This window comes from Chitinophaga sp. Hz27 (assembly GCF_042263525.1).
Classification (GTDB): domain Bacteria; phylum Bacteroidota; class Bacteroidia; order Chitinophagales; family Chitinophagaceae; genus Chitinophaga.
In genome coordinates this window covers 230686-288356 of the sequence record NZ_JBHKFJ010000001.1, presented here as the reverse complement: position 1 = coordinate 288356, position 57671 = coordinate 230686, and the positions used below count along the sequence as shown (strand labels likewise).

Annotated in this window: 54 protein-coding genes and 1 tRNA gene (2 of these 55 only partly in view); 32 read left to right on the top strand and 23 right to left on the bottom strand. The window is 41.5% G+C overall.

Annotation, left to right across the window (positions count from 1 at the left end; all coding sequences use genetic code 11):
- From ACE38W_RS01425 to ACE38W_RS01415, 3 genes are all read left to right on the top strand, one after another.
- Window positions 1–11 carry the 3' end of a DMT family transporter gene (locus tag ACE38W_RS01425; RefSeq protein ID WP_375828438.1) on the top strand. 871 nt of this gene lie to the left of the window's left edge, so 11 of the gene's 882 nt are visible here — the last part of the coding sequence; the start codon falls outside the window, past its left edge; the stop codon is at window positions 9–11.
- A gap of 123 nt (window positions 12–134) precedes the next feature.
- Window positions 135–569 carry an SRPBCC domain-containing protein gene (locus ACE38W_RS01420; protein ID WP_375828437.1) on the top strand — a complete coding sequence of 145 codons (435 nt, stop codon included), beginning with the start codon at window positions 135–137 and terminating at the stop codon, window positions 567–569.
- On the top strand, window positions 566–889 hold the full coding sequence (locus tag ACE38W_RS01415; RefSeq protein WP_375828436.1) for an ArsR/SmtB family transcription factor: 324 nt from the start codon (window positions 566–568) through the stop codon (window positions 887–889). The genes ACE38W_RS01420 and ACE38W_RS01415 overlap by 4 nt, the downstream gene beginning before the upstream one ends.
- On the opposite strand, the gene ACE38W_RS01410 is transcribed toward ACE38W_RS01415, so the two are convergent.
- Window positions 890–1504, bottom strand: coding sequence for a DUF502 domain-containing protein (locus ACE38W_RS01410; RefSeq protein ID WP_375828435.1), 615 nt, complete (start codon window positions 1502–1504; stop codon window positions 890–892). It abuts the gene before it with no gap.
- Window positions 1505–1635: 131 nt separating this feature from the next.
- The gene (locus tag ACE38W_RS01405) at window positions 1636–4077 is read right to left on the bottom strand and encodes a TonB-dependent receptor domain-containing protein (RefSeq protein ID WP_375828434.1); all 2442 of its coding nucleotides are present in this window, start codon (window positions 4075–4077) and stop codon (window positions 1636–1638) included.
- A gap of 94 nt (window positions 4078–4171) precedes the next feature.
- Here ACE38W_RS01405 and ACE38W_RS01400 point away from each other — a divergent pair, with 94 nt between their 5' ends.
- The 6 genes from ACE38W_RS01400 (at window position 4172) to ACE38W_RS01375 (ending at window position 7715) form a co-directional block, all read left to right on the top strand.
- Entirely contained in the window at window positions 4172–4897 is a 726-nt protein-coding gene (locus ACE38W_RS01400; RefSeq protein WP_375828433.1) for a hypothetical protein, read from the top strand.
- Window positions 4898–4917: 20 nt separating this feature from the next.
- Window positions 4918–5508 (top strand): TetR family transcriptional regulator, encoded by a 591-nt coding sequence (locus tag ACE38W_RS01395; protein ID WP_375828432.1) that lies wholly within the window; start codon window positions 4918–4920, stop codon window positions 5506–5508.
- Between the two features lie 78 nt (window positions 5509–5586).
- Window positions 5587–6045 (top strand): hypothetical protein, encoded by a 459-nt coding sequence (locus tag ACE38W_RS01390; protein WP_375828431.1) that lies wholly within the window; start codon window positions 5587–5589, stop codon window positions 6043–6045.
- 3 nt (window positions 6046–6048) lie between these two features.
- The gene (locus ACE38W_RS01385; protein WP_375828430.1) at window positions 6049–6357 is read left to right on the top strand and encodes a DUF3817 domain-containing protein; all 309 of its coding nucleotides are present in this window, start codon (window positions 6049–6051) and stop codon (window positions 6355–6357) included.
- A gap of 12 nt (window positions 6358–6369) precedes the next feature.
- Window positions 6370–6723 (top strand): rhodanese-like domain-containing protein, encoded by a 354-nt coding sequence (locus tag ACE38W_RS01380; RefSeq protein WP_375828429.1) that lies wholly within the window; start codon window positions 6370–6372, stop codon window positions 6721–6723.
- Between the two features lie 104 nt (window positions 6724–6827).
- The gene (locus ACE38W_RS01375; RefSeq protein WP_375828428.1) at window positions 6828–7715 is read left to right on the top strand and encodes an SH3 domain-containing protein; all 888 of its coding nucleotides are present in this window, start codon (window positions 6828–6830) and stop codon (window positions 7713–7715) included.
- Between the two features lie 36 nt (window positions 7716–7751).
- Here ACE38W_RS01375 and ACE38W_RS01370 read toward each other — a convergent pair whose 3' ends face one another.
- From ACE38W_RS01370 to ACE38W_RS01355, 4 genes are all read right to left on the bottom strand, one after another.
- A complete protein-coding gene (locus ACE38W_RS01370; protein WP_375828427.1) occupies window positions 7752–8213 on the bottom strand; it encodes a hypothetical protein in 462 nt (153 codons plus the stop codon).
- Window positions 8210–9169: a cytochrome P460 family protein gene (locus ACE38W_RS01365; protein WP_375828426.1), complete on the bottom strand. Its 960-nt coding sequence runs from the start codon at window positions 9167–9169 to the stop codon at window positions 8210–8212. Before ACE38W_RS01365 ends, ACE38W_RS01370 begins: the two co-directional genes overlap by 4 nt.
- A 142-nt stretch (window positions 9170–9311) precedes the next feature.
- On the bottom strand, window positions 9312–9860 hold the full coding sequence (locus ACE38W_RS01360) for a hypothetical protein (protein WP_375828425.1): 549 nt from the start codon (window positions 9858–9860) through the stop codon (window positions 9312–9314).
- Between the two features lie 94 nt (window positions 9861–9954).
- On the bottom strand, window positions 9955–11160 hold the full coding sequence (locus tag ACE38W_RS01355) for a glycoside hydrolase family 18 protein (RefSeq protein WP_375828424.1): 1206 nt from the start codon (window positions 11158–11160) through the stop codon (window positions 9955–9957).
- Window positions 11161–11339: 179 nt separating this feature from the next.
- On the opposite strand from ACE38W_RS01355, the gene ACE38W_RS01350 reads away from it, so the two are divergent.
- Both ACE38W_RS01350 and ACE38W_RS01345 read left to right on the top strand, forming a co-directional pair.
- A complete protein-coding gene (locus tag ACE38W_RS01350; RefSeq protein ID WP_375828423.1) occupies window positions 11340–11552 on the top strand; it encodes a hypothetical protein in 213 nt (70 codons plus the stop codon).
- Between the two features lie 39 nt (window positions 11553–11591).
- Window positions 11592–11957, top strand: coding sequence for a hypothetical protein (locus ACE38W_RS01345; RefSeq protein ID WP_375828422.1), 366 nt, complete (start codon window positions 11592–11594; stop codon window positions 11955–11957).
- Between the two features lie 29 nt (window positions 11958–11986).
- Here the strand turns inward: ACE38W_RS01345 and ACE38W_RS01340 are convergent, their stop codons facing one another.
- The gene (locus tag ACE38W_RS01340; RefSeq protein ID WP_375828421.1) at window positions 11987–13156 is read right to left on the bottom strand and encodes a DUF5009 domain-containing protein; all 1170 of its coding nucleotides are present in this window, start codon (window positions 13154–13156) and stop codon (window positions 11987–11989) included.
- A gap of 237 nt (window positions 13157–13393) precedes the next feature.
- On the opposite strand from ACE38W_RS01340, the gene ACE38W_RS01335 reads away from it, so the two are divergent.
- Both ACE38W_RS01335 and ACE38W_RS01330 read left to right on the top strand, forming a co-directional pair.
- Window positions 13394–13870: a hypothetical protein gene (locus ACE38W_RS01335; protein WP_375828420.1), complete on the top strand. Its 477-nt coding sequence runs from the start codon at window positions 13394–13396 to the stop codon at window positions 13868–13870.
- Between the two features lie 36 nt (window positions 13871–13906).
- Window positions 13907–14431 (top strand): hypothetical protein, encoded by a 525-nt coding sequence (locus tag ACE38W_RS01330; RefSeq protein WP_375828419.1) that lies wholly within the window; start codon window positions 13907–13909, stop codon window positions 14429–14431.
- Window positions 14432–14456: 25 nt separating this feature from the next.
- Here the strand turns inward: ACE38W_RS01330 and ACE38W_RS01325 are convergent, their stop codons facing one another.
- From ACE38W_RS01325 to ACE38W_RS01315, 3 genes are all read right to left on the bottom strand, one after another.
- Complete coding sequence (locus ACE38W_RS01325; RefSeq protein WP_375828418.1) at window positions 14457–14711, bottom strand: hypothetical protein; 255 nt, start codon at window positions 14709–14711, stop codon at window positions 14457–14459.
- Window positions 14712–14823: 112 nt separating this feature from the next.
- Window positions 14824–15669, bottom strand: coding sequence for an alpha/beta hydrolase (locus tag ACE38W_RS01320; RefSeq protein ID WP_375828417.1), 846 nt, complete (start codon window positions 15667–15669; stop codon window positions 14824–14826).
- Window positions 15670–15934: 265 nt separating this feature from the next.
- Window positions 15935–16957: an LLM class flavin-dependent oxidoreductase gene (locus tag ACE38W_RS01315; RefSeq protein WP_375828416.1), complete on the bottom strand. Its 1023-nt coding sequence runs from the start codon at window positions 16955–16957 to the stop codon at window positions 15935–15937.
- Between the two features lie 250 nt (window positions 16958–17207).
- On the opposite strand from ACE38W_RS01315, the gene ACE38W_RS01310 reads away from it, so the two are divergent.
- From ACE38W_RS01310 to ACE38W_RS01295, 4 genes are all read left to right on the top strand, one after another.
- A complete protein-coding gene (locus ACE38W_RS01310; RefSeq protein ID WP_375828415.1) occupies window positions 17208–17987 on the top strand; it encodes a hypothetical protein in 780 nt (259 codons plus the stop codon).
- Window positions 17988–18146: 159 nt separating this feature from the next.
- The gene (locus tag ACE38W_RS01305) at window positions 18147–18977 is read left to right on the top strand and encodes a helix-turn-helix domain-containing protein (RefSeq protein ID WP_375828414.1); all 831 of its coding nucleotides are present in this window, start codon (window positions 18147–18149) and stop codon (window positions 18975–18977) included.
- A 78-nt stretch (window positions 18978–19055) separates the two neighbouring features.
- Window positions 19056–19817 (top strand): MBL fold metallo-hydrolase, encoded by a 762-nt coding sequence (locus tag ACE38W_RS01300; protein ID WP_375828413.1) that lies wholly within the window; start codon window positions 19056–19058, stop codon window positions 19815–19817.
- Between the two features lie 476 nt (window positions 19818–20293).
- Window positions 20294–21700 (top strand): sulfotransferase, encoded by a 1407-nt coding sequence (locus ACE38W_RS01295; RefSeq protein ID WP_375828412.1) that lies wholly within the window; start codon window positions 20294–20296, stop codon window positions 21698–21700.
- A gap of 129 nt (window positions 21701–21829) precedes the next feature.
- Here ACE38W_RS01295 and ACE38W_RS01290 read toward each other — a convergent pair whose 3' ends face one another.
- The gene (locus ACE38W_RS01290) at window positions 21830–23173 is read right to left on the bottom strand and encodes an HlyD family secretion protein (RefSeq protein WP_375828411.1); all 1344 of its coding nucleotides are present in this window, start codon (window positions 23171–23173) and stop codon (window positions 21830–21832) included.
- A gap of 76 nt (window positions 23174–23249) precedes the next feature.
- Complete coding sequence (locus ACE38W_RS01285) at window positions 23250–25436, bottom strand: peptidase domain-containing ABC transporter (protein WP_375828410.1); 2187 nt, start codon at window positions 25434–25436, stop codon at window positions 23250–23252.
- A gap of 306 nt (window positions 25437–25742) precedes the next feature.
- On the opposite strand from ACE38W_RS01285, the gene ACE38W_RS01280 reads away from it, so the two are divergent.
- The 4 genes from ACE38W_RS01280 to ACE38W_RS01265 all read left to right on the top strand — a co-directional run bounded on the left by ACE38W_RS01280 (window position 25743) and on the right by ACE38W_RS01265 (window position 30735).
- The gene (locus ACE38W_RS01280; RefSeq protein WP_375828409.1) at window positions 25743–27416 is read left to right on the top strand and encodes a vitamin K epoxide reductase family protein; all 1674 of its coding nucleotides are present in this window, start codon (window positions 25743–25745) and stop codon (window positions 27414–27416) included.
- Window positions 27417–27545: 129 nt separating this feature from the next.
- Complete coding sequence (locus ACE38W_RS01275) at window positions 27546–27812, top strand: hypothetical protein (protein WP_375828408.1); 267 nt, start codon at window positions 27546–27548, stop codon at window positions 27810–27812.
- A gap of 320 nt (window positions 27813–28132) precedes the next feature.
- The gene (locus ACE38W_RS01270; RefSeq protein ID WP_375828407.1) at window positions 28133–28381 is read left to right on the top strand and encodes a hypothetical protein; all 249 of its coding nucleotides are present in this window, start codon (window positions 28133–28135) and stop codon (window positions 28379–28381) included.
- 194 nt (window positions 28382–28575) lie between these two features.
- Window positions 28576–30735 (top strand): glycosyltransferase, encoded by a 2160-nt coding sequence (locus ACE38W_RS01265; RefSeq protein ID WP_375828406.1) that lies wholly within the window; start codon window positions 28576–28578, stop codon window positions 30733–30735.
- A gap of 53 nt (window positions 30736–30788) precedes the next feature.
- Here ACE38W_RS01265 and ACE38W_RS01260 read toward each other — a convergent pair whose 3' ends face one another.
- Window positions 30789–31922: a dienelactone hydrolase family protein gene (locus ACE38W_RS01260; RefSeq protein ID WP_375828405.1), complete on the bottom strand. Its 1134-nt coding sequence runs from the start codon at window positions 31920–31922 to the stop codon at window positions 30789–30791.
- A gap of 209 nt (window positions 31923–32131) precedes the next feature.
- Here ACE38W_RS01260 and ACE38W_RS01255 point away from each other — a divergent pair, with 209 nt between their 5' ends.
- Window positions 32132–33439: a hypothetical protein gene (locus tag ACE38W_RS01255; protein ID WP_375828404.1), complete on the top strand. Its 1308-nt coding sequence runs from the start codon at window positions 32132–32134 to the stop codon at window positions 33437–33439.
- A gap of 352 nt (window positions 33440–33791) precedes the next feature.
- The gene (locus ACE38W_RS01250) at window positions 33792–34985 is read left to right on the top strand and encodes a serine hydrolase domain-containing protein (protein WP_375828403.1); all 1194 of its coding nucleotides are present in this window, start codon (window positions 33792–33794) and stop codon (window positions 34983–34985) included.
- A gap of 98 nt (window positions 34986–35083) precedes the next feature.
- Here the strand turns inward: ACE38W_RS01250 and ACE38W_RS01245 are convergent, their stop codons facing one another.
- Window positions 35084–36067 carry a GlxA family transcriptional regulator gene (locus ACE38W_RS01245; RefSeq protein WP_375828402.1) on the bottom strand — a complete coding sequence of 328 codons (984 nt, stop codon included), beginning with the start codon at window positions 36065–36067 and terminating at the stop codon, window positions 35084–35086.
- A gap of 126 nt (window positions 36068–36193) precedes the next feature.
- On the opposite strand from ACE38W_RS01245, the gene ACE38W_RS01240 reads away from it, so the two are divergent.
- Together ACE38W_RS01240 and ACE38W_RS01235 are read left to right on the top strand one after the other, a co-directional pair.
- On the top strand, window positions 36194–36625 hold the full coding sequence (locus tag ACE38W_RS01240; RefSeq protein WP_375828401.1) for a VOC family protein: 432 nt from the start codon (window positions 36194–36196) through the stop codon (window positions 36623–36625).
- Window positions 36626–36662: 37 nt separating this feature from the next.
- Window positions 36663–37193, top strand: a complete 531-nt coding sequence (locus tag ACE38W_RS01235) for an SRPBCC family protein (RefSeq protein ID WP_375828400.1) — start codon at window positions 36663–36665, stop codon at window positions 37191–37193.
- A 171-nt stretch (window positions 37194–37364) separates the two neighbouring features.
- On the opposite strand, the gene ACE38W_RS01230 is transcribed toward ACE38W_RS01235, so the two are convergent.
- Window positions 37365–37449: transfer RNA gene (locus tag ACE38W_RS01230), tRNA-Ser, on the bottom strand.
- Between the two features lie 102 nt (window positions 37450–37551).
- Window positions 37552–38814 carry a Na+/H+ antiporter gene (locus tag ACE38W_RS01225; RefSeq protein WP_375828399.1) on the bottom strand — a complete coding sequence of 421 codons (1263 nt, stop codon included), beginning with the start codon at window positions 38812–38814 and terminating at the stop codon, window positions 37552–37554.
- Window positions 38815–38852: 38 nt separating this feature from the next.
- Between ACE38W_RS01225 and ACE38W_RS01220 the strand changes: the two genes are divergently transcribed.
- On the top strand, window positions 38853–39566 hold the full coding sequence (locus ACE38W_RS01220; RefSeq protein WP_375828398.1) for a phytanoyl-CoA dioxygenase family protein: 714 nt from the start codon (window positions 38853–38855) through the stop codon (window positions 39564–39566).
- Here ACE38W_RS01220 and ACE38W_RS01215 read toward each other — a convergent pair.
- Window positions 39558–40784 (bottom strand): hypothetical protein, encoded by a 1227-nt coding sequence (locus ACE38W_RS01215; protein WP_375828397.1) that lies wholly within the window; start codon window positions 40782–40784, stop codon window positions 39558–39560. The two genes, ACE38W_RS01220 and ACE38W_RS01215, sit on opposite strands and share 9 nt — an antisense overlap.
- Window positions 40785–40952: 168 nt before the next feature.
- Between ACE38W_RS01215 and ACE38W_RS01210 the strand changes: the two genes are divergently transcribed.
- Window positions 40953–42077 carry a hypothetical protein gene (locus ACE38W_RS01210; protein ID WP_375828396.1) on the top strand — a complete coding sequence of 375 codons (1125 nt, stop codon included), beginning with the start codon at window positions 40953–40955 and terminating at the stop codon, window positions 42075–42077.
- A gap of 208 nt (window positions 42078–42285) precedes the next feature.
- Window positions 42286–42846 carry an AAA family ATPase gene (locus ACE38W_RS01205; RefSeq protein WP_375828395.1) on the top strand — a complete coding sequence of 187 codons (561 nt, stop codon included), beginning with the start codon at window positions 42286–42288 and terminating at the stop codon, window positions 42844–42846.
- Window positions 42847–42848: 2 nt separating this feature from the next.
- Here the strand turns inward: ACE38W_RS01205 and ligD are convergent, their stop codons facing one another.
- Both ligD and ACE38W_RS01195 read right to left on the bottom strand, forming a co-directional pair.
- A complete protein-coding gene (gene ligD / locus ACE38W_RS01200) occupies window positions 42849–45635 on the bottom strand; it encodes a non-homologous end-joining DNA ligase (protein WP_375828394.1) in 2787 nt (928 codons plus the stop codon).
- A gap of 52 nt (window positions 45636–45687) precedes the next feature.
- On the bottom strand, window positions 45688–46248 hold the full coding sequence (locus ACE38W_RS01195) for a Crp/Fnr family transcriptional regulator (RefSeq protein ID WP_375828393.1): 561 nt from the start codon (window positions 46246–46248) through the stop codon (window positions 45688–45690).
- An 86-nt stretch (window positions 46249–46334) separates the two neighbouring features.
- Between ACE38W_RS01195 and ACE38W_RS01190 the strand changes: the two genes are divergently transcribed.
- Window positions 46335–47027, top strand: a complete 693-nt coding sequence (locus ACE38W_RS01190; RefSeq protein WP_375828392.1) for an HAD family hydrolase — start codon at window positions 46335–46337, stop codon at window positions 47025–47027.
- Window positions 47028–47121: 94 nt separating this feature from the next.
- Here the strand turns inward: ACE38W_RS01190 and ACE38W_RS01185 are convergent, their stop codons facing one another.
- Window positions 47122–47979 (bottom strand): fumarylacetoacetate hydrolase family protein, encoded by an 858-nt coding sequence (locus ACE38W_RS01185; RefSeq protein WP_375828391.1) that lies wholly within the window; start codon window positions 47977–47979, stop codon window positions 47122–47124.
- Window positions 47980–49491 (bottom strand): malate dehydrogenase (quinone), encoded by a 1512-nt coding sequence (gene mqo, locus ACE38W_RS01180; RefSeq protein ID WP_375828390.1) that lies wholly within the window; start codon window positions 49489–49491, stop codon window positions 47980–47982.
- A 96-nt stretch (window positions 49492–49587) separates the two neighbouring features.
- Here mqo and ACE38W_RS01175 point away from each other — a divergent pair, with 96 nt between their 5' ends.
- Window positions 49588–50220, top strand: a complete 633-nt coding sequence (locus ACE38W_RS01175) for a hypothetical protein (protein ID WP_375828389.1) — start codon at window positions 49588–49590, stop codon at window positions 50218–50220.
- Window positions 50221–50359: 139 nt separating this feature from the next.
- Here the strand turns inward: ACE38W_RS01175 and ACE38W_RS01170 are convergent, their stop codons facing one another.
- Window positions 50360–55423: a DUF4132 domain-containing protein gene (locus tag ACE38W_RS01170; RefSeq protein WP_375828388.1), complete on the bottom strand. Its 5064-nt coding sequence runs from the start codon at window positions 55421–55423 to the stop codon at window positions 50360–50362.
- Window positions 55424–55449: 26 nt separating this feature from the next.
- Window positions 55450–55875, bottom strand: coding sequence for a hypothetical protein (locus ACE38W_RS01165; RefSeq protein ID WP_375828387.1), 426 nt, complete (start codon window positions 55873–55875; stop codon window positions 55450–55452).
- Between the two features lie 237 nt (window positions 55876–56112).
- On the opposite strand from ACE38W_RS01165, the gene ACE38W_RS01160 reads away from it, so the two are divergent.
- Together ACE38W_RS01160 and ACE38W_RS01155 are read left to right on the top strand one after the other, a co-directional pair.
- Window positions 56113–56664 (top strand): 2OG-Fe(II) oxygenase, encoded by a 552-nt coding sequence (locus ACE38W_RS01160; RefSeq protein WP_375828386.1) that lies wholly within the window; start codon window positions 56113–56115, stop codon window positions 56662–56664.
- Between the two features lie 75 nt (window positions 56665–56739).
- Window positions 56740–57671, top strand: partial view of a phosphotransferase enzyme family protein gene (locus tag ACE38W_RS01155; RefSeq protein WP_375828385.1) — the 5' portion only. It continues 73 nt past the right edge of the window; only the first 932 of its 1005 coding nucleotides appear in the window; the start codon lies at window positions 56740–56742; its stop codon lies off the right edge, out of view.

Below are 57671 nucleotides of genomic sequence, written 5' to 3'. Positions count from 1 at the left end.
ACCAGGGCTAGTCTACAAGTATTCAGTGAGGCCGATTATTGTTAAATAACAATAATCGGTCTTCTTCTTTATAAAAAATATTTGTGTAACTTAAAAGTTACTTATACATTTGAGTAACTTTTAAGTTACATATTATGAATCATACAATCAAACAGGAATTCTTCTATCAGCATGCACCACAGCTGGTATGGGAATACATCACTGATGCCGAAAAAATTGCCAGCTGGCTGATGCCCAATAATTTCAAAGCAGAACCTGGCTATGAGTTTACGTTTCAGACAACGCCTATGCCTAATTTCGGCTTTGATGGCACCATCTATTGTAAAGTGCTGGAGCTGATACCTTTTGAGAAACTGGTATATTCCTGGAAAGGTGGTCCATCCAAAGGTGTAGTAACACTGGACACGGTAGTAACGTGGACGCTGGAAGCAAAGGACAACGGCACTTTGCTGTCATTAGAGCATCGTGGATTTACCGAACAACAGGCATTCACCTTCCAGATCATGACCAAAGGCTGGCAGGATAACCTGGCAGAACTGAATGGTTTGATAAAACCTGCTGTACAATGACCGCTGCCGCATTAGATGTATTCCAGACCATCGCTGATCCAAGTCGCCGCGAAATGTTACATCTCTTGTCTAAGAAAAGTCTGACCATCAATGCACTGGCAGAGAACTTTGACATGAGCAGGCCGGCTGTATCCAAGCATATTAAAATCCTTTCCAATGCCGGATTCATCACCATACACGACATTGGCCGAGAAAAGTATTGCCTGCTGAACCAGGAAGGTTTTAAGTTATTACAGGAATGGATCAACTATTTCGATAAATTCTGGATGAACAAGCTCAAGAAGCTGGAAGATGTATTAAATGAAAAGGCAGGCAAATAATTATTTAGGGCTGGGTTGCGTATATCCTGCGGGTCTTATCTTTTCCAGGATTTCCGCTGCGCCCTGGCCTGAGCGACGAATAATTCCGATTGTTTCTGCAACCGTGGCAGACAGATACCGGATATCTTCTTTTTGCCGGGCACTAACGGTACCGGATGTAGGAGAAGGCGCGGAAGGAAAAAAGATAGAACAATAGTTTTCTGTTTCATCAATTACAAAGCAGATGACTTCATTGCCATCAATCAGAATACTGGCCGGCTTCCAGGCTGATTGATGTCCTGAGGTCAGCACATCGGTGGATAAGGCGCGGATATAGCTATAACCTGGGATATGCATGAGGATATTATCTTCCAGCCACTTGTGAAATCGTTGCGCCATGTTGGATTTCATAAAAAGGCCAGCCAGAAAACACAATACCAGTAATAACAAAATCGTCACCAGTGTTTCTTTTCCAATACCAGGAATCTGAAATGGAAAATGATGGGCGATGGGTGTTACAATCTTTTTGGTGAACAAAATTATTCTCATTATCACGAAGGCGAGCACAAACAAAGAGATCACCATTAACATGCCGGAGGCAATGGTATTTTTTAGATACAGCCAGAATTGCTTCATAAGATAGTCACTTATAAATCTTACAACACCACAACCAGGCTACTTGTTCAGGTGACACATCTACCTAAAAAAAAGGCAGGCCAAAAAGCCCGCCTGTATTCATTTTTGCCTATATGCTATTGGTATAGCTATTAAAAAGATGGTAGATTATTCAGGTAATTATTATCAGATTCTTTCTCTTTTTTAAACTGCAGCTTACCAAATTTGTAAGAGAAATTAATACCGAAAGAACGGTACGGAATTTCACGTAACAGGTAAGAAGAGTATGCAGCAGTATGGATAGTAGTAACCTGGCTAATGTATTGACTGAAAGGATTAGTAGCAGTAATACCCAATGCTGCTTTTTTATTCCAGAACTGTTTTCTCAACGCAATGGTATAAGAAAGATTCTGCGGCTGACGGCCCTGAATGTTATTGAAGGCAGATCTAAACTCACCAAACACTTCAGCAATCAGGTTTTTAGGCAGCTGATAAGAAGCGTTCATATTCAGTCGCCAGTTGATACCATCTGTTCTATTACCGCCGTCCAGTTCATTTACCACATGCCTGTTGAAGACTTGCAGATTTTCGCGCAGGTTGAGGTTTTTTGTCAGTGGCATGGAGCTGGTGATGATCAATCCCGAGTTATATTCTTTCCCGATATTCACTCTGCTGGTAACAGAAACGTTTGTGTATATGGAATCGCCAATGGTATAAGTTGGATAGAAGGCCGTATAAGGCTTGATATCATTGCTGTTGATGCGTTCCATCAGTGCGATATAGATATTTCCGCCTCCTTTAAATGACCGGCTGTAGCCCAGTTCAAAGTTGTCACCGATTTCGGGCTTCAGTAAAGGATTTCCGGTGGTGATATTGTAAGGATCGCTGAGGTTCAGGAATGGATTCAGCTCTCTGTCAGGACGTTCCAAACGATGTGTGTAGGCCAGTTTCAGCATATTATCATCGTCGAATTTGTGAGAAAATATCAGCGATGGTACAAAATTACCGTAGGAAGGCACGGTGCCACCGGGATAATTCATGGCAACACTTGTATACTCGTAACGTGCGCCTGCTACTACATCCAGGAATTGGAACAAATTAAAACTGGCCGACAGATATCCTGCATAGATATTCATGCGATAATTGAAATCGTATGACTGTGTAGGATCTGGATGGTAGTTGTCAGTAGTTTTATCATATGCATTTACCTGCGAACTATTTTGCAGGTCGTGGAAAATGGCTTTCACACCGGCTTCCAGGGTAAAGGATTTACTTACTGGCTGCGTATAGTCGAGGGAGAGATTATGCTGATGGTCTGATCCAGGATTGTATCCTTGTGTACCACCGAAGGGCAAGGTAGCATCGTCCAGGTATTGCAGCTGGTAGTAGCGTGCATAAGGCGATCCGAAGCTGGCACTGTATAAGAAGTCCAGCTCTTGGCCTGGCTTATTGAATTTCCTTTTGTATCCGAGGTTCCAGTCCATGGCATCAATCCAGTTGCGGGAGCTGTTAGGGCGGGAAATCGTGCTGGTATCATTGCTACCGGCTGTCCACTGACGCAGCAGAGAAGTGCCTTCCAACTGGGAGCTGAAATGATTAAAGGACACGCCTGCGCTGAAGTTGTCTTTCTTGCTGGGCGACCAGTCGAAACCTAGTCCTGTAGCATAGGAGCGGCGAGTAAGGTCGTTAGTGCCTGATTGCCAGAGGCGACTCGCCAGTTTACCATCTGTAAAGGAAGATCTGTCCTGGCTGCTGGGTGTTGAAGAACTCAATTGTGCGTTACCGTTAAAGAAGAGGTTTACACCGAAGTTATTATGGCGCAGGTTGAGGTTTACAGCAGCATTTTCCAGTCTGGTGCCGGCAGCGAGGTTAATGCTACCATTCATGCCCTGGAGGCGGTTTTCTTTCAATACAATATTAATAATCCCCCCTGTTCCCTGGGCGTCATATTTGGCGCCAGGACTGGTAATGGCTTCAATGCTTTGTATCTGGCTGGCGGGGATGGCTGCGAGCGCATCTGCCAGGTTATTACCGAACATGCTGGAAGGCTTACCGTTGATGAGGAAGCGAATATTGGAATTGCCTTGCAGTTCCACGTTGCCGTCTACATCAACCGTTACCTGTGGTACTTTACGGAGTACATCTAGCGCAACACCGCCTTGAGAGGTGAGGTCGTTGGCCGCATTGTAGACTACTCTGTCTACCTTACTTTCTACAATGGGTGCTTTTGAGGTCACCACTACTTCACCGAGCGATTTAGCAGACGACTGTATGCTAATTGTGCCCAGGTTTACAGCAGTATTTGTATTGGTAATTTTTATGCTATCAATTAGTTTTTTATTGTATCCGATGAATTCAATGGAAACGGTGAACATACCTGGTGTCAGTCCTTTTACGCTGAAGTTCCCCTTGTCATCGGCAACGGCACCATTCACGGTTTTGCCAGTGCTTTTGTCTGCCACCACCACGGTAGCATAAGGCACCGGAGCTTTATTGGCGGCGTCGGTGATGTGGCCGGACACTGTTCCGGTATGGCTCTGGGCGGAAGCGCCCAAAAAGCAGCAGCAGGCAACAATCATTAAAAAAAATCTCATCTGTTATTCTTATTTGCGGCACAAACTTAAAAGGCGAATCTGAAGACAAACTGGAGTAAAGCAGATATTTACAGATAATGTTACCTTCGTAACTATGAAAAAAATGCGCCAGACCATACTGTTATTAGCGATTATCTTTCTGCCGATCTATTCATTTGCACATGGATATTGGCTGGAAATCAATGGTAATGGCCAACCAGGCAAGCAGGTAATCATCCAGATATTTTTTGGAGAGATTGACCAGTACGGCAAGCGACTGAAAGAGACCTATGACACCTTACCAGCAGCTGATATGTTCAGGATCATAGCAGTGCATCCTGATGGCAAAATGGATACGCTGAAAGTCAGTGCCCGGAAAGATGGCTGGCAGGCAACGTTTACGCCTATACTAAAAGGTAGTTACCGTATCCTGGCAACGGGCGTAAAACTTCCGGTGGTAGACCGCTCTGGTAGCGGCGGACAGAACATTCGTCCATTTGAATATCTTTGCAGCAGCTACCAGACCGGCCTGGGGATGACTAACAACAAACCTCTACAAATGCTGGATATCATCTCCCAACAGCAAAAAGATATGATGCAGGTAACCGTATTTAAAGACGGGAAACCTTGCGCAACAGGCGCTAAACTACGTATATTCAATCCCGATAACTGGGAGAAACAATTGGAAACTGATAGCACAGGCAGTGCGGAATTTTATCCGAACAGGAAGGGTTTGTATATTATCCGTTACGACTGGTACGACAAGACGCCCGGTACTTATGAAGGCGTTTCCTACAGTGCAGTAAGGCATCGCTGCGACTATTGCCTGCTGGTACAATAAGTAAAACACAAATAGAAACGATGAAAAAGGCAGAGGCTACCCGACTCGAAATTCTGAGGAAAGCATTTGAATTGATTTATGTAAAAGGCTACCAGGCAAGTAGTATAGATGATATTCTGGCGAAAACCCAGGTAACAAAAGGTGCATTCTATTATCATTTCAAAAACAAAGAACAGATGGGAATGGCTATCATCAATGATTTGCTGAAGCCTACGTTCTCCCAGACTTTCATCCAGCCGTTTATGCAGGAACCTAATCCCTTGTTGGCGATTTACAATATTATCCATTATCTGTTGCTGGAAGATGAATTTATGAAGATGGAATATGGGTGCCCGGTGTCAAACCTCACGCAGGAGCTGAGTCCCTGGCATGCTGATTTTAATCGGGTGTTGTCTGAGCTTACCCATGATTGGGAAGCAGTGATGATCACTAGCCTCGAAAAAGGTAAGAAGGCTGGTTATGTGCGTAAGGAGGTGAATGCAAAAGAAGTGGCTTTGTTTGTGATATCAGGTTATTGGGGAGTGCGTAATGTAGGTAAGCTGGAGATGAACAAATCGGTGTACAAGTCCTTCCTCAAAGCATTACAAGGGTATCTGAACGGCCTGGAATAAGGCCGGAATTTTTTTCTTCAAAAACATACCATTTAGTATGTTTTTGATTTATCTTTGTCTCGGACAAATTCCAACGACATGTATTCCGCATTAGTATTTCTCCATTCCTACATCAGGTGGATGGTGGTGCTGAGTATTGCCTATGCTATCTTTCGGGCGGCGCGCGGTTATTATCTGCGACGGCCATTTACAGCAACAGACAATGCGGTCAGGCACTGGACATCCACCATAGCGCATATACAGCTAATAGCAGGTATGACCGTGTATACACAGAGTCCTGTAGTAAAATATTTCTGGCAAAACAAATCCACTGCCGTAGCGGATTTCAGCGTTACTTTTTATGCATTATTACATCTCATCCTGATGATCCTGGCGATAACTATTTTAACGATAGGATCAGCCATGGCCAAGCGAAAGGCAACGGGTCATGAGAAATTCAAGACTATGCTGATATGGTTCAGCATAGCGTTTATCATCATCTTTCTGGCCGTACCATGGCCATTTTCACCACTATCTTCCAGACCACTATTACGATAATTTATGAAGGCATTATTTAAGACGAGACTGGGCAGACTCAGATTACTGGGCTACCTGGAAGGGATTTCATTGCTCCTACTATTAGCAGTAGCCGTGCCGGTTAAATATATTCTGAGCGATCCGACCATGGTAAAAGCGATGGGACCTGTACACGGAGGGTTATTTCTGCTATATATTTTTAACACGCTAAGTGTAGGTGTAGAACAACGATGGAAATTTAGTCAGACAACCTGGAAAGTACTGGTAGCCTGCATTATCCCGTTTGGCACTTTTTATATAGATAGAAAAATTTTGCAACAGCAAGACATCTAAAACTCAACCACTATGAAAACATTGATCATCATTGCAAGTATACTGGTTGTCCTTTATGGTACGTACAGGGTATATAGATTTGTTAACCTGGACAAGGGTTTGCATCAATTGGTTGACCAAGGCGCCATCATCCTGGATGTACGAACGGTAACAGAATATAACATGGGACATATTGAAGGTGCGTTAAATATTCCATTGGGACAGCTACATGCAGACAGCTTACCACTCGATAAGAATAAAATTTATATCACGATGTGTTCACATGGACTTCGGAGTGTGAAAGCTTTGCATTTGCTGCAAGCGAAAGGCTATACCGTGCATAATGGCGGCGCAATGCCAGACCTGCAAGCGGAGTTAGCACGATGAATACCAGGAAATAAACAAGCAGCCAGCATCTTCAAATTAGTGTACATTTGCGTTCCGGAAAAAATACCGGTGATTTATCAACTCCATATTTTTAAGAATTTTTTATGAAGAAACTATTGCTGGCTGTTTTATTATTTGCCACCAAATCATTGTTTGCCCAGGAAGGACCGGACTTTTCAGATATGCGCAGCTGGTGTTTATATGGTGATTCCTTATCGAGGTATATTTTTGCTGACACTGCATTTGTGCGTGTTAGTCCGGATACCAAACAGGCACCAAAAGACACGCTTCTTTTAGGTGATAATATCAAAGTCCTGGAAATTACAGAAAAACCATTGACCATTCGCGGACTGAAAGGGCCATGGCTGAAAATAGAATATACAAAAAACGGAGAGGTGCGTAATGGTTATGTATGGCAGGGACTTATCAGCTGTGCACAGCTCCGTCGTGGGGATACCAAATTCATCTATGCAATTGAGCGTAGGGCCGACAGCGTTAGTTTTGAAAATAAAACGGCAGACACTATACGCCGTTTTCTGGTGAGATTGAAAGCTGTGCAGAATGGTAACCTGGTGGCCAAAATTGGGTTCATTGCCTATGACGACGAATCTGCTAATTACTGTGGCGCCAAGATCATGAGTGGTATGGGATTGACGAATGTGCAGAACATGATTGTGATTACTTTTTCCGGAGAGGCTTGTGGTATTCCAACCTCTGATTATTATTTCGCCTGGACTAAAGACAGTATGTTTGTACGTTTTCCGGACAAGACCAACATTGGGGATGCAGATGCCTTTTATCACAGCGAAGAATTCATCTTCCCTAATGAGAAAAAAGGACAACCGGATTTAGTGGTATGGGAGATGAATGAAGAGGAGGCCACTGACGAGGTAGAGAAAAATGGTTTGTATAAAATGAAGACCACTGATAAGGGCAGAAAAGTTTATCAATGGGATGGCGAAAATAAAAAGATCACCTTAAAAGGTAAATAAAGCATGGGCCGGCAGCTGTTACAGTTGCCGGTTTTTTTATGGCATTACGGCTGGTTTTACAGCCATCATCTCCTGTACTTTTTCCTGTTGTTCTTCATCACTCAGGCGTTGCACCGCACCATCCTTTCCATAGGCGACGCACTTCACCTCTTGCCCATCTGTATCTAATAAAATCCCAGATTTAAAATCGCCGGGGATATCTGCACCAAACCAGGCCTCATCCGGCTTTTGATCCCAGATGAGTAGTAATAATTTTTTATGTTCAGGAGCGGAGCTATCACCTTTTAACAGGCATACAGCAGCTTCGTTACCGAAAAGCACAGCTATACTGTGCTGGCGTTGGTCTACAATGGTATTGATTACCTTAAACTGTTGCCGATCGAAGGGAATGCCAGCAGGTACGCCAGCCTGTTTGTTTATAGGTTCAATTGCAATACGGGAACTACATGCTACCGTAATGATACATACAAGACCCAAGAGCGATACATACTTCTTCATGGTAACTGAATTGGTTGTGTAAAAACGAAGTCATTGTTTTTCATTGGGTTGTGACAATTAATACATTCCGCTGTAAATATTTTGTCTTTGCCATACGGTACTAGCGCCGGTGTTTTAAAACGTGCCCAGCCCCATCCCCTGGTGGCTATATATTTCTTGCTATCCTTGATCATAAATTCTACTTGTCGAAAGGCGCCGGTGGTGATGTTTCCGGCAGTATCTATAAGCTGGTCCCAGGCAACTTTAGCGAAGGTGGCGCCATTGGGCCATGGATGGATACGATTTTCCCGTATAGCCTTTACTGCTATATCGTTGCCAAAGATGATACGCAATGTGCCATTATCTTCTCGTAGGGTGGTGCTAATGGGTTGCCAGTCTTTGTATTCATCCATATAAGGCACACCACTGGGCGCAATAATGGTTTGTTTATTGGCGTAGTATCCTTTGGACCATTCCTGGAACTGATGATCACGTGCAGCCACCATGCCGCTATCGGGCTGTATATCTGGCTTTAGCGTTGCCACGTATTTTTTCAAAATGGCGATATCCTCTTCCGTAATTTTCGTTTCCGGATGCAGGGCAACATAAGAAGCGGTGGGCATGGCATTCAAGCGAGCCTGGTTCAGTACTTCCCACAGTGTGGCATTTCTGGCGAGCGTGTCCAGGTTGCCCATGGTGGAGAAGTTGAGTACATTTTGTGCAGCATTGATATCAGAGGCTACGAGCCAGTAACCAGGAGCGATGTAATCAAACCATTTAAGGTGTGGCGTATTAGAGTGACAATCGTAGCAAGACTTCTGCAGAATGGCTTGTACAGCAGGGGGTGCATTGAGCGGTAGCCCCTGTGTTCCTTCAGAAATCGCTGGTCTGTAGAATTGCATTAATACAAAAGCGACCAGGATGGTGATCAGTGTACCTTTCCAGATTCTTCCAGTGCCGCCGGTTTCTGTAGCCATTGCATGTGGTTTAGGAATGAATACTTTCCTACCTGTTTACAGATTTGGGATACAAAATGTTTAGATCAGCGAGGCAGGAGATTAAAAAAAGGCTGTTCTCCATGGATAGAGAACAGCCTTTTTATGTAGGAATATTAAAGACTTAGTAACCGTTATTCAGCGTAAAAGAGTAACTGGCTTTAGCGTCGGCGATGCCACCGCCTACTACAACACCTTTTTCCAGGGTAACAGCTGATTTAATGGAGACATGGAATTTGCCGTTAGCATCTTTAGTGACTTCGGCAGTTCCTCCATTATTAACACAGTTGTACATTACGGCGCCGGTATTCACAGCAGTACCTACGGTGCAGCTGATATTGAGAATAGGTGTACCAGGGTTAGCCACCATCATTTCAGTGGTGCCGATGGTATAGGTACCTGCACCAAGGTTGCTATAAAATGTGATGGAAACGGAGCTTCCGGAGAATGCGCCATAACTTCCACCAGTACCGGAAGTGGTAGTAGCAATAGCTGTGACGGTGCCACCATTTCCACTAGCGGAAGAGGTTTGAGCAGAGGTAGATCTGGCATAGGTATAGTCACCTAATTTCCAGTTACTATCACTACCAGCAGGGGCATTATCATTGCTTTTACCACAGGAGAAGAAGCCTAAAGTCAGGATGGCGATCAGGCAAGGCAGTAGTTTTTTCATGGTTAAAATTTCTTTACAAACGGGTTGAAATATATTTCTAAGGTCGCAAATATAATATCTGAACTTATAAATATTTAGCCATCCTGCCTATTTTTTATTTGCTTCCTGTTACAGTGGTGTTGGCAGCTGGCACTTTCACGCTTGTAAGGCCGATATTATCCTGTACTGTACCTGGATGGGCGAATGTATAATTGATTTGGTCGAGCAGGTATTCTTTTTTATCGGAAGAATATTCCCAGAACATAACCCCTCCCATTTTTTTATCCAGTACATAGTTGCATTTGTTTTGTACGGACCATTCGTCATCACAGGTGATGAAATCTTTGGTAGTAGGATTATAGAGGTAATCGGCTTTTGCGTCCTGATCGCGGTAAGCGTGGTAGCCCTTAAGCAAGAGACTATCGCGGATAAACGTATAGCCGCTGCCAAACTGTTGGCGCGCGATTGGAGATCCGAGGCCTGTAGCGGTGGCGGTACTATCTGTTACTTTAAAGTTGCGGCCATAAAAGGCGATTCCCATCACTAGTTTTTCGGCTGGTACACCAGCAGCTATGTAGGCTTGTACGGCTTCATCAGCGTTACGTGATTTCTCGAAAGCCTTTGTTGGAAAGAGGTTGGTATGATGGCCCGCAAACTTGGTACTATAACAATCGTAGGTCATGATGTTGATATAGTCCAGGTATTTTTGTGCTTTATCCATTTCCGTGGTTTCGAGGAAGCCTACGAATCCTGCGGTGGCGGTGGTGAGCAGTAGTTTCTTATGTGTTTTCTTTTCCAGTTGGTCCAGTTCTTTACGCAGGGCAGCAAACATAAGTGTATAATTTACCTTATCTTCTGGTCTGAAGATATTGCCTACTTCTCCTTCCCTTGCTGGGTATTCCCAATCGATGTCTACACCATCGAGGTTATATTTAGCAATAATATCAACTGCACTTTTCGCAAAAGCAGCTCTGGCAGTATCCGTCAGCACAGCATCAGAGAAGTTTGCACTCCATGCCCAACCACCAATGGAAATTAGAATTTTTAAATCTGGATTGATTTTTTTAAGTGCAGATAAATTTTTGAAATTGACAGTATCAGTGGTGATATTGGTAAGCACTGCGCGATTATGTTCTACGTTTACAAATGCGTAGTTGATATGCGTAAGCTTTTTTGCGGCGATGGTTTCCGTATTTACAGTACCTCTATAGCCGCCAACATATCCTATTACAACGGGTTTCGGCTTTTTAGCCACCTTGTTTTTTGTAGTGGCGCCTATAAGCAACGCGGGAGTTAATAATGCGATAAGTAGTCCTTTCATGCTGGCAGAATTTTATATGTTGATGATAAAAAGGGATCCGTTAAAAGTACATAAACACAAAGAGAAATGAAAGTGAATGTTATAGAATTTTATTAAAAAATGATATTTTTTTAAGCAGATGAGAGGGGAAATATTTATCTTTATCTAGTTAATGTTCCCAAAATAAAATTGTCTGTGAAATGGCTGATAATATTGTTACTGCTATAATCGCATTGATTTTTCTAGCGTCTGTTTTTATTCCTTTAGGTAAGTCATTGATATATGCATTCGGACCAATCAGGAAGTTAAAGGCTAGAAATAAACAGGGTGAAATTATAGAATTGGATTTAAGAAAAAAGAATGATGCAACAACCTTAATCAACTTTGTTGATGTATACTTAGGACATAAATAATTGTTTGTTGTTCTGACCCAAAACCAACCATCGCATATTATGCGAAAAATTAGTAGCATTGATAGTATTGTAGGAGCCGGGGGAGGCACCCTAATAATTAAGCTTGCACAGAATTTACCAGATAGTCATCCATTAAAATCGTGGTTAATTATTCTTGCTCCTGCCATAGCGCTGTTTATCAGATATCTCTGGAACTTCCTCTCTCCGGAAGTGACTTTTCGCGTAAAAAGGTGGAGGACAGCCAGGAACAGAAAGAACCTGGTGTGCCAGATTGACTCCATGTTAATGGATCCTATCCTCAGTGAGGAAAGTAAGGCTTTACTAAAAGTACAAAGTGAGCAGGTAAAGTTGTCAATTATTGATGAATTGTTTCAGCATATTGAATCAACTTTACCTACTAAATAAAGGTCATAGCTGACCACAGCACTTCCTCGCTAAATCTTTAAACGCAACTGTTTCTTTTCCATAAATCCAACCAGTATGATAACAAGAAAAGCAACAGCAAATGAACGGATAATACCGCCAGCTCCTTCACTGAGGAAATTGGGGTACCTGAATCCTGTCAGTTCAAATACAGCATACAACAGATAAGGTATCAGATAACAGGTTAAAGTGCTGGTGCCAGCAGGTTTGATTACTTTATACCAGGCGTTTTTCCCGTGAACATCCGTAACCCATATCAGCAGCTCAAATACCAATACAGCAATACCGCTGCAAATGAGTACCCATGCCGGTGTAGACCGTATTTTGGAAATACCTTCTGTATAAGGCCGCAGTAATAATCCGGCAATGATAGCAGCTATGCCAATCCCCGCAAAAAGCCACCATAGTGAATTTAGATTTCCACGCTCCCTGAGGCGGGTATATAACTGTGACGTCCACACGCCGGCCATAATCAGCGCCACACTAGCGCCATCACCAATCACAGGCAATTGTAGGTGCAACCATCCACCATGCACGCCTATATTGATCAGCAGGAAACATATCAATATAACTGACACTCCTGCAAACCGGCCCTGCAACAGCAGGAACAATGTAGCGCACACAAGATAGGCCCAGCCAATAATACCCAAGATGCCGCCCCAGGATTGTTCCATGCCATGCAAATGCGCCGGCTCTCCTCCTACGTAACAGAAGGTCATTGCCACTAACACGATAATCCCTGCGCCTATCAGACCATAACGTACCGGCGCTGGCACCGATGCGGGATAGTCCAGCCATATCAGAAAGAAAGCAATAGTAATTGCAATAGCCCATACCGCCTGTGGCAAAGGCGCGGTATTACTATAGGTTTCTAGGTTTACATGAAAGAACCCCATGACTATCAAAGCCAGGGAGCGCAAGAAAATATGTGATTCTATCTTCCACCACGACTGCTGTTGCTTCATTCTATAGCCGATAGCAAATGGAATGGAGAGGCCTACTATGAAGAGAAAGGTAGGGAATACGGTATCAGCGAAGCCCATACCGTCGTCGGCCATTTTCACGTGTTCTATCCATTGCGGGATATTATGTACCCCACTCACATCATTCACAAAAATCATCAATAACATAGTGATAGCCCGAAAGGCATCAATAGAGAATATTCTGGATTTAGTAGCCATGGACACAGGTTGATAAATGAATAATAAAACAGGATAAGTTTAAAACAGATTACATAATCACCTGAAAATAAAAATTCAGGTAGTTGTTTCTGTTATTCATCAATATAGAGCATAGATTAAGAATAATCTCATCAATTTATTTTTGGTGATTAAGCAGGCCGCGGTAAACATTAGGTTTGTATCTTTTTACTTATTTTGTTTATTACTTACCACCATCCCTTAATAACTCAACAACCTATGAGCATACATGAGCCTTCAATTCTGGACGATATTCTGGAAACCACCCAACAAAAAAGAAGATGGCACATGTTGCCATTACTTAGCAGGATACTAATTGTATTTGGAACAATTTGTGGTGGCTTGTTAAGTTCACTCTTACTATTTGGTATAGTATATAATTGTTTTGTCAATCTGTATCCTCCAGCTGTACTAAACTCTGTGCAATTTAGTCTTTGTTTAACAGCTATTTATTTCCTTGGCAATCTGCTACTCTGGATGGAGAAAAGATTGGCCATTTCCTGGGGCAAGGCCAGCTACTTTGCGGCGCTACTAATATCTGTAGGAATTGCCAAATCCTTTAGTGCCGGACCTATTACGTTTATGATAATTATTCTTCCATTCCTTATAATTATTGCCTATCAGACCTTCATCTTATTCAGGGTGAGTCATCAATGGAAAAATCAAAGTATTTCCAGACGTCAGGAATTGAAATAACAGCATCAATTTTATGAGTTTTCTAATACCCAAGCTATGAGTACAACAGAAACATCCCTACTGGGCGACATCTTTGAAAAAGCCAACAAAAAAAGGAGGCTTCACATGTTACCCATGTATAGTAGAATAATGATCATTATTGGCAGCATCCTGGGAGGACTGGCTACTCTAATAAGCATTTACTTCACTTTTTACAGTATCATTACGGGGTTAATGTTTAATCTGCCAATTCTAATACTCAATATCAGCAACATTCTATTCTGCCTGGTATTTTGTCTTGGAAATGCCCTCCTTTGGGCAGAAAAGAAAGACGCAATAGGGCTTGGAATGGCGGCCTGTATTTGTGGCATGCTCCTCTCCTTTTCAGTGGGCATGAACCTTTCGCTGCATTTCCTGCCAGCCATCGTTTATTCACTGCCGTTATTCATTTTGTATGTGATTTTCTTTATCAGACTTACAAAAGTGCGTACCATCTGGAAAACAGAAGGGCTTTCCCTCCAGGAGTTACGCAGATTAAAAAGCAACTATTCATCCTCTTCAGGAACGATTGTAAATAAGTAGTGGCTACTGTTCCTCCTTTTTACCATCATATGAAAAATGCCGCTATAAAATAAACCAGGATCACCAACCAGGATTGAAAAACCATGGGTCTGTGATTCACCGCACCAAAGTTTTTCGCCCACAGGATAATGAGGTGTAACAGGCAGGAGATCAGGATGCAGAAGCGGCCTATCCATGGATTAACAATGGAAACTCCTTTACTGGAGTAAAGTACCACCAGGTATGATCCCGTGATAAAGCAGATAAAGAGGATGATATGGAGTAGTAATAACTTTCGCATAGAATGGCATTCCAGCTGCAAGATACATTAATCACACTATCCATAAATTAATAAACGCAGCTGGTTACTATTAAATAGCGACCAGCTGCGTTTGAATGTATTGGACAAGTAGTTATTTATTTATGCTGTCATTTAACCAATCCAGTATATCTTTCATCACGATTTCCTTCTCAAGGTCATTGAGCAAATCATGGTAATGGCCTTCATAGAATTTTAATGTTTTATTTGTTGATGAGGCATTATCATAAAAGAACTGGCTGCCAGCGGGCTTGGTTGCTTTATCGGCAGTACCATGGAGGATTAATAGAGGCAGTGTAATAGTAGCTACTTCAGCTTTCAATCTTTCATCAGCAAGTGCTAACTGCTGCACGGTTTTGGTAGGCTGTACTTCGTTTGCAATAAGTGGATCATGATTCATAAACTCCACGACATCTTTATCTCTCGAAAAATCTTCATTTTTTAACTTCAGTACATGCGCATGTGGGAAAACATGGCTTAAGCCTTTTAACACGGCGATGGCGAATTCTGGTGCAGGCACCTGAAAGGCAAAACTCTCACAGATAAATCCTGCTAATTTTTGCTGGTAGTTTAACGCATAGATTGCAGACATCACACCGCCTGCACTATGTCCTAATAAGAATGCAGGCAACCCAGGATGCTGTTGATGTGCAATATCTACCAGCTTATTCAGTTCCGTAACAAATACATTATAATCCGCTATATAAAAGCGTTCTCCATCAGATTGTCCTCTTCCGGGGAAATCGATAGCATAAACTTCATACTGTTGTGCGGTTAATTGTTCTGCTGTCCATTGGTAATAGCCGCTATGAGAATTAAAGCCATGTGCAATAATGATAAGGGCTCTGGGAGTTGCGGCAGCATGCCAGTTTCTGTAAAATACTTTCGATCCATCTGCTGCGACGAAAGTATTGGTTTGGGGTTGACTAGTCGATTCCATTTAAATACGCTTTAGATTAGTGAAGTGTCTTTAATTGCATTAGAAATCATCTATCCTAAGATAATATTTTTTTATCCATGAGATTAGAAAAATTATGGCTTAAAAATCAAGCAGATAGCAGAAACATCGGTGAATTGAAATGCTGCAAATTCACCAGCTGTAATATTTATAGCTTAAATTTTAATTGAATCAGGCATGCAAAACAAAAAAGGCATCATTTATTCAATGATGCCTTTTAAAATCTTTATAAAAGATGTCTTACCATCTAACGCCAACCTAATCCAGGAGCTACGTGCTCCAAAATAGAAGACAATACATGCACATTGTAATCGACACCTAATGTGTTAGGTATTGTCAACAACAGTGTATCTGCTTCTTTGATGGCCTCATCTTCTGCTAACTCCTTTATCAGCTGATCAGGTTCCGCCGCATAGTTTCTTCCGAAGATAGCGCGCTTGTTAGGTTCTATCATTCCGATTTGATCCTTACTCTTTGTATCTCTGCCAAAGTATTGACGATCCCGATCATTTATCAATGGAAAAATAGATCGGCTTACCGACACTCTCGGTGCACGTTTATGCCCTGCTTTTTGCCAGGCATCTTTATACAACCTGATCTGCTCGGCCTGTTGCACATGAAATGGCTTGCCACTCTCGTCCATCTTCAAGGTAGAACTTTGCAGATACATGCCATTTTCGGCGGCCCAGACAGCCGTTGCGTTAGAAGCAGCGCCCCACCAGATACGTTCACGCAAGCCCTCAGCATAAGGCTCCAAACGCAGTAAACCCGGAGGATTCGGGAACATAGGATTGGGATTCGGCTCCGCAAACCCTACTCCTTTTAATTTATCCAGAAACTCCAACGCCTTTCGACGTCCCATATCTGCATCCGTTTCACCCGCTGCTGGCTCGTAGCCAAAATAACGCCATCCGTCAATTACCTGTTCCGGCGAACCTCTACTGATGCCTAATTGCAACCGTCCTTCCGAAATTAAATCCGCTGCTCCGGCATCTTCTACCATATACAAAGGATTCTCATACCGCATATCAATAACGCCCGTTCCAATCTCAATTTTGCTTGTTTTTGCACCAATAGCGGCAAGCAAAGGAAATGGAGATCCCAATTGTGCTGCAAAATGATGCACACGAAAATAGGCGCCATCAATACCAATTTCTTCGGCAGCAACGGCTAAATCAATAGACTGAAGTAAGGTGTCGCTTGCCGTACGGGTACTATAGGCCGGATGATTCGACCAATGCCCGAACGATAAAAATCCAATTTTCTTCATAAATCTATTTTTACTAAAAACCAGACTCAATATTATCCATTATTTAATTGCAAAAGCAATATCTGCTATGTTATTCCTTAATTTTGACAAATCTTAAACATCTACTCTCCCACTTAATCAAACAGCCACTACTACAAATAAAAAACACATTTCTTCCATGTATGTTTACAAATAATACTTATTAACAGCCTATTTTTACTGACCTTTAGGTTATAAAGGCGCTACATATGCCCATTTAAAAGCACTTTACATGCAACGCAGTCTACATAGAATCAACTTCATAACCGCACTGCTAATCAGCATTGCATTCAATAGCTTTGCCCAAGCCGACATAAAAAAATCAGAACTGGAAGTAGCAAAATTGTATGGTAAAATTCTTGAACAACAAGACTCAGCTTACCAATATGCTGATAAATTTGGAAAAGCTTTTAAGAAGTTATTAAAAGATAACCCTGCCACCATTAACTACAACTTCAAGCGATTACAGGATAGCAGCCATTGTTATATCAATACTTCTACTGATGGCAACTTCAGGATTTATAGCTGGGATACCTGGACAGGCGGCACCATGCACTTTTTCAATAACATCTATCAGTACAAAACCGAAGGAAATGTTTTTACCCAAACACCTGCTCATAAAAAAAGTGATCCAGGGATGTTTTGTTCAAAAATCTATGCTGTTATTATAAAAGATAAAACCTTCTACCTCGCAATATTTAATGGGATATACTCCACAAAAGATGTTTCTCAATCCATTCAAGCATTTACACTAACTGCTGGAAAACTTGATGACACCGTCAAGCTTTTTAAAACAAGAACACAAATGCTTAACAGGATTGATGTGCCATTCGATTTCTTTAGTGTGGTAGACAGACCCGAACGGCCACTGGAACTCATCACATATAACGAGACTGCACAAGAAATATACATTCCATTGGTCGATAAAAATGGCCAGGTGACACATAGTAACCTGGTATACCACCTGGTAGATAACGTCTTTGAATATATTGGCATCAGAAAAAGTAAATAACCATAGCACTTAAAATAGAGACATATTTATTAAAACAACTTATCCCAGCTTATCAAATATATTGTTAGCTTATCCCTGCTGCTTAATTAAATAAACGTACCTTTAAGAGAGGCAAGGTTTATTATATTTGATGGCGTAACCAGGTTAAAATATGTCAACATGAATATTGTTACAATTGAGCCACCACACTACCTCAAAACAGTAGTAAAAAAGTGCTGGTATGCCAATATTCAACATACCGAACACCAAAACAAGTCCTACAAAATTTTAGCAGACGGCGCACCCGGCATCGTTTTTCAACATTGTAACGGGGAATCCTCTCTTGTAAATACTGATGGCTATCAATTTCCCATTTCATTCGTGTATGGACAAAAAGATAACAGCCCTTGCGTAAATTCATTCCAGGGCAATCCATTTATTTTTGGTGTAGATCTTCAGCCAACAGCCCTTAAAAAACTGTTTGCCATTAACGCCTCCGCCATTACCAATAGCATTGTAGAAAGTGAACATCTTTTTTCAAAAGAATTCATTGATCAGTTATTACATGCACCTTCTCCACAACAAATAGCTCAGTTGTTTCATCTACAACTTTGTAAGAAGCTGCTGAAATCCAAGCAGGATAAGATAATTGACCATAGTATCAAATTGATATTTGAAGATACTAAAGGCGCAAACTCCCATGATCTTTCCACACGCTTTCATATTTCCCGGCGACAATACCAGCGGAAATTCAAGGAACATCTGGGTGTATCTCCAGAATCCTATATGCGCATTATAAAATTTCAAAAATCACTGCATTTATTAAAAACAAAACAATACAGCAAATTGAGTGACATTGGCTTTTCACTTAATTATGCAGATCAATCGCATTTTGTAAGAGAATTCAAGCTGTTTTCAAATTGTACCCCAAAAGAGTTTTTATCTAAAATTCAATCCATACAAAGTTTCCATCCACAAACATTTGAGACGATGCGCATCATAAGCAATTAAATACAAATTGTCGCCACCGTTCTATTTTATTAAGACGCCCTTTCTTTATTTAGCAATAATTATTTAATTGTTATTGCCATGACAAAAATACATCACCTGAATTGCGTCGACATTCAATCCCCAATGGGCAGCGGCGGCATAGGACATTGTTTATTACTGGAAACAGATCAAAGACTTGTGCTCATTGACACAGGCATCGGCCTCTTAGACACACAGCAGCCTGTAGCAAGAATAGGGCAAGCCTTTATTGATATGGTTGGCTACCATTTTCATGAAGAACAGACAGCAATAAGGCAAATTGAAAAACTGGGCTTAAAACCCACCGCTATAACTGATTGCATCATTTCACACTTAGACAATGATCATATTGGCGGACTGGCAGATTTTCCTGATGCGCTCGTTCATGTGGGAATAGAAGAATATGAGAATTTTAAATTGGACAAACCAAGATATTTGAAAACTCCATTACAACATCATCCTAAAATCCTTACTTATGGGCCCTCAGCAAATAACTGGTTCGGATTTGAAGCAAGAAAAATTGATATCGATGAAGAGCTGGATATTTTCCTGATTCCTTTATTCGGCCATAGTAACGGGCATTGTGGTGTTGCGATACAAACTGATGGTAATTGGATTTTTTACGTTGGAGATGCTTATTATCTAAGGATCGAACTATCAAATGACCAGCATCCTATAAATTTATTAGCTAAAAATAATGCTGACAATGATGCCCAACGGTTAATTACATTGCAGAAAATCCGTGATTTTGTAAATGATCACCCAGAAATTACGGTGTTTTGCTATCATGATATAGAAGAATTCAGGATACACAACGATTAACGCTGTTCAGAGATGGTATGATAAATATGTTGTAAGGCATAATGAAAATTTTTTCCAGTGGTTAGTTTAACCCTTAAATACCTTTAAGAAATTTCATTTAAATAAAAGCAATTTTATTATTACTATTATTTATAGTAGTAATAAAATGAGAAAAGTCCATGCTATCATTTATAATGAAGAAGTATAAACTTACAAAGAGAATTGGAAAATCAAAGATTGGAAAAAAACTAATCCAAGGCACATCAGCAATGTTCATTTACATCCAGGTTTAAATAAGTTTTTTTAGTTTTCAAAAGATGATATTCACTATCTTAATGCAAACCGAATTATAAACCAACACTAATAAGAGCGGTAATTTATTCTGGTTTATGTAGATTAAAATATTTCAACAATTGAATGTACCTTAATGTCATCTGCCAACTTGCTTGAAACAGGCATGCTTGATAATTTTAAAGAAAATAAATTAGTTGATTCAAATGAGTATTGATATAAATGAAGTTTTTATTCCAACGTATATAATTCATTCAAAGGAAAGAGAAGAAGAATTAATATGTATTAAAAATCAATTTCTTGACAAGAAGGAATTTGAGGTAAATCTAATTAAAGGGGGAGTTGAGAGAATAAGTGTCATGAATTTATGGAATAGTATAGTAAAAATAGTAAAAACAGCAGTGGATGCAGAGGATGATGTGATAATAATTTGTGACGACAGCCATAAGTTTACACAAAATTACAACAGAGAATATTTCATAAATAATGTCATCGAAGCATTCCTGCAGGGTGCCGATATTTTATCAGGTGGAGTTACTGGATTTGGATATGCTGTACCAGTTGCAACAAATAGATATTGGGTCGACTACCTTAAGGGTGCTCAATTTATTGTGATATATAGAAAAATATTCTTGAAAATATTGGAGGTTCAATTCACGGAAATTGATACAATTGATGGTATCTTATCAGCTATTTCGGATTCAAAAATGGTCATCCACCCTTTTATTTCAGCACTGAAATATTCCAGTCATCCAGATGGATCGAACGAGGCTCATATTCAAAAAGAACTTGTTGGTGAAGATTTTCTGAGCAGCGATGACAGATTGTACAACATTCATAGCATTTCAAACCGTTTCAATTATAATATAAATACTTCAGCTGAAGCAAACACGACAGATGTCCGTTCTGTAAGTTCCGATGCGCCTATTGAAAACACGCCAACACATCATGGATTGACATTTATTATCTCTACCATGCGGAGCGGATCAACATTACTGAAAGCACTATTAGCTACCCGGGATGAAATTTCAGATATTCAAGAAGTCCATCTTTCAAGGTGGATGGAAATTAAATCTGATAAGATCATTAAGGTCGTAAAGTCTCCCGCTTATTATAATGAATATTTTTATCCCATTATGCCTGATGTTGATTCTAAGAAAATCATTCTCATCCGAAATCCATATGACACGATAACTTCCTTAAAAGAAATGAACAATTTGGTGGATGGTGGAAAGCTGAATATCTTGAATGAGTATACTTTACTTGGTTATTGGATAAGGATATATGAGAATATAATGGCGAAGATTGATTTAAATGCATCTGATGTATTTGTTATCAGGTATGAAGATCTGGTTAGTGACCCAATAAATAGGACTGCCGCTATTTTCTCATTTCTGGGATGTTCTGACTGCACAGGAGTTAATACATATAGCAGGCCAGTGGATTATACCTGGGAGTGGGGAAAAGATGACGGTGGCGAGGTAATAAAGCAACTTAAAGTCCAGGATTTAGTGCGCAAAAGAGATGATATTGCACTTCGCGAATTGATAAGTAATTCAGATAAAGTGCGTAGAATCATGACACATTTTGGATATGAGAGCATGTTATGTTAGTTATAGAGCATATTAATTGGTCAATTATTTTAACCTTGGCCAACAAAATAACGGTAAAACCTTAGCGTTCAATAGGAGGTGTTTTGAGGTCTATATAAACAGTATAATTGAGTAATTCTTAAATTGATGTCACTTATTACCAACTGAAGCCAATCTATTGATGCTATGTCCTATTCTTTGCAAAAGCCTCATATTTCTGGTGATTACAATACCCTGTGCTTTTAGTCCACTACGATATGGAATAGGGTTACGGTTATTAGTCATTAATCCATTATCCAGCCTGATCGTCGCTAAAAATCCGCTATCAGCGCCAACATTCGATATATAATTAATTGTCCCTTCCACAAAGCCTAGTTCTTGATAAGGGTAAGCATCAAAGCGTAGTTGTACTTTTAAACCGGTATCCACTTTCCCAAAATTGCTCTGCGGCAGGTAAGCTTCTGCATAAAAATGGCTATCCTCTGGATTGATGTAGCCGATTATCTTACCAGGTTGCATAAACTGATTTTCCTGTATTGGCACAACAAATACGATTTTCCCATCAACCGGTGATTGTAACACATACTTTTTTTTCCACTCATCGATTGAACTTTTCAGGGATAGCATTGCCTGTTGAAAAACCACCTGCTGCTGTTGCATATCATGGTCTAGCTGACTTATCTCTTCAGCTTTATTCCTTATTTGCGTTTCATTGGCTATAAGGGATGTCTCCATTTGCGGAATAGCCATTTGTTTGTTTACAAATTTACTTTTCTCTTGTCGAAACTCTTCGCTGGATAATACTTTCTCTTCTGACAACTGCAAATTCATTTTATAGGTTTCTTCTGCGAGTTTGACATCTTGCTCAGCCAATTGTATTTGTTTATGCAAAATCAGGTTGGTTCTTTCCAGAGACTGTATATCGATTTGCAGCTTTTCTTTTCTTCTGGCGAAGAAACCATTTACAATATAGTCATTGTATAGCTGGAGTGAGGTAATAAAAGCCTGATATCCTTGCTGTATCTCTCCGAGATTGTTAAATTGTTTATTAAACAATGCTGAAACAGTAGTACCCTGTGCTGTATTTAGAAGTGCAACACTACTGTCTACCCGTTCTGATAACGCTAATAATTCCTTATGGCTTCCAGTACATTCAATCCAACCAAATACTTCTCCTTTCTTTACCTTTTCATTATTATGAAGAAATAGTTTTACAAGCCGGCCTTCCTGTCTGGCAATGATTTCTTTTGGCGCGTTGGCGGCTGTAAGTGTAGCGCGCGTTTCTACGATATCCGGATACCGAATAAACCAGGTAGCCCCAAAAAGAGCTAATAAGATACCCATAAAAATCAAAAGTGCCCATTTTTCGACAAATCCAGGCTTTCGCGATATAATTTCCTGGGTCATTTCGGAACGTTCTCCGTTGTTCTGTAATAATTTCAGAACGGGAAGTGCTTCTTCATAAGCACTATCGGCTATTTTTTGTTGGTCCATAGATGCATAAATAATGCATTAATAAAAAATATATACTGATAGGTCTCATTAAATGATAAACAGTAATACAATTAACCTAGTTACCTAGTTCCAGCTGGTTCTTTACTAGTTCATAATAACGGCCCTTGACAGAAACTAAATAATTATGCGTTCCTTCTTCTGCAATTTTTCCCTGGTGCAACACTATAATTTTATCGGCGTCTCTCACAGTACTTAAACGATGTGCCACCACCAGGACAGTTCGTCCTTTGAAGAATTGCTGCAGGTTTTGTACAATAGTTTTTTCATTGTTGGCGTCCAGTGAATTGGTAGCTTCATCAAAAAATAGGTACTGAGGATCTTTATATACAGCGCGGGCAATAAGCAAACGTTGCCGCTGTCCCTGGCTAACTCCAACACCTTCTGCTCCCAATGGGGTGTTAAAGCCATTGGGCAGTGATTCAATGAAAGTCAGGATATTTGCCACTTTACAGCTATGTATCAACCTATCCAGATCTATATATTCATCTGCAACGGCAATGTTACGTGCGATGGTATCATTAAAAATATAACCATCCTGTAATACCGCACCACATTGCCCACGCCAAAATGATGCGCTGATGTATTTAAAGTTGGTGTCAGATATTTTTATTTCTCCGTCGTACTGTTCATATATTTTCAACAACAGTTTTAACAACGTGGTTTTTCCACTGCCACTTACTCCCACAATAGCGGTTACCTTCCCTTCAGGGATACTTAGATTGATATCTTTTAATACAGGATCGTTACCTGCACCAGGATAGTTAAATGATAATTTATTAATTGAAATGCTTTTGTTTTCGGGAAGGTGTGTTATAAATACTTTATTCAGCGGTTCTTCATCTTCCATTTCATGGACCTCGTTCAATCTTTCCATACTTATTTTTGCATCTTGCATGCTCTGCACCAAACTAATAAGTTCCAATACAGGTCCATTTAATTGTCCGATAATATATTGTATTGCCAGCATAGCGCCAAATGTCAAATCTCCCTGTACAACCAATCTCGCCACCATAAAGCTGATGGTAATGTCCTTAGCCTGGCTAATGAGCAGTGCACCAGCGGACTGCCACTGCATATAGTTCATCCCTTTAAATCCCAGTTCGAACAATTTTGCTTGAACGTTCTCCCATTCCCAGCGTTTAATTTGCGCTGCGTTATTTAATCTTATTTCTTGCATACCCTGTACCAGCTGTAGGGTGGCGTTGTTTTCCTTAGCAGATACACGAAAACTTTCATAATTAAGTTTTCGCCGGATAGGTAGAAATAAACGAATCCAACCAAAATACAACAGGTTACCAATAGTAAAAACTAAAAATAACGGTAGGCTATAGAGTACTAAAATAATTGCATAGATAAAAAAATTGACCAAGGAAAAGATGGTGGACAATGCCTGCCCTGTAAGAAAGCTTTGTATTTGCCGGTTATCTCCTATCCGCTGCATGATATCACCTGTTTGATGGCGATCGAAGTAAGCGAGTGGAAGCCTGGTAAGTTTAATCCAAAAATCAGAGAGAATCGATATATTGATGGTATTAGAAATACGCAATTGCAAACGGCTTCGTATAAACGAAATAATCGTATTACTGAATGTAAGCATCAACTGTGCTATCAATACAATCGTAATATACTGTAGATTTCGTGTATTGATACCTGTATCTACCATGCTTTGTGTAAGGAATGGAATAATCAGCTGTAGGCCCATTCCCATCAGCAGAGAAACGCCCACTTGTGATAATTGCCATTTACTTTGCCGTAGGTACTGCGTAATGAGCCCCCAGGTTAGTGTATGTTCCTGTTCACCTTCTGCTTCAAAAAATGCTGGAGTAGGCTCCATTAATAACGCAGTTCCTACAGCTCCAATACCATCCTTGCTATTTGATAGCCAATACTGCAGAAACTCTTCCTTTTTATAATTTATAATACCTCTCGCCGGGTCCGCAATCGTTACTTTTTTCTTCTTGGCAGATACCAACACAACAAAATGATTATTATCCCAATGCAGTAATGCAGGAAGTGGCACTGTTAACAACTTCTGATAATTTATCTGTACCCCTCTTGTGCGGAACCCAATCTTCTCTGCTGTTTCACTTATACCTAATAACGCCACTCCCCTTTTGCTAAATCCAGCTTTTTGCCGGAGTGTATTTGCATTGTAATGTTTCCCATAAAATCTGGCTACCATTCGTAAACAGGTGGGGCCACAATCCATCGCGTTCAATTGTTTATAAAAAGGGAAAGCCATTGCTCACTGTTATTTGACACCATAAAATTATCAGGCGGGATCTCATAAATGAATATTATTCTTATCGATAACAATATACAGTATATATTCATCTTGAAGAAAGAAAATTATGAAAACTAAATCCAATTTTATATCTTCCGTGAATGTGCAATCATTATGAAATGATGGTGCATATTACTATTGAACCCGACATTGTGAACATGTGAACTTTTAAATAGCATTAGAGAAATTATCAACCTTCAAGAACACCTAGTAATTATAGTACCTATCCCTATAGTTATTTCCATCAATATTTGACAATACGCTATGCTTAGATTTTTCAAGAACTTTCCCGAACCTAAAAGCAATGGTCCGGAAACAGCCAAAATACTAGTGGATGCTCTGGGAGTAAAAATTTCAGCCTCTACACTAAGAAAAGAAATTGAGGAACATCCAGATTACCCAAGCCTTGTTAGCATTAGTGACGTGCTTAACAATTACCATCTTGATAACCTTACTGGAAAATTTAGTCCTGATAAGTTTATACATATTCCAACTCCATTTATTACACAAATAAAAGGTAAGGATCCTGCGACTGCATTTTTCACCGTAGTGACAGCAATAAAAAATAATAAAATACACTACTTTGATCCTGAAAAACAAAAATGGCGTATATCATCATTTGATGATTTCTTCCTCATATATGCCGGTATTTCATTGCTTGCTGAACCTGCAGAAGGAGCTGGAGAAAAAGAATATGCTCAAAAAGTCAGAGAAGAAAAACGGCAACAAATAACGCAATACCTATTAGCTTTCTGTCTACCAGCTATTGTTATGTTGATCGGGGCTCTTTCCTTTCTCCACCATGGCATGAATGCCTTGTTACCGTTCCTCTTCTCTCTGCTTACCCTTAGCGGATGTATAGTCGGTGTATTATTACTTTGGTATGAAGTTGATCAGTATAATCCTGTATTAAAAAAAATATGCAGTGCCGGAAAAAAGGTCAACTGTGGGGCCATTCTTAATTCTGAAGCCTCAAAAATAGCCGGCATCAGCTGGAGTGTGATTGGCTTCACTTATTTTATGGGTGGACTACTATTATTATTATTCTCAGGTATAACGAATCCGACTATATTATCGGCTCTTGCCTGGGTAAATACATTGGCCACTCCATATATTATCTATTCATTGTACTACCAGTGGCGCATTGCCAAACAATGGTGTGTACTATGTCTCTCTGTACAGGGCATACTCCTGTTACAGTTGATAACAGCACTAATAGCGGGATGGCATACTCCTGTCGAAGACCTTTTTACACTACGCTTGTTATTTCCTTTTGTTATCTCCTACCTCATCCCTTTTATGATGGTGAGTTTACTGGTGCCAGCATATCGCGCAGCAAAAGGAAATAAGCGAACCATCAACCAACTACAGCGTTTAAAACATAACCCAAGGGTATTCGAAGCATTACTCACTAAACAGAAAAAATTAACCGAGAACCCGCAAGGACTGGGTATATTACTGGGAAATCCCAACGCAACCCATAAAATAATAAAAGCATGCAACCCATACTGTGGCCCCTGTGCAGATGCACATACCCCCATGGAAGCTTTGCTACACAATAATGACGACCTACAAATTCAAATCATTTTTACTGCCTATGACAACGATATTGACATCACCGCCAATCCAGCCAAACATCTGTTAGCCATTTCTGAAAAAGGAGATGAGGTATATACCAAACAAGCACTGGATGACTGGTACCTGTCCCCCGCTAAGGACTACGAGGTATTTGCCAACAAATATCCTATGAGCAATGATCTACATTCACAACGAAGTAAAGTAAAAGCTATGCGTGGATGGTGTGATAAAGCAGAAATTACATTCACTCCTACCTTTTTCATTTCCCTACCCTCTTCTGGTGGCCATGGCGAAACTGGTTACTATCAATTACCAGATTCTTACAGCGTAAGCGACTTAAAATATTTCCTAAGTACCTAAAATAAAAGGAGGACCCTAAAAAGAAGTACAACCCATCAAAGTTATTTTACAACCGGAGACGGCTTGTAAAATAAGGCCTACCTGCCAAAGTGGTAAAAACTCTATTTACAACCAAAAAAACTAAATTAAATGAAAAAATTACGCCTAAAAATGCTCGACCTGGGAGCAACAGAAGTATTATCAAGAGAACAATTGAAACAAGTAATGGGTGGCGCTGATGGAAGTGGCGGTGATGGAAGTGGTGGTGGCAGTGGTGGCAGTGGCAAAACATGCTCTGGCGGCTGCGGCGATGGAAATCATGCCTCTGCAAGTTGCGAGACTAAAGTAATACTTGGAAGCTCTTCCTGTCAGTGCTCATTTTCAGGAGCAAGCTGGAACACCTGCGGTTGGAAATAATAATTTCATCACAGCTCTTTAAGAGTTAACAAGAAGACTTTAGGGGCTGGACATCTATGGAAAATCCCCATAAGACAACTTTTCTCTAAAGTCTTCTTTGATAGAATAAATTCGGAACATCGGAATGCAAATACATAATTTTGGTTAGAGCACCTTGGTCGAATCCAAGTTAAAAATCCAAGCGTTGAAGCACTAAACTAACAAAGTGGTACCTCGAAACGCAATAAATAAGCCACATTTCTTTTATATTAAAGACCGTAGATTCAATAATTTCCAACTATCGGTAGTACACAAATATTAAAACCAATAACCTTAAATCAATGAAAAAATTACGATTAAGAATGCTCGAGTTAGGCGCAACAGAAGTGTTATCAAGAGAAAAATTAAAACAAGTAATAGGAGGTTGGGATCCTGGAGATGGCAGTCATGATGGTGCAACCTGTGAAGGTTCATGCAATGAGGGACAAAACGGTGCAGCTTGTGTAAGCAGAATAGAGTCTGATGGTCTCCGTAAATGTTATTGTACAATCCCCAATCCAAGTGTAGATTCTTGTGCAATGCCCAAATAACTATTTCAGGATCGTATTTTAACCGCTAAATAAAAGACTTTAGACTAGATATATTTGGTATAGCTCCATTATGTATCCAGGTTCTAAAGTCTTCTTTAATAAAACATTTCAGTCCAACGGCCTTAATTTGATGTGGAAATTTAAAGCGCTAATAATAGTAACCTACTGACTATACCTAAAAACTGATTACAAGAATGTCTATCCCTACTTATATTATCAACCTACCTTCCCGCACTGATCGAAAGGAACATATTCTGAAGGAATTCGCAGACCGTAATGAATTTGAGATTAACATAATTGCTCCTTGTCCACATGAAGTAGGAGCCGTTAGTCTTTGGTATACTATCAGACATATATTGAAGGATTTAACCTCAGTAATGGACAATTTTGTAATTATCTGCGAAGATGATCATCAGTTTACCGTTGACTATACACATCAAGCGCTAAATGATGCCATTGAAGAGGCACAGCGGTTAGATGCCGACATTTTATTGGGAGGAATTAGCTGGTTTGAAAATGCTGTACAAGTGAATGATAAGCTGTTTTGGGTTCAGCTTTTTTCAGGCACCCAATTTATGGTCATTTTCAAGAAATTCTACCAAACAATAATAGATGCCGAATTTGACGAAACAGATAATGCTGATTTTAAAATTTGCGCACTCACTGCAAGTCATTTTACTACTTTTCCTTTTATTTCAACCCAGCGAGATTTTGGCTACTCTGATGTAACAACTAAAAATAATGAAAAAGGACGCATAGATACCATATTTAACAACACAATGACCAACTTCAGTATACTAAATGAAGTAGGGATATTTTATGAAAAGAAGGCCATTTACTTCGAAACACTTGACCAGGAAAACATTGACAATATTACTATCCCAACCTATGTTATCTGTGCCTCACAAAATAACGGGAAGCATGCGGCTATCGAAAAACAATTTGAGGGCAGGAGCGAATTTGATGTTAAAATCATTCCAACTATCCCGCATGAGAGAAAAAATATCAGCCACTGGAAAGATATTTGTAATATTATTGAAATAGCCATAGACAACGAGGATGATGTTATTATTCTTTGTCAGGAAGATCATCTGTTCTCCCCTCATTACTCAAAACAAGTTTTCCTCGATCAAATAATCGCAGCACACCAACAGGGTGCCGAAATACTTGCAGGAGGCGTTGATGGCTTTGGGAGATGCGTTCCCCTCACCGCCAACCGTTTTTGGATAAACTCATTCTTTGGCAGCCAATTCCTCGTTTTATACAGCAGTATTTTCGAGAAGATTCTAGCAGAACCATTCTATGGCACGCTAACAGCCGATGCAGTTTTATCTGAAATATCAAGTAACAAAATGGTGATCTACCCCTTTATTTCTTTACAAAAAAAATGGACTACGATCAACGATCAAGGATCAGTACCATTGCTATATCCCCTCACCATTCTGGAAATCAATCAGCTTGTTTACCTCACCTATTCAAAAGGTAAGCACGCAGCTAATCAGTTAATGAAACTTACACAAAAAACAGGTAGCCTCATTACCCCAATTTCTCCAGTTCCTGAAGTTAGTTTTTTCGAGAATACATTTTTTAAATCAATCATTCATCCTACTAATAAAATCACTGAAAGCAAAATCCGCGTACTCATCCCTTATCATAATGTGAAAGATTACATTACGGAATGCGTTGACTCATTATTAAAACAGAAGTATTGTAATTTCACCCTTTCCTTTTTAGATGACTGTTCCGATGACGATACTATGTCCCTAATTCCAGAGAATGTTCCTGGAATATTCAAACAATCCTTACAAGAGCGCACTTATGCCCTTGGAAATATTTATCAATGCTTGACTCAGTCTCAGTTCCAGGATGAAGATATTATCATGATACTGGATGGTGATGATTTCCTACTTCACGATCAAGTTTTTAATATAATAAACGAAATTTACGCTGTCCATAATTGTCTGATTTCATTTGGACAGTACTATTCTACTACTCAAAAAATAGGTCATTGCCAATTTTATACAAAAGAAGAATTCGCAAAACTGCGCTCATTGCGATTTAGGGCTTCTCATTTAAAAGCTTTTAGGTATAAACTATTCAAGGAATTCCAGCGACAGGATCCGGAAGCAAATTCCTATAAAAATGATTCCGGCCAATTCTATAACATGTCTTATGATGTCGCCCTGATGACACCCTTACTAGAAATAGCCGGATTTGAAAATATCTATTTTAATAGTAATCCAGTTTATGGATATCGCCTGCATGAAAAAAATGACGCTCACATAAACATGGCTATGCAATCGGCACAGGAAATAGATATACTCAACAAGCCTCCTTTTAAAAGGATCTTTTAAGCGCCATTTCATAAATTTTCATTAGCCCAGCAAAATTTAAGCTTATACTTCCACTATTTTAATAGCTCCTTAAAGAAACGATACAATATTGCAGGACCATTTTCGGGGTCATATATAAACCCATGTGAGCCTTTCTCTATTGTTTCGAACTTCCATCCAACCGCCTTCTTTTTATTTGCATTATAAATGCTTATAACCTCGTCGTATTTGAATACTTCATCGTCTTTAGAATGGATGGTATAAAGTGGGTGACTGTTGCTAATATTAGCGAAATCGATCTCCTCTATTTTCAACACCGGGTTTGCGCCAAAGGCATAAAAGGCTTTAAAAGGTGTATCTTTTTGAGAGGCAAACCAGAAGGTGGCAGTACCACCATTCGACATTCCACCAAGATATATCCTGGACGTATCTACGTTATATATTCCTTCTGTTTCTTTTAAGATGGTAAAGATATTTTCAAATGCTTTTTTCTGGTTCATCCAGCCAAAATCTTTTTTTGCGAAAGGATAAATGATAATGGCATTGAACGCTTCGCCAATAGAAAATATTGGCTCTGTTGCGACATCTGGATTTTTATAGTAATAATCTTGCACACTATTCACGCCTCCATGCAGGAAGACTATTGTGGTGGAAGGCTTGACAGGATCATAACTGTTAGGTACATATACCACAAATGGCACCTGTTGATCATCTACCTGTGTAAAATACAAGGCATATCCCTGCGGGGCATGCTGGTAAGGTTGTTGTGGTGGCAGCTGATGCGCTGTAATAGCTTTATTCCAGGCGTCAACAGCTGCTTTTTTATCTGCTTCCTTTTCTGCCAGCCGTTCCTTCATTCTCTTCAAAATGGATTTAAACGCTTCAGTATCAGCAATAGATCTAAATGACTCGTTGGTTTCCAGGTAGGTAATTTCTTCCTCGCTTTTTCCCAAACCAGCTTCAAAGCTTTTTTGCAGCCATTGCAGCGCAAGCGGTTTAGCATTGCAATTGGCGGCAGCACTAACGCCGCCTATGTAGTCGTACGGCCCAGGAGCGACCTTTATGGCGAATGCTGCTTTGAAGTCGGTGAGTGCGGCACAGTAATCTTTTCTATTTAAATTGCTGGCGGCACTTGCTCTCAGCTGTTCAAAAGATTGTGAAAATCCGAGATTACAAAACAATAGCAATGGTATTACCAGAAATTTCATTGAAAGAATTTTCTAAATAAAATACCATTCGTTTTTAATTCTTCCAAGTAATTCTTGCTAGTGATAGGTAGAGAGTTAATACCTATCTATCTTATGTGGGAGCAGGAAATGGGGTAGGAAAACTTACCATTATTATGAAAAAGCGGTAACCTGGATATTAATAAATTGTTTTGACTATCATTGTACTATAAACGTAATCCCGATTCAAAATGAAAAATGCCATATTCATTTCATTTAGCGTATTCACCATCACTATTGCGCAACTCTTTAGCACTCCTGTCTCCGCACAGGCCACAGTAGCGGCATTACCTGTAAAGAAAATAGACAACGATACCTTATTAGCGGCTTACAAGCAATCAATCAGCGACGCAACTCATGGGCAGTACCTGGATGCATCCTTTGGCCTTCTCAAAAGATTAGGGGTTGAAAGCGCAGATCAAATTGATGATCAGGATGTTGTTGATCAATGGATCCAGGTTATGTCCACCATGACGGGAATATCAGTCTTCAACAAGGCGAAGGGGGCGGACTTTCAAGTACCTAAAGACCAAATTGCCGATTTGCAATCATCAAAAGGTATTTCAGCTATCGACGAAATTATCAAGCGCGCACGTAATACGAGTATCGTTATTCTTGATGAAAACCACCTGGACCCACGTGGTCGTGCTTTCGGCCTCGAAGTGGCGCGTGCATTAAAGCCACTTGGGTATACGATCCTCGCTGTAGAAGCACTCAAGGCTTCTGCAGATGACCAGGAAGAGCATCGCAAAATGGATCAACTGATGGCTGATGGCATGGTTCGAGGCGCAGGAGACTTCTACAGTGGCTATTATTTTGATGATCCTGTATTTGCAGATTTCATGAGACAATCGTTGGCGATCGGATACCGGCCAGTGTCTTACGAAATAGCGGGTCGTGGATATACGAATGAAGACCGTGAACTGGCACAGGCTGAAAACATTATTCGTCGTGGGATAAAAGCATTTCCTGGTGGCAAAATCCTTATTTATGCCGGCGAGCATCATGTTGCTGAAAACGCCATTGCAAGCGAAGAAAAGCCATACCAGAAAATGGCGGCTATCCTAAAAGAAAAAACTGGCATTGATCCTTTGACAATTGATCAGGCGGGATTGTCGTATATCCCTATGAACCGACCGGATGTGGACTTATACAAAATTGCCGCTTCGAAGGCTTCTCATAAATCTGTTGTATTATTCAACCAGGGTAAGCCCTTTACAACTGGGCTTTTGGCTGGCGCCATAGATCTGCAAGTAGTTCATCCTCCTGTCAAAATGGTAAATGGACGACCTGATTGGATGCTGAAAATGAATCGCAAACCTACTCCTATCCCACTTAATCTCTTGCCGCAAACTGGTATCAGACTGATACAGGCTTTTATTGCAGATGCAGCTACAGATGCTCGTCCGATAGACCAGGTACTGGTTACAGCGGGCAAAACACCACCTGTTTTGATGCTCCCCGATGCTAAAATTCGTTATGCTACACAGGACTTATAGTCTAGCTGTTAGCAACGCATGTTCTATATATGACTCAAGTAATCAAAAGGAGATCTTCATTTCAGGAGCTCCTTTTGATTACTTGAGAAGTTCCGCTGAAGAGGAGTTATACCGCACAATTCTTCCTACTAGGAAAATTCAACATTTCGCGAGTGTCGAGCTGTAAGTATACAATTCTTTTAATTACAGGTCAGATGCTAATGAAAACTATCATTTCTGATGCCGTTGAAGAAGTAAACCCAGATTTTATTGTATCTTATTATGAAAACGATATTACTTATCCTTTTAGTGGTTGTCGTTTTCATAAAACTCCAAATAATTTACGTTAATCTCTCATCTTAAGTAATACGCTATGAAATCTATTAAAATCTTATTCCTTTCTTGTATTTCTTTATTTTTACTATCGTTTTCCTCAAAACTTTCTGCACAAAAGATAAAGCGGCTGGATGGCTCTTCGATCCGTATTGAGCAATTAGACCATACCATAAAAGAACTTATGGATACCGCCAAAGTAACAGGGTTATCTATTGCAGTATTCAATAAAGATAAACCTGTCTATATTAAAAGTTATGGCTATGCCGACCTGTCAGCACAAAAAAAGATGGACACTGGCACCATTTACTGGAGCTGTTCTTTGAGCAAAGCAGTGTTTGCCTATATTGTTTTAAAAATGGTAGACAAAGGTGTTATTAACCTTGATACCCCATTAGTCCAGTATCTGAAGAAGCCATTGTATGAATATGTTTTCAAGAAGAAAACCCGCGGCTACCAGGACATTAAAGAGGACAAAAGATACGAAAAGATTACAGCAAGAATGTGCCTGAACCATACAACAGGGCTACCAAATTACAGGGGGCTAGAAACCGATGGGAAACTGAGGATTAAATATGATCCTGGAACCCGGTATAGCTATTCAGGTGAAGGAATGTATCTGTTGCAGTTTGTACTGGAGCAAATTACAGGCAAAGATTTCGAGGTTATTGCACAGGAAGAAGCCTTCCATCCTTTAGCAATGAAAAATAGCAGCTATATATGGCAGGATGTTTTTGATAAAGACTATTGTATCGGGCATGATTCATTACAGAAACCTTATGAATTCGACAAAAGAACACTCCCTCACTCCGCCGGATCGATGTATACTACTATAAACGATTTTTCAACTTTCTTCACCGCCTTATTACAGAAAAAAGGGCTCTCCCAAAAGAGTAGCCATGAAATGTTTTCCCCACAGGTGCCTATTCTTTCCAAGCAACAATTTGGGCCTAATGCTTCAGTAGATGACAAAACAATTGCCAATACCAAGATATTCTATGGATTAGGAGTAGGCTTACTTAAAACACCCTATGGAAATGCTTTCTTTAAAGAAGGCCATAGTGAAGGTTGGGGACATTATGCTATCGGATTTCCGGAAAAAGGTATTGGCATCATTATTATGACTAACAGCGATAATGGGGAAAGTATTTATAAATCCTTGATGGAAACGGCAATTGCTAACGTATATACACCTTGGTATTGGGAAAATTATACACCATTCGATCAGAAGTAAAATTGTATCAAAATCATTTGTGATAAAACAGTAAAACAAAAAAAGAGATCCTCATATGATGATCTCTTTTTTTGCGAAAAGTTAGGGGTTGAAAACCTTTAAGGAAGCCCAGTTGGGGGGATATTATACTTATCCCTATAGGCAACAGGTGTAAGATCGGTGACCTTCTTAAATGCATCACGGAAACTTTGTGTATCCATATATCCTACTGCCACCATAACCTCCGTAACAGATCTGCGTCCTGTTTCCAAAAGTTTTTTGGCAGCTTCTATTTTGATACGCTGTATATATTCCGCAACGGTAAGATGTGTTGCCTTCAGAAACCTACGCTCAAACGTTCTTCTTACTATGTGATATTTTTCGGCGAGATCACTAACAGTTAGCTTGTCTGTAAAATTTTGTTCAATAAAAGTCTGGATTTCTTTGATCAGTTCATCATCGTGTTTTTTATATCCTTTAAACACTACAAAGGGCGTCTGATTTACCTTGTTGATGTCCACTACGAATTGCTTAGCAACTTGTATTGCTATCTGCCTGTCCGTAAACTTTTCAATAAGGTATAAAAGTAAACTCCAGTAAGCATTGTTACCTCCGCTTGAGTATAGTCCTTTGTCGGCCGTAAAAATTTTATCTTCCACCAGGTGAACTGCCGGGTAATAGCTTCTAAACTCGTTCGCATAATCCCAGTGTGTGCTACATTGTTTATTTTTAAGTAACCCGCTAAAGGCCAGTAAAAATGCACCTACACAAAAACTCGCGACTTCCGCGCCATTTTTATATTGTTTGGCTATCCATCCTGCATAAACCTTGTTTAAATACGTAGCGCCAATCATATCACCTGACATCGGTGGTATTATGATCAGATCATGTCGTTGCTCATCATAAATTTTCCCATCCGGCTTGATAGTAAACAAGCCATCGCTCAATTGCACATCCTCTCCCAGTCCAATCAGGGAAATTCGAAAGAGTTCCGGTCTCCCCATCTGTTTTAGCAAACTGTTAGTGTAGGTAAACACGTCATGCGCATCAGTAATTGCTGCTAAAACCGCACGTTTTAGCGTGAGTATAGATATCTGGATCATGCGGCAAATATAGAAACTACAATTGTCGCATTGACCTTCTATACTATGTCGTATTTACCCGTCACTACCTTGGTGGAACGCATTTACCTTTGCTAAACAATTATACCATTTAATTTTTCATTCATTATGATAGGCACAAATACCTATTTGCATTTTACAGGCAATGCCCAGGAGGCATTTGATTTTTACAAATCAGTTTTTGGGGGTGAATTCAAAAATATCCAGCATTACAAAGCCCTGGACAGCGGAAAAAAAATGTCGCCGGAAGACCGGGAAAAACTCATCCACATTACATTACAGATTGCAGACAATATCAGTATAATGGCGTCTGATGTACTGGATTCAATGGAAATTCCTTTTAATGCAGGAAACAATTTTCACATCTGTATGCATACAGAAAATGAACAGGAAGCCGATCGGCTGTTTGAGGCACTTTCTACTGAAGGGACAATAGAGATGCCGTTAAACAAAACATTCTGGGGAGCCTACTTTGGAATGTGCCGTGATAAATTTGGCATTCAATGGATGATCAATTTCGATAATCAGCCCGCCAGGTAAGGTTTCAAAACAATTAAAATAAAAAATCTAAACACTAATGAAAATGATCATAAAAATAATAGTTGTCATAATTGCCATTGTTTCTGTATCCCTGGTTATTGCCATGTTTTCGAAAAACAAGTATACCTTAACCCGTGAAATCATCATCAACAGATCTGCTGATAATGTATCCGACTATGTCAGGTACTTAAAGAACCAGCCACAATACAATAAATGGCTGATGCTTGACCCCAACACAAAAATTAGCTATAAAGGAGCACCAGATGGAATGCCAGGTAGTATACTCCTGTTTGAAAGCAGTAATAGTAAAACAGGTAAAGGTGAATTTGAAATTAAAAAAGTAGCACGTGACAGGATTGATTTTGAGATTCGCTTCAAGGCTTTTACCGCCAATGGATATATGGCCGTAACAGCGCTGTCTCCCAATTCAAGCAAACTGACATGGGTATATAACAGTGGAATGAACTGGCCTGTGAATTTCATGCTGCTGTTTATGGATATGGATAAAATCATCGGTACCGATATTGCAGAAAGCCTGAATAATATGAAGCACCAGCTGGAATTGTAAGGTACCTGCCACTAGAATCAGCGCCAGTTAGCTTCAATAGAAAAAGGTCAGATTATATCTCTTATGAAGATATAGTCTGACCTTTTTGAAATAGATCCTCTTCCCGTTAATCATTTGGGACTGACCTAAAACAAAAAAGGAGATCATCGTATGATGATCTCCTTTTGCTTGCGGAGAGTCAGGGATTCGAACCCCGGGACCTGTTACAGTCAACAGTTTTCAAGACTGCCGCAATCGACCGCTCTGCCAACTCTCCAGTGGACTACAAAAGTATAAAACCTATTGATTATAAAAAATTTTCCACCATTTTTTTTAAATATTTTTTTGACGTATAATCATGCGTGCGCGCGGAAATACATCATCCCGACTTATGTGCACCCTTCTTATGCAAGGTTCTTACCAGCCATGGCAACGTTAAACCTTGTCCTAGCAAGGTTATCAGCACAGCCACCACAGAGATAAATATAATGATGTCCCGCTCAGGAAATGGCGTACCGTCATTTAATGTACGAGGCAAACCCAATGCCACTGCCAAGGAAACAATCCCACGCATGCCCGCCCAGGTAATGATCAGACTCGTTTTAAAATCCAATAAAGCCGCTTCAGTTACCCGCTTATCATTCTTTTGAAAAGCCCGCTGCAAATTCACCTTTTGCAAAAACACCCTCAACATCCTGATCACAATCGCCACAATCACCGCCAGCAGCGCATATAAGACATATACCCAAACATGCGCAGCATCAATTCCCTTCAAGACATACGGAAATTCTAAGCCTATAAAAATAAACATCAGCCCATTTAACAGGAAAATGATGATATCCCAGATAGATTTAGATTGCTGCTTTACATGCTCAGGAAAAATCTTCTTACTAAATCTTGCAATCATCAAACCCAATACCACCACAGCTATTACGCCCGAAACATGGAATTCTTCAGCCAGCAGATATGCAATGAAAGGCATCAACAGCATCAGGCTGATTGATACCATATAGTTTTGCTTGAAGCGCGTCAGGAGGAAAGCAAGTATCCACCCCATCACCACGCCTACTCCAAAACCGCCCGCCAGCACTACCAAAAATTCCAGCGAGGCTTTCCAAAATACAAACGCAGTACCCGTTACAGCCGCCACAGCAAAGCGATACGCCACCAACGCTGAAGCATCATTCACTAAACTCTCCCCTTCCAATATCGTAAGCGTCTTATGCGAAAGGCCCAGCCCTTTGGTTACTGAAGTAGCCGCCACAGCATCTGTAGCAGATAATATCGCGCCTAATACAAACGCCAGTGGCCAAGTCATACCTGGAATAATATAATGCGCCATCACCGCAATGCCAGTAGCAGTAAGAAATACAAGAGATATCGCCAAAGTGCCGATCGTATTCATATTCGTCTTGAACTCATCAAACCGGATGTTAAACGCCGCATCATATAACAATGGAGGTAAAAATAATAAGAACACCACCTCAGGGTTCAACGCTATCTCAGGCAAGCTGGGAATAAAGCCCACCGCTATCCCCACAACAATCAGTACAACAGGAACGGGTATACGTATTTTCTCCGCTATCGCAGAAAATATGATCATTACCCCTAAAAGAAACAAAACAATACTGTAATTATCCATGCTGACTTTCTTATATTTTAAATTTATACTTTCGTGAGATGACCAACATATGCCAGGCATTCGAAGATAATGGTTTCGCTATCATTCCCGGTATCTATGACAATGAAACCATCAACCGTATTATTAGTACCATTAAGGCCGCAGACAGTACCAGTTCTGCTTTCCGCCGCTCTGCAGACCTCTTCGCCATACGCCGTTTCCTTCACGAAGTACCGGAAGTATTACCCCTTTTGCTCAACGAAAATATGAAACGGTTAATAGCCGAAATAATCCATCCTGATTACTTTATTGTAAAAAGTATCTATTTCGATAAACCCGCCGGCTCCAACTGGTACGTAAGCTATCACCAAGATCTTACCATCTCTGTCAATGACAAACAAGAACTTCCCGGCTTCGGCCCCTGGACGGTAAAACCAAACCAGTTCGCGGTACAGCCCCCAATAAAATACCTGGAAAACATCGTTACTTTTCGTATACACCTCGACGATACCACCGCCAACAACGGCGCTTTACGCGTCATCCCAGGATCTCATAAAAAAGAAATCCAACGCCCGGAGCTGATAGACTGGGCCTCAACTGAAGAAACCAGCTGCGAAGTTCCAGCCGGAGGCGTCATGCTCATGAAACCATTACTGCTGCATAGCTCTGGCCGTACCACCAACGAACAGCAACGCAGGGTAATTCATATTGAATGTGCAAGTATCCAACTGCCCAACAGCATTCAATGGGCGGAAAAACTAAGCCTACAGTAACTTATAGGTCTTTTCGCCAGCCCTAAACACCGACCTGCATAGAGACGCAGGGCCGTCAAATCTATACTGCACGCCCACAATAGCTGATGGCGGAGATTGAATATCCAACTCTCCTGCCAATTTACCATTCACATTAAATCTTATCTTTTTACCACTAGCTATAACTGCTAAATTTGTCCATTGATGAAGATCGCAACCAAATCCTGAAAGGTCGGCACTACTGCTGTTCACCTCCGTGCCACCACCTACCAGCGCCAGATCTCCAATACAGCCCTTCGCACTAAGCGGCACCACAATTACATCATTTTCACATAACAATAACACGCTTATACGTTGACAAGCAGCACTGCCCTCACTGAAATCACTTTTGACCGTTGTCTCAAAACTAAACGCATCATTCATCACTCCTGGCAGTTGCTGTACATTATAGATACGTATATCCGGTAACGTTGGTTGTAATGGGATTTTATAGGTCTCCAACAAAGCGCTGGAAACCGTAATCAGACTATCACGCTGGTATTCCGACTTCTTAAAATATACCGGCACTTCCTGCTGGGCCTGTAATGCCAGCCACCCATCAGAATTGATGATAAGATCATGATGCTTTACTTCTTTATCGCCCACCAATAACCTCGCTCTGAAAAAACCAGGGTAATAGTAAATAGTAGAATACGCACTTTTCTGCTTGTCTACCTGCCGCCGCCTACTGATATCCCAGGACTGCGCAATAAAAACTGAATCATCGCCGGCAGCTGTGGCGTTGTAGTTAAACACTACCGAATTAGGCACGCCGGCGGTCAGCACTTTGCTGCTGCTAAATGCATACGAGGACGTATCCACCGAGGACGCCTTGCCTGCACCAGGCCTTTTCACCCATGCCACCAATATTATCAAAGCCAACAAGGCTACTCCTGCCCAGATATACCAGTTGCTTTTCTTGCGAGTGGGTTGCTCCTCCTTTACCTCAGTGGTTACAGCCACTTCCGGCACAATAACGGATTGACGGAATGTCTGCCAGTCGGCGTAGCCAACATACTGCGCTAAGGTATTCAATGTCGTTACTGCCGGCGCACTGTTATATTTCACCCTGCCGAATACACGCTTTAAAGTGGTCACACTCAGCAGCACTCCTGTCACCTCCTCTATGGAAACACTCAGTTTTTCATAGTCATAGTTCGTCCAAGACAGGTTTTCTCCCCTGCCCAAACGACTTGTCACTAAGTCTTTACATCTATTTATATAATATAAATTATCTATATTACTCATTGATCTTTAAATAAATACAAACTTGAACAGGATTGAACCAACTTGTTTCGTGTATGACATGCCATTAAGGTAAGTAATATTCAGATTTGGTGCAGTTAACATTTTAAAAGCTGACATCATATGAAAAGAAAATTCAGCGGCATCCTACTGAGTGGTTTATTACTGAGTGCCACCTTCGTACATGCCCAACAGAAAAAGGAAACCAAAGTGCCTATGACAGCAGCCAGCTGGCAATTCGAGGCAGGCGATGCCGACTTCACCACAGACAATGGTCAAACTGTATTAAAGCTACTCAAAAGCAAAGGTATTGCTACGGTAAAAAACCTGGACTTCTCTACAGGCATTATCAGCTATGATATTAAGCCAATAGATTCCTTTTTTACCGGCTGCAGCTTCCGGAAGATGTCTCAAAAAGAATCCGAGTACTTTTACCTACGCACAGAAAACGCCGGCGACCCGGATGCCTCCACAGCCGTACAGTACGCGCCCATCATCGACGGCATTAATCTCTGGGACCTGATGCCCGAATACCAGGGCGCGGCCAACTTTACCCACAGCTGGAATCATATTAAACTAGTGGTGTCCAAAAAGCAATTGCGTGTATTCGTGAACGATATGGCAAAGCCCACCCTTATCATTCCACAACTGGAAGGCACTACCACTCATGGCAGCATCGCTTTCGAAGGACAAGCACTGATCAACAACCTGACCATTACTACTGGCAATCCGGAAAACCTGGCGGATGAACCGGAAGCAGATATTACGTGTAATGATCCCCGTTATATACGCAACTGGGAGGTATTGAAAGACTACAAATACACCGGCACCGTGGACTTCGATAAAGCCTGGATACCAGACACCAATGCCGTTTGGGAAAAAATCACTGCAGAAAGAAAAGGCATGATCAACTTAACGCGTAAATATGGCGGCAACTTCACCAGGAAGATCACCTGGCTGAAAACTACCATCACTGCTGAAAAAGACTGCATCAAAAACTTACGCCTCGGCTTCAGCGATGATATCTGGCTATATGTAAATAAACAATTGGTTTATCTTGATAAAAATACATATTTCACGCCTATCATGAAAGTACCGAGAGGTCGTATCAGTCTGGATAATGGTGGCACCATCATCCCACTGAAAGCCGGCATCAACGAGGTTTTGATCGGACTTGCAAATAACTTTTATGGCTGGGCACTTATCGCCAGATTAGATGATACGGAAGGCATACATCTGATCAGATAGTTTTTTTGGCAAAGTACGCCTTCGGCATGCTCGCAAAGCAGCATAAGGAGCGAAGCAGCAAAGGTTTATGTCATGTTGATAAAGTAGTATTTAAATTACCTTTTTATAAAAACAAAACATAGCTCTTTGCTGCTTCGCTCCTTATGCTGCTTTGCGTGAAAACAAAAGACAGCGGGCGTTCTTTGCCAGAAAAAAATTAAATTGTGGTATGTATAATAAAGAAAATTTTTACATCCTTACCGGAGGCCCCGGCTCAGGGAAAAGCACGTTGCTACTGGATCTACGCCAGCGCGGCTACGATGTGGTACAGGAAGCCGGCCGAAAAGTAATCCGTGAACAGATCCAGCACAATGGCAATGCGCTACCCTGGGGAGATACGGCAGCCTATTCACAGCTGATGCTCAAACAGGCTACCAGAGACTATAAGCGCTACATTACCACTACGAACACCTGCTTCTTCGACAGAGGCGTTCCTGATGTATTAGGTTATGTATCCTTGATCAAAGGCCCATCCATAGAGGTTTACCAGGAAGCGGCCGAAAGTTATAAATACAATGCTGATGTATTTATGCTTCCACCATGGGCAGAGATTTATGAAAAAGATGCGGAGCGTAAGCAGGATTTTCAGGTAGCTGTTGATACCTATGAGCAGATGAAAAAAACGTATAGTAGTCTAGGTTATAACCTCATTGAAGTGCCCAAAGACGTGGTAGCAGCCCGTTCCACCTTTATTCTCAACTACCTCTACGAAAAGGACAGCAACTATTAACCCTACAGCAAATGCTGTAGTTTGTCCAACACCTGGTTCAGGTTAATTCCTTTTCCCAGCACCCCTTTTAACAGATCGCCTTTTGCCGCGAGCCTGGCTGCCATCGTATTGATATTAAAGTCCTTCATGTTTAGTCCTGCCTTTACCTCCTTCCAGTTAAGCGGTGCTGAAATAGTAGCACCAGGCTTGGGCCTTAAAGAATAAGCCACCGCCATCGTTTGTATCTGGCGGTTTTGCAGGAAATCCAGGTATATCAGACCTTTACGTTTAGCAGGAGTACGAACAGTACTTGTAGTATCTGGCAATCGCTTATTGACCACGCCCACCACCAGCTGCGCCAACATCCTCGACTGATCATAGCTATACCTGGCACCCAACGGGATCAAAATATGCATGCCAGAAGAGCCGGAGGTTTTCACGTAAGATTCAGCACCTATTTCGTCCAGCACTTCCTTTACTGCCAGCGCTGTTTCCACCACCTGACCAAATGGATTCTTATCAGGATCTAAATCTATCAGGCAGTAGTCAGGATTATCCGGCTTACTGACGCGGCTATGCCAGGGATTCAGCTCAATACAGCCCAGGTTAGCCATGTACAACAATGTAGCTTTGTCTTTACAAACCAGGAAATATTTCGTTTCTCCATCTGATTCACTTAAATAAGGAAACGTCTCTATCCAATCAGCCACCTTATCTTCTACATTTTTCTGGTAGAAGTGAAAGCCATTGATACCTTCCGGGAAGCGGTTGAGCGACTGTGGCCGGTCTTTGAGGTAAGGTAAAATATAATCCGCAACGGCCGCGTAATAGTTGATCATATCTCCTTTAGTGATTTTTTCTACCGGCCAATACATTTTATCTAAGTTGGTAAATTTCAGCAAACGTCCATCTACCTTCATTTCTACGGCTGTTTCTCCTGCAGGCAGGAAAGCGTTGTTGTTACTGTTTTTTTTAGATGTACTTGCAGCCTTTTTATTTGTTGTAGTTGGTTTTATTTTTTCGGGAGATGTAGCAGTCGTTTTTTTAGTATTGGAGATTTTTTTTTCTGGCGCTGCTTTTTTAGCAGCGGCTTTTTTAGTGGGTGCTTTCTTTGCGGTGCTGGTCTTCGTTTTCGCAGTTGTTGTTGCCATATTCGAAGATTTTTTAGAAGTAGTTAATTTATTTGCAGGCGCTGTTACTACTTTCTCATTTTTTTCTGTTGTTGCTTTTTTATCTTCTCTCAATCCCTGGAAGATGGGTTGTCGTAAAATTCCTTCTTGAGTGATCTCTGCATATTTAACAGCGCATACCAATTCGGGTTTCATCCATGTTACCGGCATATTGGTAACAGGCACAGGTTTAAAAGGAGAATGATCTGTTACTAGTGGCTGAAACTTTGCATAGAGTTCACGCAGTTGCACATCGGAGAAGCCGCCGCCGGTATGACCAATATACTGAAGTTTACTGCCTTTATATTTACCGAGTACGATGGCGCCGAAATATTTTCTACTATTACGTCCTTTCGTATAGCCACATATAACGGCCTCCATAAACTGGTTATTCTTTATTTTTAGCCAGCTATCTGTTCGCCTGCCGGAAATGTAAGCCCCGTCTGTCTTTTTTGCCATAACACCTTCCAATCCACGCTTCACGGCCGCCTCATAAAAGGCGGTACCATTTTCAATGATATGGTCACTAAACCTGATGGTGTCATCATTGGAGGGCAATAACTGACGGAGAAGCTCTTTCCTCGCGATCAGCGGTTCTTGTCGCAGGTCGCGGCCTTCATACCATAACAAGTCAAAAACATAGTATACAATTTGCGTGCTGCTACCAAATTTCAGGTAGTTCTGCAAACGTTGAAAGTCGGGGTCGCCATGTTCGTTTGGTGCTACTATTTCGCCATCTACCACTGCCTTTATATTCCATTCTTTCAACGCTGCTGTAATTACAGGAAACTTTTTATCGAAGCTGAGTTGATTACGCGATACAATATGGGCTTTATTTTTATCCAGATAACCAATGGCGCGGTAGCCATCCCATTTAATTTCGTATAGCCAGTCGGCGTTATCAAACGATTTATTGGCAAGCGTTGCCAGCATGGGTTTTACACCTTCCGGCATAGCTGCCTTTTTTCCCAGGATGGGCACTGATGGTTCTTTTTTCCTGGCAGCAACTTTAGGTGCATGCTTTTTTGCTGTTGTTTTTTTAGGTGAAGACTCCCATACACGTTCCGGGGATTTTTTTACCTGCAACAATGTTTTCCCGCTGGTAACAGATTTATTTTTTTTCAGCACATCGGTAGTAGTTGCAAACTCATCCTTCATTTTCATCAGCAGCCAGGCGTTATCGCCTCTGGCAGGGGCTTTCACGAGTACAAATTCTCCTTTGAGTTTTTCTCCATGTAGAAAAAATTTCAGTTTACCACTATGTAGTTCATGTAATAATGCTTTCTCTGCGGCCTTTTTATTTTTTGTGGGAACGTCGGGTTCGTACCAGCCCTGATCCCATACGATAACGGTACCGGCACCGTAGTTGCCAGGAGGGATGATGCCTTCAAAGTCTTTGTAATCGTAGGGATGGTCTTCCACCATCATGGCGAGGTGCTTAATTTGCGGGTCCATGCTGGGGCCTTTGGGTACCGCCCAGCTCTTCAGTACGCCTCTCATTTCGAGGCGGAAATCATAATGCAGATGTGAGGCGGCATGTTGCTGCACCACGAAGTGCAATACTGCGCTCTCACTGCGGCCACCGGTAGGTTCCGGTGTAGCCTTAAACGTCCTCTTCTCGCGGTATCTGGCTAAACTCATACGTCAAGCTTCTACCTACTTAATACAAATCGGACCAAAAAAGTTTTTACTGTTATAGATTTTTCAAGGCACGGTTCAGACTACGTATAGTCACGCCCAGGTAGCCAGCCATATTTTCCTTAGAGAGCCTGAGTTGCTGCGCTTCCTGCAATTGCAACAGTTTTTTGAGCACATGTTCCAATGTGTAAGATTGCTGCCAGGAAATCCGTTGGCATGTATTATAGACCCTTTCTGCCATCTCATTGATAATCATTCTATTAAATTCAGGCTCCTCTTGCAATAGCGATTTAAACAAGGAAATGGAAACAGCATATGCACTCACGGGTGTAATTGCTTCTATGTTACATAAACAATTCATATTACGAATGGCCTCAAGTTCCCCTATAATCTGCCCTTGTCCCATGAATTCAAAAATGTATTCTTTCCCATTTTCAGCGCTAATAAAACATTTGCTGATACCGGTTTTCAGCAAATGGACATGTCGCGCTTTTTTATCCTGCTGCAACACTAGCTCCCCTGGCATATACGTTTTCAGGGTGATATCATCACCTCTTGTCTGCTGTTCATATAATTTATCTATAAACGGCAAAAAAAACTCATTCGTTCTTAACATAAAAAATTTCCCTTCGGGACAAATGTCCTTTTAAATTTCAGTAGCATGTCGGAATTTTGCTATATAGCTTCAACAGCAAAGATAATATGAGAGATAAAATAAAAACCATCGCCTTTGATGCGGATGATACGCTCTGGGTGAATGAGCCATATTTTAGAGAATCGGAGGAAAAATTCTGTGAGTTACTATCTGCCTACCTCCCGGCCGACCAGGTCACTAAAATCCTGTTCGAAACAGAAATTAAGAACCTCAAATTATATGGCTATGGCATAAAGGGATTTATGCTGAGCATGATCGAGACATTACACCAGATTACCAAAGGTAACCATGCGGCAGACCTGATCCCGGAAATCATCCGTATGGGTCAGGAACAATTACAGAAGCCAGTAGAACTCCTGGATGGCGTTCCAAAGGTTCTGGAACAGCTAAGTGGCAAATACCAGCTTGTAGTGGCCACCAAAGGCGACCTGCTGGACCAGCAGCGAAAAATTAAGACCTCTGGTCTCGAAAAATATTTTCAGCATGTTGAAATCATGAGCGACAAAAAAACGAATGATTATTCCAAACTGCTGAAACACCTGAACTGCGCACCAGGCAATTTCCTGATGCTGGGCAACTCAGTAAAATCGGATGTATTGCCCGTTCTTGAGCTGGAAGGATATGCATCCCATATTCCTTTCCACACCACCTGGATGCATGAAGTACATGAGGAAGAACCGGTACATCCAAATTTCCTGAAACTGAATACTATCAGTGACATCCTGGGACACCTGGATTAGCATAGTGTTATACAAAACACCAAGAGCCGGTTCTGGGACCGGCTCTTAATAGCTTACTTTTTTTGCCGGAAGGGAAATCTCTTTCCGGCTATTTTTATCTTTTACCGAATTCGTATAATACCTGTCTGGCTGTTCCAAGGCCATCAATGCCATATTCAATCACATCTCCGGGCCTCAGAAAACGTTGTGGGAAACGCCCTACTCCACTGCCGGCTGGCGAACCTGTGGAGATAATATCCCCAGGAAATAATCCAAAAAATTCGCTGCTGTAGGAAGTCAGGTGTGGCACATCACAAATCAGGTCTGCTGTATTCGCGTGTTGCATCAGCTCTCCGTTCAACTTCAGCCATAAACGTAAATTGCCGGGATTGGGAATTTCATCTTTGGTAACAAAATAAGGGCCCAACGGTGCAAAGGTGTTACATCCTTTGCCTTTATCCCATGTGCCGCCACGTTTCTTCATATAGGCGCGCTCACTCACATCGTTGTGCAGAATGTAGCCTGCGATATAGTCCATGGCATCCTGCAGTGCTACGTTGGTGCCTTGCTTACCGATTACAATACCTAGTTCAGTTTCCCAGTCGGTTTCCAGACTATCTTTGGGAATGGTGATCCCATCATAAGGGCCATTCAATGCACTCATGGCTTTCAGAAAGAGTATCGGCTCTGATTCAGGTATGAAGCCTGTTTCACGGATATGGTCTTTATAGTTTAATCCTACACAAACGATCTTCCCGGGATTTGCCAGCGGCACACCTATACGTGCATCGGCCGGAATCTTTTTCAGCTTTCCTTCTTCCTGTTTAAGAAAAGCGGCCAGGCGTGTTAATCCGCCGTTGCCCAGAAACTCATTGGTATAATCTTCTCCAAATGCTGATGTGTCGTATGCCTCTTCGTTGATCAAGATACCGGTCTTTTCTTCTCCGGGATTACCATACCGTAATAATTTCATTTATTTCTTTTTAAGCTCAGGTTGTTTCCATTCCAATTTTAATGATTTGCTGGTCCAGGTCCTGATTTTATAAATAAGTTCTGCATTACCCTCCAGCGGACTACCATAAGAAGGGATCATTGCACTGAGCTGTTCCCGCCATTCGCCACGTAATTCATTCGGGAAACAGGTTTCCAGCAGATTAAGCATAATAGCTACCGCAGTGCTGGCTCCTGGCGAAGCGCCTAATAATGCCGCGATGGTGCCATCTTTACTAGTCACTACCTCCGTACCAAAGCGCAGTTCACCACCTTTGTCCGGGTCATTGTAGATCACCTGTACTCTTTGTCCTGCTTGTCGTAGTTCCCAATCTTTTTTGTCTGCCTTAGGGAAAAATACTTTCAGTGCATCGATTCTATCGTCGAAAGATAGGCTTAATTGTTCGACCAGGTATTTTTCCAGTTCAAAATTCTGCATGCCTACTTTCAGCATGGGGAGTATGTTCCAGTATTTGATGGATTCGAAGAGGTCCCAGAAGGAGCCTTCTTTCAAAAATTTTGTAGAAAAGGAGGCAAAAGGCCCAAAAAGAATCGCTTTTTGTCCATCAATGATGCGGGTATCCAGGTGAGGAACGCTCATGGGTGGCGCGCCTACAGATGCCTGTCCATATACTTTTGCATGATGTCTGTTTACGATATCGGGGTTGCGGCAAACCAGCCATTCGCCACCTACAGGGAAGCCGCCGAATTTCCTTCCTTCAGGGATGCCTGCTTCCTGAAGCAATTCCAGCGCACCACCGCCGGCTCCCACGAATACGAAATCTGCTGTTACATTAATTTTATTTCTGCTCAGCTGATTTTTAATGCGCAGCTGCCATTTACCATCTGTCAGTTGTTTGAGGTCTGTCACCTCATGGTCGAGATGTAATTTAAAATCGGGATGTTCCTGTAGTTGTTTTATCAGTGTTCTGGTGAGGGTGCCATAATTAACGTCCGTGCCGAGTTCTATGTAGGTGGCAGCGGCTTTCTCGCACATATCGCGGCCTTCCATCACCAGGGGGATCCAGGTTTCCAGCTGTTTGGGATCTTCCGAGTATTCCATACCCTGATAAAGCATATAATGCTGCAATGCTTCAAATCGTTTGCGGAGGTATTCCACATCCTTCTCTCCATGCACAAAGCTCATATGCGGTACACTACGAATAAAGGTGGAAGGGTCTTTGATGAGTCCATTGTCAGTGAGGTATGCCCAGAGCTGTTTTGATAGTTCGAACTGTTCATTGATATGAATAGCTTTGCTGGTATCGATGGTACCATCTTCCAGTTCTGGTGTGTAGTTGAGTTCACAAAGGGCGCTATGACCGGTACCTGCATTGTTCCATGCATCTGAACTTTCGGCCGCCACACGGTTGAGGCGCTCGTAAACATGAATAGACGCGTTGGGCCTCAGATGGCGCAATAAGGTAGCTAGTGTAGCACTCATAATACCTGCTCCAATCATCAAAACATCTACGTGAGTTGATTCCTTCTGCATAATGTACCAAATTTGATCGTTATGACTATATAAATGAACTTTAGTAAGGAAATGTTTATAATTTTCTGGAATTGATGATAAATTAAACCATCGCTTATGCGCAATCTCTTGCTGTTCATCCCACTTTTTGCCATGATGGGCGCCTGTAATCAACATTCGGGGCAATCTGGCAACTCTGATACTACTGCTGTAGCCAAAGACAGCGCCGGCAGTACCGCTGCTGTCAGTACGCCAAGCCCTGAAGTACTTATCATTCCAGGCAAACAGATAGGCATGACCGTTATTCATGCCAATGCAGACTCTCTGATAAAAATACTGGGAAAACCTGACTTTTCCGATGCCGCCATGGGTACTTATTTTAATAGTTGGTACAAACGCCATACAGACGGCATTTACCAAACAAGCATCTATTCTCAACGCAATATGGGCGGCCCTGACGAAGCAATCACACATGTAAAATCAGTATACGTTTCCAGCCCCGCTTTCAAGACCAGCGAACGACTGGGCGCGGGTTCCGCAGCATCAGTGCTGAAAGAACATTTCACCTTGCAACGTGGGGGTGTTTATTCCAATGCTAAAGATAGTCTTGTCATGTATGATGATATCCCGCATGGAATCAGCTTTGAAATTAATAAAGAAGATAAATGTAGTGGCGTACTGGTATATGCTGCTGGTGACACGGCAGCAGCCAGATTGCCGGTACATCAGGATATGAAATATCAGCAATAGCCGAGAAGATTTTCGTTTTGTTTTCCGACGGAATATTATAATAAAAGCCAAAAGGACTACCTACGGCAGCCCTTTGGGCTTTTATGATTCAACCATCTCCACATACTTCGGAACGGTTGACAGAGTGCATATAATAGTATTAATTTGACGACACAGTATCAATCTGTCGTAATACAGTAGGGTCTTGAATCTCTTTATCTCTTGCCAATAACAATACTTTAGATATCAACTCTGCTGATTTAGGATCATCGTCTGCAAAAGGCAGGAACAATCTACCTCTATGCTGAGAATGTACCGGCAGGATAGATAAATAATTTCCTGGCAGCTGATGCACCACTGCACTACCCAGATGCACTGAATACTCGCCATAGTGCCCTTTAATAAAGGCATGATTACCTTTTACTGTGACGTTACTCAGCTTGAAAAGTCGCGCAGATTCCTGTAACAGTACGACGCGCATTTCAATAGAAGAATGACTTGCCTCCGGATCTACACCACCTACGTGCGCCACACTTACCACCAGGTCTATATCGCGCATTACTTCACTGAAAATATGTACCGGAATATCTTTGAAAGCTACACTCTTATAACTTTTCAGGTCATGGAATTCGATGGTTTCCAAAGTAGGACTTTCCACATCCGCAGGTGTAAACCAATTGGCCTGTGCATAGATCTTTGCAACAAAGCCGTTCTTATGAAATACTTTCTGCAGACCTTCTTCATAATCTACTTTCCATCCTCTACCCTTCAACAACGCTACTGTTTGTGAAGGCTGTACCTGATGTCCTGCATAACGCCTCGAAACAGTTACTTCCTGTAGCTCTTCTGCCAGCGGTAAATAAAGCTCTCTGAATATCTGTTTGAAAGGCTGTTGCAGCTGATGCTTGAAGCAATAGTGCTGGTAGTCGCTCCACTGACCGATCTGATGCAGATCTGAGCAATGCGCGATACGTACTGCATCCTTGTCTTTCAACTCATACACCTTACCTTTGGCATCCGTTAGTTTACCTTGACTATAAAATCCTGCACCAGCTTCGGTAATGAACACTAGCTTTTCCAGGTGTTTGGAAATCACCGGATGTCCGAAAAGGTTTTTCAGCTCTTCGCCGAGGAATGCATCTGCCTTTACCATGGCATCTTCCAGCGCTTTCCTGGAGCGACGGAATTGCTCTCTCAATACCTTACGATATTCCTGTAACTCGAGGATCTTTGTATCCTTCTTATATTTCGGAGGAATGGCAGCCAGTTGTTTATCACCCTTAAATGCCACTACATCTGCCATACCTTCTTCATCAATGATAAGCCCTATTAGCGTATCATCATATTTCACCTGTGTGTTAGCCGTCAGAATATCTTGCACCTGCTTGGTTTCCATGGCCCATGAAAGACGCTGTGGATCAGCGTATCCGGCGTTACGTGCCAGGTTCTCCATGGCAATACGATATGCCAGGTTTTCGCTGGCCTGCTTCTGCGCACCCCATTGCTTGGTTTCTTTATGGAACTGTTGCAGATAAGCATAGCGCGCCAGCACATCCTTTGCAGGATTGGCTTTAGCCAATGGTATCAATCCATAGATACGCAGGTAATCCTGGTCTCTTTTATCTTTTACTTTAGCAGTAACTTCTTTGATCTTCAGATCTCCGGTAATTACATCTGCATATAATCTTGCTCTTCTATGCGCATTACCATCACTGATATATTTAGCAGCATCGTAAACGATGGCCCAGCGGGCTTTCCCAATTTCTTTATAGGCTTTCAGGAACCAGTCTTTATCTACTGCTCCATCTTTAAAATCTTGCAGGTCTACTTCTGAGTAACGGGCAATTTCACTTTCTGCTTCTGCGTTCTGCTCCTGATAACCTGATGATTTCGTATGTGCGTGCATCCACCAGATGGCCGAATCCAGACCTTTCCATTTAAGGCTGCTGCTCACAAATTTCTGCCACTGCGGTGCATACACCGCTGCTTCTATTAATCGCTGTTCTGTTGCCTGTGTGCGTTTTACGCCAGCGTCAAAGATCGCCTGTGTATCTTCCTCAGCAGGGAAACAACGTTTTAATAAGGTGCTAAACAGCTGCACTTTGCTCATGAGCGTATCAGCATAGGTATAGATGTAACCGCGATTCAGATTTGTTTTCCCTAAACCTGCCAACAGTTCAAAGAACCTGTTCATGCCTGGGATATAAAACATAGCCTGCACATAAATAGTAACCGGAGTGGCGGAATCACCTCGTTTCAGTTCCGCATCCAGGAAGGTTTCGCGGACACGGTTATACATCGGCTCCAGGAAAGGAAAACGCTCCATAACACCGGCATGCTTCTGATGGTTGTGGCGTGCTTTCTTCCGCTTGTCAGACAACATTCGTATATTCTCCACCGTTATAATGCCATCATACATTTCGTCTTCCGAAATTATAGCTTGCTCAAATGCATGACAGAAAATACGTAATGGTGGCTTAGACGGAGCTGTGTTATGTGGTAATCCATTGTACTGGCGCCAGCGATACAGCTGCCAGGCCGTCTTTGCCTGAGATGGCGTAAGATCGCTCACCCTCAGGTTTTCCAGTGGAATATTCAGTGCCGGAACCATCTGCCAGCCGTCACCCTGGTAAGCATTCCCCCAGTATTCTCGTTTGTTCTGGAAATCCAGAATCTCAGGGGTCAATGCATGAAACAGTCTGGTACCCAATCCCAGCAGATATTCATTTCTCTCTGCAAATGGATATTTCATAGCCAGTACATTCACCACCTTAACAACTGGATTCATATATGGATAACGATACTTATTCAGCAAAACCTTTGGCATCATTACATTCCGGCCTGGAAGCAGTGAAGTAACTGTAGTCCAGGTGGAATTAACGATCCCTTGTTCTGTACTGGAAATGCTTATCAGAAAGAGGTCTACCGGACTTAATCCAGACTCCTCATACCATTTTTCCCAAACTTCTGTAAGCGGATAACTATTATATTTTTCTTCGTCTGATTCAAACTGATAATGATGTGGCTTACTGCTGGCAAAGTGATTAGCTATTAAGTACATTTGTTTGGAGCCATCATATTGCTCTACCTCGTACTCAAATTTTCCATTTTCCTCAAATATTGCGTGCAGGGCCTCCAGCGCTTTGTGGAGGGTTTCTGGCGCCACAGACAATCCATGCGGATGTATATTGGTACGCTGTTCGAAATAATTATCGGGATCTATTTCAGGTAGCTCCGCAGATTTCAGTACAGCAGGGTTAAAGATACCGAAGCCATTTTCAGGGGAGATAGCCAGTACATCGCCTGTCGTTAATTGTTCCAGGAGAATTTCTTCTTTCTGAGAGATAGATTTCCTTTCCTGGAAAGCAGCTACCCATCCGTTTACAACACTCGCTAATCTTTCCTTTTTACGTAGCTGCAAGGCAACGTCAAGGCCGGCCAGTCGCTGTTCTGCATCTCCCTGTAACAACTGATTGTTTACAGTGGTAACAATTTCATCTTGCTGATTTAGAATAAGATCAATAGAGCGACTTCTGTTACCGGCATGCTTACGTTTCAGCATATCTACGAAAGGCTCCATGTCAGCGACTTCCAACTGCATATCTTCAAATACGCGGAAAGCGATGTTCACATTATATTCGCCACGATCTTTCAGGATGCGATAAGCATAGTCGCGCTGGAAAGCAGTAACCACCAACTCTCCTCTCTTCTTTTTTTCTTTCCAGTAATAATCTGAATGCAGTGGCAATACAATACGGGTCAGTTGTTCGCGGAGAGTGATATCCATTTCATCGAAATACGACATGAGGATGTCCAGCCTGTCCTGACGCTCGTTGATCATACTCGCCATTGCCTGCAATACGCTATTGCGGGAGTATTGGATATTCAGCCAGGAAAAGACTTTCCCTTCGAACGTCTTTTCTTTAGTATCGATACGGGTAACGATGGCATGGAGCTTATCGAAAATTTGCGGGTAGTATTGATTATAGTGTGCCTTGTGGCTGCTCAGTAAGCCAGAGATACCGGCTACAGCTGATCCCAGCACCGCCAGGTCATCGCTGTCCAGTACCGTTTCGAACAGTGGCATGTTAAGCATAAAATGTTTACTCTCCATCGCGAAGCGCAGAGCAAGACATTTTTTCTCTGAAGAACCTTTATCCAACAGCTGTTGAAGGAGTGGCAGCGTATCCTGAACATCCAGAATACCTTGTGCCCATAATGCCATATAGGCGTCAGCGTTATTAATGCTGGAAACGCCAGCAGCAATAGTCTCAGGGCTATTAAGATATTGAAATCCTTTTTCAAAGAAGGTTTTAACCGTACTTTCTTTTTCTGTTGCCCAGCCGAGTCCGGCCCAAACATCCAACGCGCGTACCACAGAAGAGAAGCGGAACAGCTTTTCTTTGATGATAACGTTCATGAGATATTTCATAGCACCAAGGCTGCATTCGTCCAGGGCTTCTACTATTGTCTGGCGTAGGCCTTCCTGGCGCTGTGCCGCCAGCAGCAACTTTTCCACGAGTTGCCAGCAGCGTTCCTGATCACTGTTGAGCAGTGCATGAAGGATTTGTGAAGTTACTTTTCCTTCTGTTGATTTATTAAAGATGATATCTTCCATTGTCTGGAAAAGGCTGTCATTGCCCAAATCCAGAGAGGCAGACCAGATGCGGAACATGTTATTACCGCCGAGCATATGGCTTTTCAGTACTTGTTCTTCCAGACTAAGGTCATAACAACTGGCACTTGTAATACCATTGTATCCCTGGATGGATGCCTGGAATACAGCGTGCAACAGGAAATTCACCTGGTTAGGGAAATACAGCTCTCTATTGGATGGCGCCCTGAAAGAACGGCGATAATAGCCGCGTTGATAGCTACGATAAGGAAGTTGTTTCCAGGCATAGATTACTGCAGGGGTCAAGGCCTCACCAAATAAGAAATTCAACAGTTGTTTAGGTACTGCTGCATCCCATTCTTCAGTACCGAGGAAATTGAGCAGGAACTCATAACGTTGATCACCATACGAAATTTCATCTAGTCCATAGCCACGTGAAGTTATCTTGTAGTCCGGATGCTCGTTTAATAATACAAGTCCGGCGCTGGCTGCGGAGGGGGTTAAGTAATCGTTGGTAATACTTCCATTGGAGATGCCTGTCAAAGTAGCAAGCATGTTTTTCATATAGTCAGGCTTTAGCCTGTCTTTCAGCAATTCTTTAATATCCATGATAATATTTTATTTAATCAGGACGGCTACCAATAGCTACCGGCCAGGAAAGTTAAGCGGATAAAAGTGACAACAGTAGCAGTTTCCAGGGATATGATCTGGTCAAGATCCTGTAATTCCTGTTCATCTGCAAATACGGCAAACATACCATCTTTAAAAGCCAGCAGCGCGGTTTCCTGCGCCTGGGTAACATCAGCTTTCTGCTCATTATAGTTTACACCAAAACTCACTTTCCCGGAAAGTGCCTGTGTGGCGATTTCATCCGAGCTGAGAAAAGGCAGTATATGCTTGTCCGTTGGCCTGCTGTTATATGCCAGCACCTGTTGTTTTACCACAGCAAGTAAGAGATCGTGGAGGGTTGGGTTAACGCCTATATCATCAATCTCTATTTTCTGTTTGGCAATCAATGCATGTTTCCTGCCTAACTGTTTTACATTTACTAATAGGTTCATTCAAGAAAAGTTGGGTCTGGCAAAAATATAAAAAAACAGAAGAAAGCGATATTAACTTAACACCACTACCTGTAGTAGTCCTCACAACAGCCATATCACTTTAACGATACGAAGTTATCTTATACCGGCAAGCAGGGATATACCTGATATCAGGGATATTTAAGAAAATCTGATTTTGATGTATAAAATTTTGTTTCTTCGTATTGTGACAAGAGTTGTAACCCAAAAAACTAAGCCATGGAGCTACATTACTATTCTCCTGAGATCTTTACGATCAACAATTTTCTTACTGCAGATGAATGTCAATACCTGATTGACAAAAGTGAAGGCATTGGCTATGAAGCTGCTACAGTTAACGTTGGTGGCGGCGAGCAACGTTTAATGACCTCCGTACGAAACAACGAAAGAGTGATACTGAAAGATGAAACATATGCTACCGAACTTTGGCAAAAACTAAATAGTTTTGCGCCGGAAGGTAAACTAAACCGTACCGCCTGCGGCCTAAATGAACTATTCCGGTATTATAGGTATACGCCGGGTCAACGGTTTAAAATGCACCTGGACGGCCCTTTTATCAGAAACAGTACAGAAGCCAGCCAATATACTTTCCTAATTTACCTGAACGATGGTTATACTGGTGGCGAAACTGTTTTTTATACTGGTGAAGTAGTGCGGCCAGAAGCTGGTAGTGCCTTGATTTTTTACCATTCGCTGCGACATGAAGGCGCAATCCTTAGAAGTGGCACCAAATACGTACTGCGCAGCGATATTATGTACCGGGAAAATTAATTGACAGATCCATTAGATTGTTTAATAAGTTGGGATGTTCCGCTCTTAGCTTTATCATAAATTTTATTATTACAGATGACCAACATTTTCCCAACTCAATATTCCACGCTTTCCGCAGCGGCGCTTAATGATCATATCCAGGAGAAATATGGATTCCAGCATACTAGCTGCCGTATACTCCTGCGTAATGTCAGCGATACTTATGTAGTAACCAATGCAAACGACAAATGGATATTTAAAATTTATAGAGATGCCCACCGTAAACACGATCAGATTTGCGGGGAAGTAGAACTGCTGGAATTATTGCATGAGGGCGGCGCAAGTGTATCCTACCCTGTGAGAGACAAAGAAGGCAAGGCTTTGCAAGCATTCCAGGCGGCAGAAGGCATGCGTTATGGCGTATTATTTTCCTGGGCAAAAGGTGAGGTTATACATCATCTGAATGACCGTCATCTCCAGACGCTAGGCCATGAGATGGCAACCCTCCATAATATCAGCGCTCGTATTAACTTAAAATTTCCGCGGCAACCGTTTAACGTAAACACTACTATCCATGAGCCTTTAGAAGTGTTGAAACCTGCATTCATTGGTTTAGAAGAAGAATATAACTATTTACACGACACTGGCATGAAAATAAGCGCTGCATTGGAGAAGATTGCTGCCAGTCAAACGAATACCGGTTACTGTCAGTATGATTTTCTCCCCAAAAACTTCCACTTCGACACTGATGGTACGCTTACTTTCTTCGACTTTGACTTTGCCGGAAAAGGCTGGATAGCCAATGATCTTATGAGTTTTCTTGTTCTTTACTTTTTTGAAGTGACGCACAAAAAGGTAACGATAGCAGAAGCAAAAGACTTATTCGCTAAATTCCTTGTAGCCTATAAGGAGGTCAGGCCTATTCAGGATGAAGAAATTGCAGCGTTACCTATGCTGGGCTTTGGTTTCTGGATGTTTTATCTACAGTTTGCCTATGAAAACTTTGACGACTGGTCCAATGGATTCTT

Bases quoted from the DNA above. Each gene is read 5' to 3' on its own strand.
- ACE38W_RS01290 (WP_375828411.1), bottom strand. From the start codon at position 23,173: ATGGACCAACAAAAAATAGCCGATAGTGCTTATGAAGAAGCACTTCCC.
- ACE38W_RS01250 (WP_375828403.1), top strand. From the start codon at position 33,792: ATGAAATCTATTAAAATCTTATTCCTTTCTTGTATTTCTTTATTTTTA.
- ACE38W_RS01335 (WP_375828420.1), top strand. From the start codon at position 13,394: ATGAGCATACATGAGCCTTCAATTCTGGACGATATTCTGGAAACCACC.
- ACE38W_RS01410 (WP_375828435.1), bottom strand. From the start codon at position 1,504: ATGAAGCAATTCTGGCTGTATCTAAAAAATACCATTGCCTCCGGCATG.
- ACE38W_RS01375 (WP_375828428.1), top strand. From the start codon at position 6,828: ATGAAGAAACTATTGCTGGCTGTTTTATTATTTGCCACCAAATCATTG.
- ACE38W_RS01285 (WP_375828410.1), bottom strand. From the start codon at position 25,436: ATGGCTTTCCCTTTTTATAAACAATTGAACGCGATGGATTGTGGCCCC.
- ACE38W_RS01310 (WP_375828415.1), top strand. From the start codon at position 17,208: ATGCAACGCAGTCTACATAGAATCAACTTCATAACCGCACTGCTAATC.
- ACE38W_RS01420 (WP_375828437.1), top strand. From the start codon at position 135: ATGAATCATACAATCAAACAGGAATTCTTCTATCAGCATGCACCACAG.
- ACE38W_RS01395 (WP_375828432.1), top strand. From the start codon at position 4,918: ATGAAAAAGGCAGAGGCTACCCGACTCGAAATTCTGAGGAAAGCATTT.
- ACE38W_RS01315 (WP_375828416.1), bottom strand. From the start codon at position 16,957: ATGAAGAAAATTGGATTTTTATCGTTCGGGCATTGGTCGAATCATCCG.
- ACE38W_RS01270 (WP_375828407.1), top strand. From the start codon at position 28,133: ATGAAAAAATTACGATTAAGAATGCTCGAGTTAGGCGCAACAGAAGTG.
- ACE38W_RS01295 (WP_375828412.1), top strand. From the start codon at position 20,294: ATGAGTATTGATATAAATGAAGTTTTTATTCCAACGTATATAATTCAT.
- ACE38W_RS01280 (WP_375828409.1), top strand. From the start codon at position 25,743: ATGCTTAGATTTTTCAAGAACTTTCCCGAACCTAAAAGCAATGGTCCG.
- ACE38W_RS01190 (WP_375828392.1), top strand. From the start codon at position 46,335: ATGAGAGATAAAATAAAAACCATCGCCTTTGATGCGGATGATACGCTC.
- ACE38W_RS01370 (WP_375828427.1), bottom strand. From the start codon at position 8,213: ATGAAGAAGTATGTATCGCTCTTGGGTCTTGTATGTATCATTACGGTA.
- ACE38W_RS01385 (WP_375828430.1), top strand. From the start codon at position 6,049: ATGAAGGCATTATTTAAGACGAGACTGGGCAGACTCAGATTACTGGGC.
- ACE38W_RS01235 (WP_375828400.1), top strand. From the start codon at position 36,663: ATGAAAATGATCATAAAAATAATAGTTGTCATAATTGCCATTGTTTCT.
- ACE38W_RS01255 (WP_375828404.1), top strand. From the start codon at position 32,132: ATGAAAAATGCCATATTCATTTCATTTAGCGTATTCACCATCACTATT.
- ACE38W_RS01210 (WP_375828396.1), top strand. From the start codon at position 40,953: ATGAAAAGAAAATTCAGCGGCATCCTACTGAGTGGTTTATTACTGAGT.
- ACE38W_RS01360 (WP_375828425.1), bottom strand. From the start codon at position 9,860: ATGAAAAAACTACTGCCTTGCCTGATCGCCATCCTGACTTTAGGCTTC.
- ACE38W_RS01300 (WP_375828413.1), top strand. From the start codon at position 19,056: ATGACAAAAATACATCACCTGAATTGCGTCGACATTCAATCCCCAATG.
- ACE38W_RS01305 (WP_375828414.1), top strand. From the start codon at position 18,147: ATGAATATTGTTACAATTGAGCCACCACACTACCTCAAAACAGTAGTA.
- ACE38W_RS01260 (WP_375828405.1), bottom strand. From the start codon at position 31,922: ATGAAATTTCTGGTAATACCATTGCTATTGTTTTGTAATCTCGGATTT.
- ACE38W_RS01225 (WP_375828399.1), bottom strand. From the start codon at position 38,814: ATGGATAATTACAGTATTGTTTTGTTTCTTTTAGGGGTAATGATCATA.
- ACE38W_RS01170 (WP_375828388.1), bottom strand. From the start codon at position 55,423: ATGGATATTAAAGAATTGCTGAAAGACAGGCTAAAGCCTGACTATATG.
- ACE38W_RS01320 (WP_375828417.1), bottom strand. From the start codon at position 15,669: ATGGAATCGACTAGTCAACCCCAAACCAATACTTTCGTCGCAGCAGAT.
- ACE38W_RS01220 (WP_375828398.1), top strand. From the start codon at position 38,853: ATGACCAACATATGCCAGGCATTCGAAGATAATGGTTTCGCTATCATT.
- ACE38W_RS01185 (WP_375828391.1), bottom strand. From the start codon at position 47,979: ATGAAATTATTACGGTATGGTAATCCCGGAGAAGAAAAGACCGGTATC.
- ACE38W_RS01380 (WP_375828429.1), top strand. From the start codon at position 6,370: ATGAAAACATTGATCATCATTGCAAGTATACTGGTTGTCCTTTATGGT.
- ACE38W_RS01160 (WP_375828386.1), top strand. From the start codon at position 56,113: ATGGAGCTACATTACTATTCTCCTGAGATCTTTACGATCAACAATTTT.
- ACE38W_RS01325 (WP_375828418.1), bottom strand. From the start codon at position 14,711: ATGCGAAAGTTATTACTACTCCATATCATCCTCTTTATCTGCTTTATC.
- ACE38W_RS01275 (WP_375828408.1), top strand. From the start codon at position 27,546: ATGAAAAAATTACGCCTAAAAATGCTCGACCTGGGAGCAACAGAAGTA.
- ACE38W_RS01355 (WP_375828424.1), bottom strand. From the start codon at position 11,160: ATGAAAGGACTACTTATCGCATTATTAACTCCCGCGTTGCTTATAGGC.
- ACE38W_RS01340 (WP_375828421.1), bottom strand. From the start codon at position 13,156: ATGGCTACTAAATCCAGAATATTCTCTATTGATGCCTTTCGGGCTATC.
- ACE38W_RS01240 (WP_375828401.1), top strand. From the start codon at position 36,194: ATGATAGGCACAAATACCTATTTGCATTTTACAGGCAATGCCCAGGAG.
- ACE38W_RS01245 (WP_375828402.1), bottom strand. From the start codon at position 36,067: ATGATCCAGATATCTATACTCACGCTAAAACGTGCGGTTTTAGCAGCA.
- ACE38W_RS01345 (WP_375828422.1), top strand. From the start codon at position 11,592: ATGCGAAAAATTAGTAGCATTGATAGTATTGTAGGAGCCGGGGGAGGC.
- ACE38W_RS01205 (WP_375828395.1), top strand. From the start codon at position 42,286: ATGTATAATAAAGAAAATTTTTACATCCTTACCGGAGGCCCCGGCTCA.
- ACE38W_RS01195 (WP_375828393.1), bottom strand. From the start codon at position 46,248: ATGTTAAGAACGAATGAGTTTTTTTTGCCGTTTATAGATAAATTATAT.
- ACE38W_RS01365 (WP_375828426.1), bottom strand. From the start codon at position 9,169: ATGGCTACAGAAACCGGCGGCACTGGAAGAATCTGGAAAGGTACACTG.
- mqo (WP_375828390.1), bottom strand. From the start codon at position 49,491: ATGCAGAAGGAATCAACTCACGTAGATGTTTTGATGATTGGAGCAGGT.
- ACE38W_RS01330 (WP_375828419.1), top strand. From the start codon at position 13,907: ATGAGTACAACAGAAACATCCCTACTGGGCGACATCTTTGAAAAAGCC.
- ACE38W_RS01415 (WP_375828436.1), top strand. From the start codon at position 566: ATGACCGCTGCCGCATTAGATGTATTCCAGACCATCGCTGATCCAAGT.
- ligD (WP_375828394.1), bottom strand. From the start codon at position 45,635: ATGAGTTTAGCCAGATACCGCGAGAAGAGGACGTTTAAGGCTACACCG.
- ACE38W_RS01350 (WP_375828423.1), top strand. From the start codon at position 11,340: ATGGCTGATAATATTGTTACTGCTATAATCGCATTGATTTTTCTAGCG.
- ACE38W_RS01400 (WP_375828433.1), top strand. From the start codon at position 4,172: ATGAAAAAAATGCGCCAGACCATACTGTTATTAGCGATTATCTTTCTG.
- ACE38W_RS01265 (WP_375828406.1), top strand. From the start codon at position 28,576: ATGTCTATCCCTACTTATATTATCAACCTACCTTCCCGCACTGATCGA.
- ACE38W_RS01390 (WP_375828431.1), top strand. From the start codon at position 5,587: ATGTATTCCGCATTAGTATTTCTCCATTCCTACATCAGGTGGATGGTG.
- ACE38W_RS01405 (WP_375828434.1), bottom strand. From the start codon at position 4,077: ATGAGATTTTTTTTAATGATTGTTGCCTGCTGCTGCTTTTTGGGCGCT.
- ACE38W_RS01165 (WP_375828387.1), bottom strand. From the start codon at position 55,875: ATGAACCTATTAGTAAATGTAAAACAGTTAGGCAGGAAACATGCATTG.
- ACE38W_RS01175 (WP_375828389.1), top strand. From the start codon at position 49,588: ATGCGCAATCTCTTGCTGTTCATCCCACTTTTTGCCATGATGGGCGCC.